We start from the raw sequence: 55,472 nt of genomic DNA, 5'->3' as shown, positions 1-55,472 counted from the left end.
AACTGCCCCAGAACCAGCCCGATCGGATCGAACAGCCGGTAGAAGTAAAGTGCGGCTGCCGTCGCGGCGCCGATTGTGACGGCGCCCTCGGCGTGGAGCCAGAATCCCACCATCAGGACCGCGGACAGGCCGATCAGTTCCGCAAGGTTGAGGCGGTTGTAGAAACGGGTCAGATAACCCACCCCGCGCAGCGAATGCCCGATGTTCACGTGCGAGGCTGCGGCCACAAGATCAGCATGGCGTGACCCGAGGCCCAAGGCCACAACAGACGGGGAACCATGGACGGTCTCGATGATCTGCTCGGTTCGGTTGGCCTCGGTGATCCTGACCGTTCGGTAGATGGGCGCGGTTCGCTTGAGGAACCAGCGCAGGGTGAAGATCTGCAACGGGGCAGCAACCAGAACGGCCACCGCGAAGAGCCAGTCGATGACGCCCAAGCCCAACAACGTCACTCCGATGGTGAACGCTGCGCTGGTGAACGCGGGCAGCACGCCTGAGATTGCCTCACTGACTGCTTCAACATCGCCGGACACCCGGGCCACTACGTCCCCGATGCCCGCCTTTTCCAGTTGTGCCAGGGGTTTCCGGACGGCTGCCGCGAACACTTCCTCGCGCAGCCCGGCGAGCGCTTCCTCGCAGATCCGCGCCAGCAGGTTCTGGCCCAGAACGCCCAGCAAGGCACCTAGTCCACCGGCCACCAACAGCCCAATTGCCAGCCACAGCAAGGACAGGACGTCCCCTCCGGATGCTGCAATGTTGACCATGATGCCCAGGATTGCCGGGGCTGCCAAGCCGCAGCAGGATGCCGCCAGCAACACGAAGATGGTCAGTGTGAGCCTGCCGGGGCGTTGCGCCAACAGGCGCCACATGGCTTTCCGGGTCTCGCGAGGGGTGGCAATAGGCAGGATTTCCGAGTTCACGAGCCCACCGCCTCACGGTAGCCAGAAGACGTGGCGAGTAGTTCCCTGTGAGTGCCGCTTTCCGGAGGCCCCTCGGCTCCGCCCACCACCACGCGGTCGCAGACGGCCAGCAGCGTGGGGCTTGTTGTGACCAGCACCAAAGCCTTGTCCGGGAAGTTCCGCAGACCGTCAGCGATGACGGCTTCGGTTGCGGTGTCGACGGCGGTGGTGGGGTCATGCAGGACCAGCACGGGTTGCTGCTGATGCAGCGAGCGGCCAAGAACCAGTCGCTGGCGCTGGCCACCTGAGAGGCTCTGGCCATGGCCGGTCAGGACGGTCTTGGTGCCTTCCGGAAGTTGTGACACGAAATCCTCGACGGCGGCAGCCGCCATGGCCCGTTCCGCCAGTTCGGCGTCGGCTACTGCCATGTTGTCGTGGATGCTGCCGCTGAAGAGGACCCCGTCGTGGTTGTCGGCGAAGACCCTTGAGCGGACGTGAAGGGGGTCCAGGTCTGCGGCGTCGTGGCCATCGATAAACACGAAGCCGCGGGGTGCAGGGGTGCGGAAGCCCAAAGTGTCCACCAACTGCCGTGCTTCCGTGCTGTCCGGTAGGACGACGCCCACAATCTCTCCGGCGGACGCCGTAAACGGCGGCAAGGAAACGCCCGAAGCGCCGGGCCGGAGCTCAAGCAGCGGAGCTGGTTCGCCCGGTGAGGTGGGTGTCGAAACTGAGCCCACTGCCGTCGTCGAACGTCCCTCAGCTCTCGGTGCCGGTACCGCCTGGGGCTCTTCCAGTAACGCTGCTATGCGTGCGGCGGAGGCGCGTTTGCGGGCAAGTTCGACGCTGACGAAACCAAGCCCGGTCATGGGACCCTGAACGAACTGCGCTACTCCAACAACGGCCACCAGCTGCCCCACCGTGATGCTGCCTTGCAGCGCGAACCCCGCTGCGAAGAAGGCGATACCGGCCAAGAACGCTGCGGACAATGCTGTGCTCGCGCCGGTGTAAGCGGACTTGGCGCGGATGGCCTTCAGTGCGGATCTCAGTGATGCTTGGCTTTCGGCGCGATAACGCGCGATGGCAGCGTCCTCTGCGCCCAGCCCTTTCAACGGGCGGGAGCCGGTCATTAAATCCGTGGCCAAGGCGCCGGCGCGAGCTGCTGAGGACTGCTCCAAGTCGCTCCGGTTTTCGAGCGGCTTGGTGAGCCGGTGCATTACCAGCAGCATGACCGGCGTTGCCAAGAGAACGGCGAGACCCAGAGGCACCGAGATGAGCAGGAGGGTGATGGCTGATGTGATCACACCAGCCGCTGCAGCAAGGCCCCCGCTGATCAGCCAGGACAGCCCGGCAACCCTGTCGGCGTCGGAAGAAGCTATGGCTACGATTTCGCCCGATGCCCGTCGGGCGGCCATACCGCGGGGATGAAGTGTCCTCTCCACCACCAGTTGGCGGAGATCGTGCGAGCCGTAGTTGAAGGAGCGCTCTGTGGCCAGGGTGCCCAGACGCCACGAGAGAGCCAGCACAACGAACACCACGGCCAAGGCGCCGAGCCACCCCAGGAGGGCGCCGGCGTCGTTCGGTTCAATGGCGTTGTCCACTGCGGCACCAATGGTTGCCGGCACCAAAGCCTCGCTGACCTGATGCAGGGAGAGTCCGGCGCAGCCCGCCAACAGCAGCTTCCAGCGGCCGTTGGCGAACAAGGTGAAGTTGAAGAGCCGGGAGGCCTTCCAGGGTGCTTGCTTTTTACGCCCGGGCGGGCTGGGCGGAAGGGCAGAACTGGAGGGCATGCTTTCCATAGTAAGGCTCGCCTTACTTCAAGAAGGCCATATGACCCTTGGTCCGCCCGCCGAGACGGCACTTAATGCCGATGTTTCCGGCAAACATCGGCATTAAGTGCCACCTCGGCGCGGCCTGTCACTCTGGGCGGGCTATTCCGAGCCGAGCAGCTCCTCCCGCCGCTGCTCCGTCTCCTCCCGCAAGGCCTGCACGACGGCGGCTACCGCGGGGCGGCGCATGGAGTCAGGGCGGAGGACCATCCAATAGGGGAGAAGCTCGGCGAAGTCCGCTGGCAGGAGCCGCACCAAGTCAGTATGCCGGTCGGCCATGAAGCACGGCAGGAAGCCCACGCCGGCACCGGCTCGAGTAGCCTCCACATGCACGAAAACGTTGGTGGAGCTCAGGCCGTCACGCATGGTCGGGACCAGCCTGCGGGGAGCATCCAGGTCATCCACTTGCAGCATGGAGTCAACAAAATACACCAGCTGGTGCTGCGTCAGTTCCTCAATACTGGAAGGCGTCCCGTTGTCTGCCAGGTAAGCGCGGGAGGCATACATTCCCAACCGGTACTCGCCCAGCTGGATCGCCTCGGCCCGGTGAACCTGCGGCGTCCCCACCACCACCTCGATGTCCAGCCCCGAGCGCTGTTGCAGCGCCCTTCGCGTCACGGTCACGATCTCCACGCTGAGTCCGGGATGTTCGCGTCGCAAGCGGGCTACTGCCGGCGCAGCAATATAGGCGCTGAAGCCGTCGGTTGCGGTCATGCGTACGACGCCGGTGATGGGGTCGGGGGTGCGGTCGCTCGGTCCCAGCGCGCTCACCGCAGATTCAATCCGCTCAGCGACAAGTACGGCTTCGGCACCCAGCTCTGTCACTTCCCAACCACCGGCCGCACGCGCGAGGACCCTGCCGCCCAGCGCCTTCTCCAGCGCCGCTATCCTGCGCGAAACCGTGGTGTGGTTGAGCCCCAAGGCTTGGGCCGCCGTCGTAAATTTTCCTGAACGCGAGACGGTGAGGAAGATGAGGAGGTCGTCTGGGTTCGGATTCATATCTGCAATTCTGCACACATAGGGTGCCACTTTGGTCATTGAGGCATGACGAATCTGCAGCAATACTCAGTGAAGCGTTTCGTGTTGTGGATCACATCACGTTCAAATGGGTCAAAGAGGACACTGAGGAGATGGATATGAGCGTAGAGCAGCGCTCCGCATCAAGAGCAGGGAAAGGCGCCGGCGAAGGTTCCGGACTCAAGAAGATCGTCGCGGCGTCGATGGTGGGCACCGTGGTGGAGTGGTACGAGTTCTTCCTGTACGCCACGGCCGCCACGTTGGTTTTCGGCAAGTACTTCTTCCCGAGCACCGGCAATGAACTGGACGGCATCATCCAGGCATTCATTACCTACGCGGTTGGCTTCGTGGCCCGTCCACTCGGCGGCATCGTGTTCGGCCAGATCGGCGACAAACTGGGCCGCAAGCCCACCCTGCAGCTGACCATCGTGATTGTGGGCGTTTCCACCTTCCTGATGGGCTGCCTTCCGGGCTTTGTGGAGATCGGCTACTGGGCACCGGCCATGCTGGTGGCGCTCCGCTTCATCCAGGGTTTCGCGCTCGGCGGCGAATGGGGTGGTGCTGTATTGCTGGTGGCTGAGCACAGCCCCAACAAATCCCGCGGTTTCTGGTCCTCGTGGCCCCAAGCGGCAGTGCCGGTAGGTAACCTCCTGGCCACCGCCGTCCTGTTCACCATGTCCACAGTCCTCAGCAGCGAAGCCTTCCTCAGCTGGGGCTGGCGCGTAGCGTTCTGGCTGTCCGCAGTGATCGTGTTCGTCGGCTACTACATCCGCACCCACGTCACCGAGGCCCCCATCTTCCTCGAAGCCAAGGCGCAGGTGGAAGAGTCCAAGGCCATCAGCTACGGCGTGGGCGAAGTCATCCGCAAGTACCCCAAGGGCATCCTCCAGGCCATGGGGCTCCGCTTCGCAGAGAACATCATGTACTACCTCGTGGTCAGCTTCGCGATCGTGTACCTCAAGAGCGTCCACAAGTACGACACGTCCTCGCTCCTCCTGGCTCTCCTGATCGCCCACGTCATCCACTTCCTGGTGATCCCGCAGATCGGTCGGCTGGTGGACTCGTGGGGCCGCAAGCCCGTGTACCTGGTGGGAGCCATCGCCGGCGCAACCTGGCCGTTCTTCGCCTTCCCCATGTTCGATACCAAGAACGCCGTGATCATCGTCCTCGCCGTGACAATCGGCCTCTGCCTGCACGCGTTCATGTACGCAGGCCAGCCGGCCATCATGTCCGAGCTCTTCCCCACCCGGATGCGCTACTCGGGTGTTTCGCTCGGCTCGCAGGTCACATCGATTTTCGCCGGGTCGCTCGCGCCGCTGCTGGCCACACAATGGCTCAAGGACACCGGCTCCTGGGTTCCAACAGCGATCTACCTCGTGGTTGCTTGCGCCATCACCGTCGTCGCAGTTGTTTCGCTGAAGGAGACCAAGGGTATCGCGCTGCAGGAAGTGGACCAGGCCGACGCCATCCGGCACGGACTGGCCACTTCATCTACTTCGAAAGGCTAGCTCCATGGACAACTCCTTGAATGGACGCAAGGCACTGGTGACCGGCGGGGCGAGCGGAATCGGGGCCGCCTGCACCCGCGCGCTCGCCGCCCGCGGCGCGAAGGTAGTCGTGGCCGACGTCGATGCCTCCGGAGCTGCGGCTCTCGCCGATGAGCTGGGCGGCACAGCCTGGACGGTTGATCTCCTGGATGTCGACGCCCTGGCCGCCCTCAGTCTCGACTGCGACATTCTGGTCAACAACGCCGGCATCCAAAAAGTTGCGCCGATCGAGGAGTTCGAACCTGCGGAATTCCGTCGGATCCTGGCCCTGATGCTGGAGGCCCCGTTTCTCCTCATCAGGGCCGCCCTCCCGCACATGTACGCCAACGGGTTCGGCCGGATCATCAACATCTCCTCCGTCCACGGGCTCCGCGCCTCCGCTTACAAGAGTGCGTACGTGTCCGCGAAGCATGGGCTTGAGGGGCTGAGCAAGGTCACCGCCTTGGAGGGCGGCGAACACGGGGTCACGTCCAACTGCATCAACCCTGGTTACGTGCGGACACCCTTGGTGGAGAAGCAGATTGCCGACCAAGCCCGGCTCCACGGCATCCCCGAGGCCGAAGTCTTGTCCAAGGTGATGCTCACGGAGTCCGCGGTGAAACGCCTTGTGGAGGTGGAGGAAGTCGCGTCACTAGCCGCTTGGATGGCCTCCGACGACGCCGGTATGGTCACCGGCGCGAGTTACACCATGGACGGTGGGTGGTCCGCCCGGTAACCGGCCCCGCCCCCCGCGAGTTGGCAGATAACCCCCATGTTTCTCAAAAACATGGGGGTTATCTGCCGTCTCGGCGCGGAACTACGGTGCCTTCACCACAGGGATCGACGACGTCTCGTCCACAAGCTCCGCCCGGCGCAGGCCACCTCCGCGGACCCACAGCTTGTAAGCCACGAAGAGGAGTACGAGCCAGGAACCGCCTACATACAAAGCAACCCGCGTGTCCTCGAAAACGCCCAGGATCACGATCACCATGGCCATGAACGCCATGGTCAGGATCGACGCAGCGGGCCACAGCGGAGAACCGAATTCCGACGCCGGCAGGTCTTTGCGCTTGATCTCCCGTTTCATGGCGACGTGCGAAGCAAGGATCATCACCCAAACCCACACAGTGGCGAAGGTGGCGATGGAAGCGATGAGCACGAACACGTCTTCAGGTATGACGGCGTTCAGGATGACGCCCACCAGCAGGATGCCGCCCATCATCACCACGGTCATCCACGGAACACCGTGCCGGGAAATCTTGCTGAAGCTCTTGGGCGCATGTCCTTGTTGGGCGAGGCCGAACAGGATGCGTCCGGCCCCGAAAATGTCGCTGTTGATCGCCGAAAGAGCGGCCGTGATAACCACGGCGTTGAGGATGTGAGGGGCGGCAGGAATGCCCAGGCCATCGAAGATCTGCACGAACGGGCTGCCGCTGCTTCCAATTTCGTTCCACGGGAAGATGCTCATGAGTACGCCCAAGGTCAGTACGTAGAACAACAAAACGCGGACGGGCACAGTGTTAACTGCCTGCGGGATGACCTTCTTGGGGTTTGTGGCTTCGCCCGCCGTGATACCGATCGTTTCGATCCCGCCGAAGGCAAACATCACGACGGCGAACGCGGCCAGGAGCCCCTCGAAACCGTTCGGGAACAAACCGCCGTGATTAACAAGGTTCCCAAGCCCCGGTGCCACGCCGCCGCCGTCGCCCGTTTGGAAGCCGAAGGCAACGATCGCTGCACCGCCCACGATCATGGCGATAATTGCCACCACCTTGATGAGCGAGAACCAGAACTCGAGTTCGCCGAACACCTTCACGCTGAGCAGGTTCATGGCGCCCAGGAACAGGATGATGGCGAGCACCCAGATCCATCGGTCCACCTGTGGGAACCAGAATCCCATATAGATACTGAAGGCGGTGACATCGGCTATGGCCACGATCGCCATCTCGAACACGTACGTCCACCCGGTCACGAACCCGGCGAACGGGCCCAGATACTTGCTTGCGTACTGGCCGAACGAGCCGGACACAGGGTGGCGGACAGCCATCTCACCGAGGGCGCGCATCACCATGAACACGGCCGCACCGCCGATGATGTAGGCCAGCAGGACGGCAGGACCGGCTTTCTGGATGGCGGAGGCCGAGCCGTAGAAGAGGCCGGTGCCGATTGCAGATCCGAGAGCCATGAAGCGTATGTGACGGACGTTGAGGCCTCGGCTGAGCGCCGTACCTGCGGCCTGGAGGACAGAGCTCTCCGCAGCCAGCTTGGTTTGTTGCATAGTAAAACCTTCTCGTCTTTGGGAGGGGATCGCTATCCAGCAGATCACTTTTGGGCGCCTTGTGATCGGACTCACGAGGGTTTGGTGTCTTTGATCGCAGACAGTGGGCTGACGGCGGACGCCCATCGGGAGCATCATCCGGGAGTGTCCGGTATTCCGGACGCTGCTGGCCGGTCCGTGCTGGTGATTGGCCTGCAAAGGGGGCACGCTAGAGTACGGGATACCGGACAGCAATGGTTCGACGATCCCGAAATCCGAGCAGCGAGGAACCATGACAAGCACGCCAACCGCCCCAGGTAAAGCCACGTCCAAAGTCCCGGCCGCCGAAAATACGCTGCGCATCCTGAAGCTGTTGGCCTCGCGCCGCGGTCCCATGGCGGCGTCGAACATTGCAACAGCCCTCGGCTTGCCGCGATCCAGCGTGTACCATCTGCTCGGCGTGATGGAGGCGAACGGCTTCGTCCTCCACCTGCACGAGGAACAGCGTTACGGGCTTGGCATCAGCGCGTTCGAGCTCAGCTCGGCGTACTCGCGGCAGGAGCCGTTGTCCCGGCTCGGACGCCCTATGCTCGCTTCGCTGGTGGACGTGATCGGTGAGAGCGCGCACTTGGCGGTGCTCCACGGGCGCGACGTTCTCTACATCGTGGAGGAACGCGCCAAGAACCGCCCGAGCCTGGTGACCGACGTCGGCGTCCGCCTGCCCAGCCACCTCACTGCCTCGGGCCGCGCTATCCTGGCCGCCCTGCCAAAGTCCCAGGTGCGCGCTCTTTACCCGAACGCCGCTGCCTTCACCTCGCGGCACGAAGTCGAGTTTCCCATCATGAAGTACTCCGCCTTGTCATCCCATCTGGATCAGGTTCGGCAACGCGGCTACGCCACGGAAAATGGCGAAATCACCCCGGGCTTCGGTTCCATCGCGGCCGCTGTGACGGACCATGTGGGATGGCCGACGGCGGCAGTCGCCGTCACGTTCCTGGAGGACAAAGTGCCGGCTGAGCAATGGCCGGTCCTGGCTGCCCGCATCCGGAAAGCGGCAGACGAACTGTCGGTGCGGATTCACGGGCGTCCGGCTGGCTAACCCGGCCCCGAGGCATCGCGCTCGACGAGTTTGCGGAAGGTTTCCAGCTCACCCTGGAAGCTACCGCGGTACGACCCCATGGCGAAGAGGCGCCCAAAGATCGCTGAGATGAATCCGCGGGTCACGAACTCCTGCCGGATGCGTGTGCCTCCGCCCTCGGCTGCGAACCTCACATCGGACTCGCCCTTCAGGATTGCATTGCCGAAGCGGGTGCGGATGTGCCAAGGCCGCGTGACGGCAAGGATTTCGGTGGGGCTGGCCATCCGCCCGAACCAGACCGTGTAGCGGCTGCCGACCTGGTCGGTGGAGCCCACGCGGTCCGTCACGCGGGTTACTCCGCCGATCCATTCCGGGAACCGGTCCAAGTCCGTCCAAGCAGCGAAGACGCGCTCGGGCGGTGCGGCGACGAGCGTGGTTACCCGGTGCGTTCCCATGGGTCCAGCATGCTCTTTTTGTCGCGCGAATGCGAAGGGTTGAGTGGGTCTGTAATCCCGGACAGCACCACTCCAAAAGCCGTTCCGGCCGCAGGATAAAGGGGCTTTAGTAGAAGCAGAAGATCTTTCCACCACATACTTCCCACAGACGAAGGAGTCACCATGGCACCCGCCGATTTCACTACTGGTGCCCGTCCGGTTAAGGCCGCGCGGGGTACTGAGCTTACTGCCAAGTCGTGGCAGACCGAGGCGCCGTTGCGCATGTTGATGAATAACCTGGATCCGGAGGTTGCTGAGCGTCCGGATGATTTGGTGGTGTACGGCGGCACGGGTCGTGCTGTCCGTTCTTGGGCTGCGTTTGATGCGATTACCCGGACGTTGGAGTCGATGGAGAAGGACGAGACGCTTCTGGTGCAGTCGGGTAAGCCGGTGGGTGTGTTCCGTACTCATGAGTGGGCTCCGCGGGTGTTGTTGGCGAACTCGAATCTGGTGGGGGATTGGGCGACGTGGCCTGAGTTCCGCCGGCTCGAGGCTGAGGGTTTGATGATGTATGGGCAGATGACGGCCGGGTCGTGGATTTACATTGGTACCCAGGGCATCTTGCAGGGCACGTATGAGACGTTCGCTGCGGTGGGGAATAAGCTCGCTGCGGAGGGCCGTCACCCGGCGCCGGCCGCAGAGGGTTCCATGGAAGGACCTCTTGCGGGGACGCTGACGTTGACCGGTGGTTGTGGTGGCATGGGCGGTGCCCAGCCGCTCGCGGTGACATTGAACGACGGTGCGTGCCTGATTGTCGACGTCGACGAGTCCCGCCTGCGTCGTCGTGTGGGGAAGCGGTACTTGGACGAGGTCGAAACGGATCTGGATGCTGCGATCAAGAAGGTCCAAGCCGCGAAGGACGAGCGCCGCGGCTGGTCTGTGGGGTATGTGGGCAACGCGGCCGAGGTTTTCCCGGAACTGCTGCGTCGGCATAAGGCCGGGGAAGTGACCTTTGATGTGGTCACGGACCAGACCAGTGCCCATGATCCTCTGTCCTATCTTCCGGAGGGTATTACCGTGGCGGAGTGGCATGTTGAGGCCGAGGCGGATCCGGAAGGGTTCACGAAGAAGGCCCAGGCGTCCATGGCACGGCAGGTCCAGGCGATGGTGGAGTTCCAGGACGCCGGTGCTGAGGTGTTTGATTACGGGAACTCGATCCGTGACGAGGCACGCACGGGCGGGTACGGGCGGGCGTTTGAGTTCCCCGGCTTCGTTCCGGCGTATATTCGTCCGTTGTTCTGCGAGGGTCTGGGCCCGTTCCGTTGGGTCGCGCTTTCCGGGGACCCGGAAGACATTGCCGTGACGGACAAGGCCATCAAGGAGTTGTTCCCGGAGAACAAGCACCTGCACAAGTGGTTGGACGCTGCTGCGGACCGGGTGGAGTTCGAGGGCTTGCCGGCACGTATTTGCTGGCTTGGGTACGGTGAACGGGCCAAGGCCGGGTTGTTGTTCAACCAGTTGGTCAAGGAGGGCAAGGTCAAGGCCCCGATCGTGATCGGCCGTGACCACCTGGACTCCGGTTCGGTCGCGTCTCCGTACCGGGAGACCGAGTCCATGGCTGACGGCTCGGACGCGGTTGCTGACTGGCCGTTGCTGAACGCCCTGCTCAACACCTCTTCGGGTGCTACCTGGGTGTCGATCCATCACGGCGGCGGTGTCGGGATCGGCCGGTCCCTGCACGCCGGGCAGGTCTCCGTCGCTGACGGCACCGATTTGGCCGCGGAAAAGCTCGAACGGCTCCTGACCAACGACCCCGGCATGGGCGTCATCCGCCACGTCGACGCCGGCTACCCCCGCGCCGTCGAGGTCGCCAACGAACGCGGCGTCCGCATCCCCATGAACGAGAAGTAGGCAACAAAGTGACTACCACAACCCACGAACAGCTCACCGTCACCCTCGGCTCCAGCGGCGTCACCCCGGAAGACGTCGTCGCCGTCGCCCGCCACGACGCCAAGGTGACCATTTCGCAAGACGCCTTGGATAACGTCGCCAAGGTACGCGCCCACATTGACGAGCTCGCTACCAGCGACGTCCCGGCCTACGGCATCTCCACGGGCTTCGGCGCGCTGGCCAACCGCCACATCCCCAACGATCTCCGCACGCAGCTGCAGAAGTCGCTGATTCGCAGCCACGCCGCCGGCATGGGTCCGGCCGTGGAACGCGAAGTGGTCCGCGGCATCATGTTCCTCCGCGCCAAAACCCTGGCATCAGGCCGCACAGGCGTTCGACCCGTGGTCCTGCAGACCATGGTGGATGTCCTCAACGCGGGCATCACACCGCTGGTGCGTGAGTTCGGTTCGCTGGGTTGCTCCGGCGACCTCGCGCCGCTGTCCCACTGCGCGCTGGTCCTCATGGGCGAAGGTGAAGCAACGGGGCCCGACGGCGAACTGTACGGAACCGCTGGCAAGCCGCCTGTCGCTGAGCTGCTCGCGCAGCACGGCATCGAGCCGGTCACCCTCGCTGAGAAAGAGGGCTTGGCCCTCGTCAACGGCACCGAAGGCATGCTGGGCATGCTCCTGATGGCCATCGCCGATATCCGTTTGCTGCTTGCGACGGCGGACGTCACCGCCGCGCTCAGCGTCGAGGCGCTGCTCGGCACGGACCAGGTGTTCCTGCCGGAGGTCCACGCAGCACTGCGTCCCCACCCGGGCCAGGCTGCCAGCGCTGACAATATGCTGCGCGTGCTGTCCAACTCGCCCATCGTCGCGTCCCACCGGATCAACGACACCAAGGTCCAGGACGCCTACTCCCTGCGTTGTGCCCCTCAGGTTGCCGGGGCTGTCCGTGACACCGTGGACCACGCCGCGCTGGTGGCTTCCCGCGAACTCGCTGCAGCGATCGACAACCCGGTGGTCCTGCCCGACGGCCGCGTCACGTCCAACGGCAACTTCCACGGAGCTCCCGTGGCCTACGTCCTGGACTTCCTGGCCATCGCTGTGGCGGACCTCAGCTCCATAGCCGAGCGCCGCACGGACCGCATGCTTGATCCGGCCCGCTCGCACGGACTTCCGGCTTTCCTCGCAGGAGACCCCGGCGTCGATTCCGGCCTGATGATCGCCCAGTACACGCAGGCAGGCCTGGTTTCGGACAACAAGCGCCTCGCCGTTCCGGCATCCGTGGACTCCATCCCGAGCTCCGCAATGCAGGAAGACCACGTGTCCATGGGCTGGCACGCTGCCCGGAAGCTGCGCAAGGCGGTGGAGAACCTCCGCCGCGTGCTCGCCGTCGAGCTTGTCACCAGCGCCCGCGCTATTGACATGCGGACGCAAATGTCCGACGGCGAACTCACCCCGGGTCCCGCCGGTACGGCCGTGCTTGAGGTGCTTCGTGAAGTGGTCCAAGGCCCGGGTACCGACCGGTTCCTGTCGCCGGAACTGGAAGCAGCTGACCGTTTGGTTGGCTCCGGCGCGGTCCGCGCGGCCGCCGAATCCGCCGTCGGGATTTTGGCCTGACGTCGAATAAAACGCTCATTTGATGGGCATATTTGTCACGCCCCGGTCTTTGTTCGCAACGCAAGCACCGGGGCGTGGCAAATGTAGTAAAACTTATGGTGTACGTCACGTCCACGCCAACGATGTCGTGGGCCTGACGGTCAACCGTTTCACACAACTCAATACACAACAGAGAACATCCACAAAGGGGTAGAAGTTCAATGAAGGCACGCGGAGCAGTCCTGTCCAGGCGAAGCGCTCACACGGCTACGGTTACCGACTGGAAGACGCTGAAAGTTGGCGAGCGGGTGGAAGTGGTCAAATACGCCCACGTGATCGCCGCCGGCCGGATCGAGGAAGTCTCCGGAAGCGGGAACGTTGTATGGCTTGAGCACTCGGGTTCGGGCGTTACCGAAGAGGGTAAGGAACTGTTCATGAAGTCCGACGGCGTGACTCTCCGCCGGGCGTAGGCACCCAACTGAGTCGCAGTTAAGGGCGTATTGAGCGCTCAAAACGCCCTTAAATGCGACCTACTTGGGTCGGGATAGTTGTTAAAACAGAAACCGGGGCTCGTTCCCCTTCCGCGGGTAGTAGATGCGGAAGGGGAACGGGCCCCGGTTTTTTGTTCGCTGCCGTGTGTGCCTTCAGGGGTGGCAATCAGGCAGCGAGTACTTCCCGGGTCTGACCGAAGGGAACGGATTCGTCCAGAGCCACGGTGTAGGTGCCGGGCTCGTGCCGGGTCACCAGAATGCCGCAGTTAGCGTCTGCTGCTGCGTTTTCGATCAGGGCATCCACGGCGCGGTCGAGTCCGTCGTGGATTTCGTCTGCCTTCGAGAAGGACAGGCGAATTTCGCGTTCTGCAATCATTGCAGGGGTCATTTGGGGGCCTCCTATTACTTGCCGCATGCGAGGGCGACCCATCAATCATAGGGGGTGGGCGTCAAGTATTTGTAAGATGACCGGCAGGCCCGTGATGCGGGTCTCATCGGTGGACCCTGTCGGAGTTACGGCCCCACTTCCGCGAGATGGCACTTAAGGCCAATGTTTGAGCGGAACATTGGTATTAAATGCCACCTCGCGGGGAGGTTTGCGCCCCAAGACGTGGTGGCGGGATTCGAACCCGCGTGCGCTGCTTTGCAGGCAGCTCCCTGGCCTCTCGGGTACACCACGTGCAAACGACACTAGGCGTCCGGGCGCGGCTGGATCAAAGTTCATTTCCCAGGCTTTCGCAGGGCTACGGGTGGTTTCGTCGGGCTACGCTGTGTGGCTTTCCGTTGCGGTCAATGACGGCTGATCTGTGCCCCTGCGCCCTGGATCAGCGGCTTGTTCGTTGAGCGACACGTTCAAGGGCGGGATCCGCGGACAAGCGCGGGATCCGTGCCAACGCGGTGTTTGGCATTCATCTCGGCCAGCTTAGTGACCCCGGACGCCAGGAGGAGTGTGAGAATTGCGGCGGCCATGTGGGTGTAGAGCATGAGGTGGACTGAACCGCCACTTGGGGCGGCTCCGGCTTCTGCGGGCACGTCCAGCTGGCCGCCGTGCAAGTGATCCAGGAACCCGCTACCGGGAAAGTACCCACCAAAGGCGTCAAAACCCAGGTGCAGCAACTGTTGGGCAAGGCCGGACAACAGCAGCAACAGCAGGGGCCAGTGCACCCAGCGGGCAACGAGTTGAGCCGCCAGGCAGCAAAGTGCTGCGAAGCCCAGAAGCACGGGGACGGCGGGAATGCTGCCGCCAGCCAGCATGTGCGCGGCCAATCCAAGGGCCACCGCTAAGAACCCCGTAACCCAAGCCCACTTTTCCTGCACAAGAGGTGTGCGCATCGCTGTCCTTTCCTCCACACAGGCTATGTGGAGGAACGTGCCCAGGAACAGGGCCTTCCAAACGTCTGTCTACGCCAAGAGGGTGTTGATCAGCCGCGCGGCGACCTTCGCGGTCCGGGAATCAATGTCGAACTCCGGATTCAGCTCTGCCACGTCCAAGTGAAGCAACTTTCCGCTGGCAGCAACTTGCCTGCAAATCGCACTTATCACCGGCAATGGCACACCGTACGCAGCGGGCGCGCTCACCCCGGGCGCCACCGACGCCGGCATCACGTCCAGATCGATGGTCAGGTACAACGCGTCTATCCCGGCCAGGAACTCGGCAACAAAGACTTCTCCTGCTTCCGGAGTGCACTGCTCATCGAGTAGGTATTTCACACCCAAACGTTGGGCGGTGTCGAAGAGCGTTCGCGTGTTGTTTGGCTCCGAGATGCCGACGACGGCGTACTGCAGTTCACGCCCCCCGGCGGCTTCCGCGCGGGCCATCTGCAGGAAGGGCGTCCCTGAGCTCGGCGTCGGTTCATCCCGCAGGTCGAAGTGCGCGTCCAGGTTCAGCACACCCAGTCGCTTGCCACGAACTGCTGTGGAGCCAGCCACGCCCAAGTAGCTGGCGAAGGCGGTCTCGTGGCCCCCGCCGAGGACCACGGTGAGGTTTCCGGCGTCGAGCAGTCCCGAGATGGCGCGTCCGGCGCGCTCTTGGCCCGCCTCCAGTGAGTCGTCCTCCACAACCACATCACCGGCGTCGAACACGTCACGATCAAGGTGGAAGGCCAGCGGCCCCAGCGCAGAGCGGATGGCGGCCGGAGCGGCAGCAGCGCCCACGCGTCCCTGGTTCCGGAGGACGCCGGCGTCGCTGCAAAAGCCAAGCACGACGGCGGGTCGCGAGGCTGCTTCGGCGGCAGACGTTTCGTGGGGAGCTACGGCTTGCCACCACCGTCGGTGCTCAACGGCATCGCCATCAAAACGACCTGTCCAAGGGGCAGGGGAGACATCGACTGTGAGGCTAGTGGCGGTTTTAAATCCCATGCTTCAAGCACACCCGAGCCAAGCTCTTAGCACCAGCCGTGGCGCAGAGAGCGTGTCTGGAATTCCGGATCATGGTCCCTGAACGCGCCGCGAGATGGCACATCATGCCAATGTTCGCGCTAAACATTGGCATCAAATGCCATCTCGGCGAGGACCTACTTGACGCCCAACAACTCCTCCACAGTTCCGATGCCGAAGAACAGCAGGAACGCGGCTGCCACAGCCCACATCAAGGGGTGGACTTCGCGGGCGCGGCCCTGGAACGTACGGATCAGGACGTAGGAGATGAAGCCGGCGCCGAGGCCGTTGGCAATTGAATAGGTGAACGGCATGAGGGCGATGGTCAGGAACGCGGGGATTCCAACGCCCCAGTCCTGCCAATCGATCTTCCCCACCTGGGAGACCATCATGAAGCCCACAACCACCAAGGCCGGGGCCACGGCCTCGAACGGCACCAGGTTGATGAGCGGCGTGAAGAACATGGCCACAAGGAAGAGGACACCGGTGACGATCGAGGCGAGGCCTGTTCGGGCGCCTTCACCAATGCCGGCGCCGGACTCGACGAAGATCTGGTTGGAGGAAACGGAGGCTCCGCCGCCCACGATTGCACCGAGGGCGTCCACCTGGAGAACACGGTCAACGTTGGGGATGTTGCCGTCCTTGTCCACGGTTCCGGCCTCGTTGGCCAGCCCAACCATCGTCCCCATGGCGTCGAAGAAGATGCTCAGGAGGATCACGAAGGCCAGCAAGGCCGCAGCGATGAAGCCAAGGTGTTCAAATGCACCGAAAGGGTTGGCCTTGCCAATGAGGGACAGGTCAGGGGCGCCCCATTCGGTGAGTGTGGGAGCCACCAGGGACCAGCCGCGGGGGTTGACGTTGGTTCCGTCAAAGCTTGGTCCGATGTGCAGCGTAAATTCGAGGATCGCGGCCAGCGCGGTGGAGACCACGATGCCGATCAGGATGGCGCCACGGACCTTTCGGACCACCAGTGCGATGGTCAGGATCAAGCCCACTGCGAAAACGAGTGTCGGCCAGCCCATGAGCTTGCCGTCCACGCCCAAGCCCAGCGGAACGGTGGTCCCGGCGGCATCAGGGATGCGGCGGACGAAACCGGCGTTGACCAGACCAATGAGAGCGATAAAGAGTCCGATGCCCACAACAATTGCCGTCTTCAGGGCCTCCGGAACTGCCTTGAACACGGCTGTCCGGAAACCGGTCAGCACCAGGATGAGCATAGTGACGCCCGACAACACCACGAGCCCCATCATGTCCGGCCAGGTCAACCCGGGATGGGAGGCCACCGTGACTGCCACGAAGGCGTTGACGCCCAAGCCTGTGGCCACGGCAAACGGGTGTTTGGCCCACGCGCCCATGAGGATGGTCAGGATGCCGGCAACGAACGCCGTGGTGGCTGCCACGGCCGTGAAGCCCAGCGAAGCGCCACTCGAGTCAGGTCCGGAGAGGATCAGCGGGTTCAGCACCACGATGTAGCTCATGGCGAAGAAGGTCGCGAAGCCGCCACGGATTTCCCGCGAGTACGTGGACCCACGTTCGGAGATTTTGAAGTAGCGGTCGATTGCAGAACCTTGTTTCAGCATGAAGGTCTCCGGGGATCGAGGGGAGTTTGCCCTCAAATCCTATGTTGTCCGGTGTGGGCCCTCTGAACGATTCGCCTAGTCTGTAAGGAAGCCAACACTAGGAGAAACCGCCCCATGCGTACCATCCGCCCGCTTCTGGCCGCCGTCGTCGCTGCCCTTGCCTTCGCGTCCGCCTTGCTGTTTTCCGCGGCTCCGGCGTCCGCGCACGACGTCGCCGAGTCAACCGCGCCAGCCAATGGTGCCAGCGTTGCGGAAGTTCCGGCGTCGGTCTCCATCACGTTCAACAACCGCCCGCTCGCGATCGGTTCCGGTGTAACCGTGACGGCCGCCGGTGAGAACTGGGCGGACGGTCCGGTCGAAATCATCGACAACCAGGCTGTTCAAAAGCTTCGCCAGGGTGCTCCCGCTGGTGAATACACGGTGGTATGGCGCGTAGTCAGCTCGGATTCCCACCCCATCGAGGGCACCTTCACGTTCACCGCCACCGCGGGAAGCACGACGACGGCGACTGGCCCGGTGGGTGCCTCGCCGTCGGCATCAGCGCCGTCAGCCACTGTCCCCACGGCCGGTACAGCGGCGCCGGGGACGGGCAACAGTGAGCCTGCCGCTGACGCCTCGCAGCCCTTCCCTTGGAGCATTGTTGGATTGGCCGTTGTTGCTGTGGGTCTCGTTATTTACCTTGCTGTTACCGCGCGGAAGAAACTTGCCGCTTTCAACGGCCCGGACAGCGATACTTCCGCGGAATAACGCGGTTTTCTACGTACCTGCGAATATCTCGAAACGGATACTGCGACACGCCAGAAGCCCACTTCCCGTTACTTAAATGTGACTTCGGTGGAATCATCGCGTACGGTAGTACCTGTGCCTGTTCCACGTAGCGGGCACTTCCGGCCTGATTGCCTAGCTCTGCCGCAGTCCGGAATCCGTTCGCAGACAAACCTACGGCAGAGACGGGGAACCCAATTTAGGTCGCTTTCGAGCGTGCCTTGGGGTGAAGTCACGAAGCTTCCGCTGAACAGCGGGGGATAGTGGCCGGGTGACTCCCATCCGAATCCGACAGCTAACCTCGCAGGCATCGGGAGAGGCTCTTTCATGTCTTCACGCATTCTTCGCGGCCGTCGTAAGGCGGACAGCGTACGTCCTAATCCGTTCATCTCCATCTCGAAGGCAGTAGCCAGCAACGCTTCCGGCGCTGGCCGCCAGGCAGCTGTTATCGCAGCAGCCTCGGGCCTCGTTTTGACCGGCTCCATTGCTGCTCACGCAGCTGAGGCTCCGGTTCAGCGCGACTCCAGCCCCGCAACGGTCGCTGAGACCGTTTCCGAGGCACCCACCAAGGTTGTTACCGCTCTGGCAACGGCTACCGTCAACTTCGAGCGTCCGGCCGTTGCTTCCGTAGCAGCTCCGGTCATCGAAAAGCCGGCTCCCGTTGTTGAGGCCCCCGTGGCCAAGAAGGCAGCCGTCACCACTGCTGCTGCAAAAGCACCCGTCGCCGCTAAGGCTGCGGTCGCCGCTGCTCCTGTTGCCGCTGCACCGGTTGCCGCTGCTCCTGCAGCTGCTGCCCCCGCCGCTGGCGGCGTCAACGCAGCCATGGTCGCCTCGGCTTACGCACAGATCGGTGTCTTCCAGGACTGCACCGCCATGGTCGAGAAGGCCCTTGGCTCCGCAGGCATCCCGGTAGGCGACCTCGGTCCCATGCAGTTCATGAACTACGGCAAGGTTGTTAGCACCCCCCAGCCCGGTGACATGATCGTCCAGTCCGGCCACGTTGCTATCTACATCGGCAACGGCCAGGCAATCAGCGGTGGCATCAACGGCAACCAGACGGGCATCCACCCGATCAGCTGGTTGACCGCAACGGGTCCCCTGACCTACGTACGCGCTGGCGCATAAAGCCTCACGCTTCAGTTCAAAGGCCGGTGCCTTCAAAGAGTAATTTCTTTGAAGGCACCGGCTTTTGGCGTTAAGTTCTGTTTGTTTATGTTCAGCAGGAAAAGTTAGGCGGCGTGCCCCTAGGCGAGGGCGATGCCCGGACCTGCGGGTAGGGCCACCTTGGAGGAGATGGCTTGGCCCACTGCCTTGGCTTGCCGCAGCACTTCCTTGGGAGACGGGGTGATAAGGTCCCCAACGCCCACCAGGTGCATCCCTACCGCCCGCATGGCGGCCGCGAAGTTTTGGCCAACGGCTATTCCAAGTTCGGCGAGCATGCGGCGTAACTGGCTTTGGGCGCAGCGCGTCACTACTACGTGGTCCGCCAGGAGGACGCCGTTCGCTGTGTGGACCGCCCATTGGCGTGGAGTGGATTCGAGGGGGCCGGATACGTGGAGTCCGGTCCTCAGGCCGGCTGTGGTCATGCTTGCGGCCAGTCCGTATCCGATTTGCCGGGAGGGGTCCGAACCCAGGAAATCAAGGCGGACGGCGCGGGTGGTGTTGCGAACGTCCAGTTGATGGTTGGCGGCGTAGTTCCGCAGGTGTCGGAGGATCTCGTTGCGTTCCTGCATGGCCGCAGGATCGGCCACCTCAGTGCGTTGAAGCATGCCTGTATGGACGGAAGGACCTGTGGTGGACAGTGCGCCGAACCCGTCCACGACGATTGAGCCCACGCCATAGCGGCTGAGCTCACTGGCAACTGCCAAGCCGGACAGGCCGGCTCCGATGACCACGGTGGTGGTGCGCTCCGTGCCGGAATCAGGCGTGAGTGACACTGCTTGGTTCCTCCTTGACGTGTGTGCCTTTCGGCATCGCGTGGGATCGCGTCCGAGTTCCCCAAGCGGCCGCAAATAAATGGCCGGAGTGTGTGGTGTGAAACACGTTTGCCGGCCATTCGGTGACTCGAACACTACCGAACTTTTTCGGCCATGGATAGCCTCCGCGACTGCGCGTTTTGTGTGTTCGTCCGCAGCGCAATGTGAGAGCCCGGGAACCGAGCCCGGACCGTTATGCACATAGCCCGATGTCGCCTTGATTCGCTACTGCTGACCGAGAATAGTTGGCATTGGGAGGAGAAATTTCCCGGTTTCTCCTGCTCCGGCCATTGACAATGAAACAGTGAGGGAATCCGACGCGGAGAACCTCTGGCAGAATAGCCGGAACATCAAGCAGTAGGTGGAGAGGCAGGCCCCCATGGACCAGCACGGCAGACACAGTGAAGAGCCACAGGACGGCCAGGATCAGGCTGTGGAACCAGGTGGCATCGTGGTGGGAGTGGACGGCTCAGAGCATGGTCAATGTGCTTTGGTTTGGGCCGCGCGGGAGGCTGAACGTCGGCGACTTCCCCTGCATATCGTCACGGCATATTCCGTGCCCATCTTCGCCGCCTCCGGGCTGGATGGCGGCTACGCAACAGTTGACGATTCCGTGATTCGTGAGGGCGCGGATGCGATCGTTCGGCAGGCCCTGGAGAAGGTCTCCGGATATGCCATCGACGTCGACGCTTCTGTCGAGAACGGCGACGCCGCTGGTGTCCTGTTGGACCTCTCCAGCGAGGCCGCCCTCCTTGTCTTCGGCAGCCGGGGTCGCGGCGGGTTCGTCGGGCGTTTGCTTGGCTCGGTCAGCAGCGCCTTGCCCGCCCACGCCAAATGCCCCACGGTGACAGTGCCGCTCTACTGTGCCGACCGCCTTGGTGAAAGCACTGAGGACAAACACATCAAGGCTGAACACGCCAAGGCGGGCCCACGTACCGTGGAAAACGTGGTCGCCGTAGGCGTGGACGGTTCTGAGCAGGCCCGTGTGGCCGTGCTCGAAGCTGCCGAGCAGGCACAGCGCATGGGGGCGAAACTCCGGGTGATTTGTGCTGTGCCGCAGTACAGCGGTTCCCTGGCATGGGTACCGGCCCCCTTGGACAGGGACGCCTTGTTTGCGGATATCAAAGTCCAACTGGACGCCGGGGCCGATTGGCTCAGAAGCCACTTCCCTTCATTGCCCATGGAAACGGAACTCCGGGATGGTTCCCCCGTTGATGTTCTGGTGGAAACCAGCCGCAGCGTCGAGCTGGTGGTTCTGGGTACGCGGGGCCGTGGCGGCTTCGCGGGGATGTTGCTGGGTTCTACATCGGACGGAGTCCTGCACCACTCCAAGGGACCGGTAATGGTTGTCCCGGACCGTGAGGATCCGCGACTCGCTGACCGTCAGAAGTTTGGGCCGATGCTCGGCGCTGCCTAAGCCGGAGCCGGTTACGTCCATGGACAAGAAGCAGCCCGGGGAGCCGTCGCAGGAACACGACGAGGGGCGTGGCGCGTCCGATACGCAGTTGGTTCTGGACATCGCCGAAATCCAGGGAACCATGCTTCCCCGCGTTGGTGGCAAGGCAGCCAACTTGGGCGAACTGGCCAGCGCTGGCCTGCCCGTGCCTGGCGGATTCTGCCTCACAACTGATGCATACCGGCAGGCGCTCTCAGGTGCTGGGCTGGAGGTTGTCTTTGCAGCTTTGGCTGAGGCCAGCGCCTCCGGGATGGACGCCCCCGACTTGGACCAGCTCAATGAGCTTGCCGCCCGTGCCCGGTCCTGGGTGCTCGGCGCCGGGGTACCCGATGGGATCGCCGAAGCCGTACGGTCTGCCTACGAAGATTTGGGGGACAACGTCCCTGTCGCAGTGAGGTCGTCGGCCACTGCAGAGGACTTGCCTTTCGCCAGCTTCGCGGGGCAGCAGGACACCTACCTGAACGTCGTTGGTATTGACTCAGTCCTTGATGCCGTGAGCCGCTGCTGGGCATCGTTGTGGACAGATCGTGCAGTGGCGTACCGGAGCACCAACGGGATCGACCACGGAACTGTGTCCCTCGCTGTGGTTGTGCAGGAAATGGTGAATGCCGTTACCGCGGGCGTCATGTTTACCGCCAACCCGGTGACGGGGAATCGCTATGAAACCGTCATTGATGCCAGTCCTGGCTTAGGGGAGGCGGTAGTTTCGGGTGCTGTGAATCCGGATCATTACGTTGTGGACGGCCATCGTAGTGTCATTGTGGAAAGGGCCGTGGGAGATAGGCAGGTGGAGATCCGTGCCACGCCTGGCGGTGGCACGGAACGCTTGGAACGCCCCGGCCAAACCGGGTTTGAGAGCCCGCCACCGCAGCCATGCCTCAGTGACCGTCAGGTCCTCCAGCTAGCCAAGCTGGGCCTTGAGGTCCAAGAGCATTACCGCGCTCCGCAAGACACCGAGTGGGCAATCGACGACGACGGAAAGTTGTGGCTGACGCAGGCGAGGCCCATCACCACGTTGTACCCGCAAACAACGCGTACGCCCCCGACTCCCGGCGAGCACGCGTTCCTGAACTTCAGCCTCGCGCAAGGCCTCACCAGGCCTCTGACGCCCATGGGGTTGGCCGGCATCCGGCTGATAGCCTCAAGCGTCGCCCAGACGGCGGCTTTCGACGTGTCCGATCCCCGGTCAGGTCCGCCTCCCTACTACGAGGCCGGACAACGTATTTTCTTCGACTTCAGCGCGGTGCTGCGAAGCCGGGTGGGCCGGACAATCGTGCCACGGGTTTTTGACGTCATGGAAGCCCGTTCCGCAGCCATTATGCGTGAACTTTTTGGCGACCACCGCTTCGCTGTGACTATCAAGACACCCATGAAACTGATTCGCCATGTGGCTCCGGTGGCGGCTAAGTACCGTGTCCCCGAGTCACTGTTCCGCGGTCTGTTCCGCCCAAGCACAGCAACTCGGCGTGTGGATCGGCTCAACACGGAGTTACGAAGCACCTTCTCCGTCCCCAGTGAAGCCACACCCCACCAGCGGCTCGGCCACGTCCAGAGAATACTGGGAGAGGAAGTGTTCGCGACGGTTCCTCAAGTCCTGCCTCTGCCTGCTCTCGGCTTCGCGATGTTGGCACTGGTGCGGCGGATTCTTGGCGACCAAGCGCCCTACAGCGAGTTGCAAACAGTAGTCCGTGGCCTACCTAACAACGTCACTACGGAGATGGATCTGGCTTTGTGGCAAGTGGCCTCTGAGATCCGTGAGGATCCGGCTGCCGTTGCTTCCATGGTTGGCCAAACGCCGGCAGAGTTGGCGGAACAGTATCGGGCAGTCGAGCTCCCGGCCGCTGCACAGACCGGTCTTGAGAGGTTCCTGCAGAAATATGGACACAGGGCGGTTGCAGAGATCGACCTTGGCATGCCCCGCTGGTCCGATGACCCTACGCACATCCTCGGTGTCATAACCAACTATTTGAGGCTCTCCGACGACGCCGAATCGCCTGACCAACAGTTCAAACAAGCAGCCGTCGACGCCGATGAACAGGTAGCGCGTTTCGTGGCCCGCGCCCGGTTGAAGAGTCCGTTGCACGCCGTGATCGTGAGACTTGCTTTGGACCGAACACGGCGCTTCGCCGGGCTGCGGGAGTTGCCCAAGTACAACCTGGTTCTGGGCCTGTCAGCTGCCAGGAAGCAGTTGCTCCTGATCGGGAATGAGCTGGCGGCAGCACAGCGGATCGAACGTGCTGACGACATTTTCTTCCTGGACCTCGACGACGTCGAGATCGCCCTGGCAGGAGGGGACCTCCACGAGGTCATTGCTGAGCGTCGTGCTGCCTACCAGCAGGAACTACGCCGGAGGCACATTCCACGGGTGTTGTTGTCTGACGGGACTGAACCTGAGGCCACGCCCGGCCGGAACGAAGGTGAGCAGCGCCCTGGCGCGTTGTCCGGCAGTCCGGCGTCGGCGGGTCTGGTGTCCGCTCCTGCGCGCGTCATCATGGATCCTGTGGGTGCCCACCTGGAACCGGGGGAAATCTTGGTGGCACCATCAACGGACCCTGGTTGGACGCCACTGTTCCTCACTGCGGGAGGGCTGGTCATGGAGATGGGAGGAGCCAACTCGCATGGAGCTGTGGTGGCCCGTGAGTACGGTATCCCTGCAGTTGTGGGCGTGCCGGACGCCACCTCCCGCATCAGCACAGGCCAGCACATCACCGTTGACGGCGCTGCCGGGACGGTCAGCACCGAAAACTCCGGGCTGTGAAACAGTCTCAGGCGTGCTGGTGCGACTCGTGCTCGGAGTGGCTCGCCGGTTCCAACTGGAAAGTGCAATGTTCGGTGTCGAAGTGCCGGCCAAGGCAGGAGCCCAGCTGATCCAGGATGCTGTCCGCCCCGCTGGCGTTGAGGACCGCATCCTCCACCACCACGTGCGCTGAGAACACGGGAACGCCGGATGTAATGGTCCAGATGTGGATGTCATGGGCATCAACCACTCCGTCCACGGCAACGATGTGCTCCCGGATCATGTTCACATCAACACCCTTGGGAGTGGCTTCCAAAAGCACATCCACAACGTCGCGCAGCAGATGCCAGGCCCTCGGAATGATCATGAGGGCAATCAGCACGGACGCCAGTGGGTCGGCAGCGCTGAATCCCGTGGTCATGATCACCACAGCCGCAACGATGACGGCGATGGAGCCAAGGAGGTCACCAAGGACTTCAAGGTAGGCACCGCGGACATTGAGGCTTTCCTTCTGCGCGCCTTGGAGGATCAACAAGGAAACGAGGTTGGCCACAGCACCCAAAATGGCGGCCCACAGCATGACATCCGTCTGGATTTCGGTTGGCTCGCCAAAGCGGCGGATGGCTTCAATCATGATCACCACGGCGATGACGATCAGGATCAGTGCGTTGGCCAAGGCAGCCAGAACCTCGGCCCGTTGGTAGCCGTAGGTTCGCTGGTCACTCGCGGGCCGGGTGGCAATCCACGCCGCCATCAGGGCAATGAACACACCTGCCGCGTCGGAGAGCATGTGCCCGGCATCGGCCAGCAGGGCCAATGATCCGGACACGACGGCGCCTACAACTTGGATGCCCACCACACCTAGGGTGATGGCGAGAACGGCAATAAGCCGTTTCCGGTGCTTGCCGGTTGCTGTGACTCCGTGGGAGTGGTTGTGGTCGTGCCCCATGCCTATAAGGCTAGCCCCAGCCGAGCTCATGCAAGCGGTCGTCGGCTATTCCGAAGTGGTGCGCAATCTCGTGGACCACCGTGATGGCCACCTCATCAATGACTTCTTCGCGGGTGCTGCAGATGTTCAGGATGGGTTGGCGGAAGATCGTGATCCGGTCAGGGAGGGAACCTGCCTCCCACCAGGAATCGCGTTCAGTCAGCGGAACTCCCTCATAGAGTCCCAACAGCACGGTGTCCGGATCTTCGCCTGGTTGCGGCGTGTAGTCGTCCTCGATGAAGATCGCCACATTATCCATGGCGCTCGCCGCTTTGGGCGGGATCAACTGCAAGGCGTCGCTGACGGCTTCTTCAAAGTCTTCGGGCGACATCTCATAAGGCGCCGAAACAGGGGCCTCTTCCACAGAGGCATGCTCAATAGGACTGTGCACCGCATTCCGTTCCCGTAACGGCGATGAAGGGCGCTCGCCGTCGGGAACTATTGGCAGGCCGGGAGGGAGATTCGCGGGCATGATTCGACTTTAGTCCGCTTGGGCATCATTGGCGCCGTGCGTGATGGGAGATACTGAACTCAATCCTCCTTTCGACAGACACAGGAACCGCATGACCGGCACCGCTTCCCTCGCACCTGAGCCCCTCGACGTCGTCGTTGTGGGTGAGGCATTGATCGATATCGTCCAGTCGGCTGACGGGCAGAAGGAGTACCCGGGCGGATCGCCGGCCAACGTCGCTTACGGCTTGGGCCTGTTGGACGTGAAAACGGGCCTGCTGACGGCCATTGGCCGGGACGATCGAGGCGATGCCATCGCCGCGCATCTGCAGCGCGCAGGTGTCGTCCTGCTGCCTGGGTCCATGTCGGCTGGCAAGACCGCGACGGCGACCGCTCGGATAACTGCCGACGGTTCGGCCGATTACACCTTCGACATTGACTGGGCACTGGCTCCACTTGCCCTGCCCTATGCGCCGAGGATCCTGCACACCGGCTCCATCGCGACGTTCCTGGAGCCTGGCGCAAGTGTTGTGAGAAGTTTGCTGGAGCAGGCGCAGGGCGGATGCATGGTCACGTACGACCCCAATATCCGTCCGGACCTCCTTGGAAGCCACCACGAGGCTTTGTCCCTGTTCGAAGAGATGGTGCCGCTGACCGACGTCGTAAAAATGAGTGGCTCGGACGCCCGCTGGCTCTACCCGGGCAAGTCGTTGGAGGATACGGCGAACCATCTCTTGGCCCTTGGTACGGGGCTTGCAGTGGTGACTCAAGGGGTTAAAGGGGCGCTCATGGCTACCAAGCACATCCACCTCAATATCCCGGCCGTCCCGGCTACCGTGGCAGACACCATTGGCGCCGGTGATTCCTTCACGGCTGCGCTCATCATGGGGCTGCTCTTGCGGGGCAGCGATGGAATGGCGCCTACTGTGTTGGAACGGATCGGCACCATCGCATCCATGGCCGCCTCAATTGCTGTTGGCCGCTCGGGCGCCAACCCTCCCACGCACCGTGAACTTCTGGTGGGCATGGCCCGCTAGTCGCGGAGTCAGCGGGTCCGGCGTCGAGTCAACCCAACGCCGACCAAGCAGATGACGCCGCCAATCAGCCCCCAGATGGTTGGTACTTCCTGAAGCACAGCCCAGGAGATCAAGATCGTGGTGCCTGGAACCAGATACGTTGTGGCAGCCAGTTTTCCGGCCGAGATCAGGGATAGTGCGTAGGCCCAGGTGGTGAACGCGATGGCCGTCGGGAAGATCCCCAAGTAGACCAGGCCGAGCGTGGCCGGAAGCGGCGCCGCTTGTACCTCGGAGATCAGCTGCCCGGTCCACGGCAAGCAGCAGACCGCGCCTACCATGATGCCGAACCATGTCGCTTGGCCTGCAGTGAACTTCCGGAGTACGGGTTTCTGCAGGATTGCGCTCACCGAGGCGAGTACAGCGGCAAGCAAGCACAACAGCACACCGGCCACGTCCGCCGTCGAACGCTGTCCGGAACCCAAAGCGATCATCGCGACGCCGCAGAAGGCCACTCCGCTGCCGATCAGCAGCCAGCGTGGGAAGCCCTCTTTGAGGAAGACGCCGGCAAGGATGGCGATGAGGATGGGCGAGACGTTGATCAGCATGGCGCTGGTGCCGGCGTCGAGCATGTGCTCCGCGGCGTTCAGCGCAACGTTGTAGCCGCCAAACCACATCACCCCGTATGCCACGATCGGCAACCACTCGCGGCCGCTGGGCCAGACCTTCAGCGTCGGCAGCACCACGATGCCAAGCACGACGGCGGCAACCGCCAACCGTCCGAGCGTCAGGGAACCGGGGGAGAAGCTGGGGCCGACCGCCCGGATGCCTACGAAAGCCGAAGCCCATAGGACCACCGTGATGATGACGGCGGCGATGCCGAGTTTGCTGATGGCTGCTCCCGGCGCGGGGGTGGTGCGCGGGGGCAGGCCCGGGGAAGGCTGGCCGGGTTCGGCCGGGGTGGTGGTTGTCATGAGCCAAATCTATCTGTCGGGGGCCGGGCGCGGCTGGCGGTTTTCGGACGCGTCAGGACAAGATCCTGCCAATGTTCGGCTGGCACCCTCGATGGGCCCGTCGAGGGCCCTGATCTGTGGTCCGGGACACCATGCAGACCTCGATTTGGGAATATCGCCATCTATGCTCTAAAGTTTTAGAGTCCAGTTCGGACGAGCGAGACACGGAAAGAACGCGTAAAGCGTCCCTTTTCTTTGCGAAATCCGAATTGAGTTCAGGCCCCCATCGTCTAGCGGCCTAGGACACCGCCCTTTCACGGCGGCGGCACGGGTTCGAATCCCGTTGGGGGTACGCAAGGAAGTGGTAAACCGGATGAAAAAAGTCTGGTAAGCTAGAAGCCTTGAAAAAAACGCGGTAGAGATACTGCAAACGCAAGGCCCTGTAGCGCAGTTGGTTAGCGCGCCGCCCTGTCACGGCGGAGGTCGCGGGTTCAAGTCCCGTCAGGGTCGCTCTGAGCGCCGAAGAAATTCGGTTCTCAAGGTGACATGTCACCTAGGCTCTGTAGCTCAGTTGGTAGAGCGTTCGACTGAAAATCGAAAGGTCACCGGATCGACGCCGGTCGGAGCCACCACTGGGAAGCATCAGTTCTTCGGAACTGGTGCTTTTCTTCTTTAACGCACGATCGCACCGAGGGTCCCGGGCTCAGCTGTAGTTGACGACCACGTTTACTATGGTCAGGCCAATGGCGATCATGATCGGCGCGATGGAACTGCCAGGTACTGCTTTTCGGGCGACCACGGTCCGCCCGATGACGTAGATGTTTGGGAGAAACCCCCAGGCCCAGTGGAAGGGGCGCACGACGCCAAGGCGTTTGAGTCTGCGCCGGTCCAGGTAGGCCATCACGACATTGGCCGCGCACGTGGGCAATGCGACACCGCCAACGATGAGATCACCAAGGCTAAGTTCGAGATCGGGATCAGCGAGCTGGGCTCCGTCTGGTCCGATGGCGTAGCCATGAAGAGACTTCACCACAATGTCCAAAATGAGAAACAAGGCAGATAGCCACAGCAGCGCCCACAAAAAAGGCGTAGATGTGGGCGTCCCTGGGGGCAGGAGGGGCCTACCTTTCGATCCTTCTGCGGGCAAGTCGGTTAACTGGTCTGTCCAGGCGGCACCGTCCCACCAACGAAGCCTCATCGTTCCGGCTGGGTCCGCGTACCAGCCAGATGGCGCGGTCACGTGGTTGGGTGGCTGACTAATGGTTCTGGGAGCCCCAAATCGATCCTGAAGTGATCACTCTTTTGAAGGCATCGGTGCTTGGACTCGACTCCTAGATTCCCCGACCCAGCGCAGCCCGGGATCTCTCGTTACTGGATCGAAGCGAGCGACGCGGTCAGCATTTCGCCTGCTCGGCCAAGTGCCCGGTTGAGGATCCCACAGCGTGCATTGGAGGATTCATTGGTTCCACCTAGGCCCAATGTAGCCAGCGGTGCCTCATCTTCCTGAGCGCGCGCACGCCAAGGACACCGGTGAGTAATACAGGCATAAAGACAGTGGCTGGAGCTAAGACGACTATTACTCCGATGAAGTGAACGACCAGTACAGCCAGCATCACTACAGCGTGGGCGTCGACAGACTCCATGGGTTACTTTTCTTTCTGTGAGTAGGGATGTTCACGGGGTTCTGGTTCCGGTTGGAGCTGCAGGCCCGGGGCCGACGAGTTGCGTCCTGAGCCGGACAGGAATGCCATAGTTGGCAAACTCGGCGTCCATTGCCTCTTGCGGGGTGGTGAACTTGTTGGTGGGGTTGTTCTGGACTGAGTTGCTGTGGGAGTCCCAGTTCGAGACACTGGCCCATGGCTGAGCGAAGTCGGTAAGGTACCGGCCGTTGTCTTGCAGCCTGGCGATGTTGTACCAGGCGTTGCCGCCGTCCAGGCCGATCACTTTGATCCCTTCATCTGAGATGGAGTACGCGAGCCAGCCTTCGGCGCAACCGAGGACGGTGTAGTACTGCTGCTGCTCGGCCGGGATGGGTTTGATTGCCCGAACCGTATCGTGGCGTTGAATGTCGATGTTGGCCGGGGTGCAGGCGCCGGCAGCTGGGCCAGCGGGCGCCACAGATTGCGGAGCCGTGGTCGGCGTCGGGGGCGGAGTAATGACCGTGGTCGGGGTTGGTTCAGCGCTCCACACCGGGGTTTCCGTTGGGGTGCTTGTCGGCTTGGGGCTGGCTGTCGCGGAAGGGGTAACCGTTGGCGAGGCGGTGGGCGTTGGCGTGGGGGTGGCCGAGACAGTAGGGGTGTCGGTAGTGGCGGGCGCCGGCGCCGATTGCGGGACCAGGTTGCCAGCTACAACGACTGCACCGACGACGGTGGCAGCGGCCAGGACCACTCCCGCCGTCGCCGCCCAACCCGTCCGGCGGGACTTCCGGTCGGCGAGGGAAACGACGTTGGGATCATCGGAGAAGACATGCGACCGCCCTGGCAGGACACCCGGAGCAGTGCCGGGTTCGGGGACGCTAGGTTTTGCGTTTTTCATGAGTTGTTCGATGCGGTCCACGGTTAGACTTCCCGTTCTGTCATGAGGTGTTGTGGTGCGGCTTTCGCAAAGGCCTTACGGGCTCGGTGGAGCCTGACTGCGGCAGCCGAGGGTGTGCATCCAAGGCTTTCAGCCAGTTCTGCCGCGGTCAGGTCATCCCAATAGGAGAGCATCAAGATTTCCCGGTCACGGTCCTTGAGCCTGGAGAGGATCTCGGCAACGCTGGCCTGCTGCTGCTCATCATCGTTGGTGGTGACGGCCTGGGCTCGGGCTTCTTCAGCCAGACGCTGCATGAGCTGATCGCGACGGCTCCGGCCTTTGTACTCGTTGCCGAGCACATTCCTGGCTGTTGCTATCAGCCATCCGACGCCGGGCGGCTCCGGCGGTTGCTTCTCCCACACGATCCGGAACACGTCATTGGCCAATTCCTCGGCCCGTTCGCGGTCGTTGATCCGGTACGCGATGTACTGGTAGATGCGGCTGAAGTGTTCAGCGTGAAGAGCAATCAGTTCCTGCTCTCTGGTAGCCAACATCCTTGTTCTGTTCCCCCGGGCTAGTGCGATGTGATGTGTCAACCACTTAGTGTCCCGGGAATCGGCATTTCTTACACAACCGGAGAAAATGTTTAGGCAATTGTTCCGGCGGCCAAGGGAACACAGCGATACCCGGCAAACTCCCGCAATGAGAGTGCCGGGTATCTGGAGTGCTTGGTGGTCAGGCAGCGTAGCGAAGACTGGTCAGCAGCGCCCGGAGTTTGACGTATTGGTCAGTTTTCATCCACGCTGCAGCGGTTTCAGGCGTCATGGACGCGTCGATTTCAGCAACCGCGGTTGCTGCCCCGTTCGGCATGATCATGAAGCTGTTCACGGAGGTGCTGTCGGGACCTTCTGTCATGAAGTAATCAGCCACAACCCCCATGTAGTAGCGGACCGGAAATTCAGGGAAAGGATATTCATCCCGCACGAAAGCGAAGTGCGAGGCACCGTCACGGCTGTCGAACGCGCTGAGTTCCTGGGAGTCGAGGATGGTGCGGTTGACCGGCCCGCCGACCAGACCTCCGGTGCCTCCACTGGTGATGTGGGCAACTTTGTCACCGGTTCCGTCAAAGATACTGGCACCCAGTGAGTTCTCTTTTCCATCGGGATGATTGGCATTTTCGTTGTACGGTTCCTGCTCCACCTGTACAGACCATCCGGCGGGCACATCGAAGGAGATATGGCCGTCCGGGAACGTGAAAGTGCCATTCCCGTAGTCGGGCGAGACGTGCGGGGTTGAAGAGACAACGGGAGTAACGGGCGTCACCACGGGTGCCGATGGCGGAGTGGTCTGGGGCGCGGTGACTGTGGGTTCGGCAGGAGCGGTTGGTGCTGCCGGCGCGGATACGGGTGCTTGCCGCACAGGATTGGCAAGGACCGGGGCCACGACAGCGGGTGCAGGAACAGTGACCTCGGCCGCTTCCCTGTCCTGGGCGGGAGCACTGACGTCAGGGGAGGGGAGCTTAGCCTCCACAGGCGCGGCAGATGGCTGTGCGGGGTTCGAGACTTCAGCTGATGCTGCGGGTGTGAACGAAGTACTCGCCTCGGGTGCTGCCGGTGTGCAGGCGACGAGAGTGAGTGCCAGCGCAATCGATGTCAGAGTCGCGTACTTGGCATAGTCAGATCGGCGGTACTTCATGGTTGGGTTCCTTCCCCCTTGGATGACAGAGCGGATTGCCTGCTCATGCATGTTGTTTCCAGCAAGGGACGGATGATTACATCCGAAACCAAGAATCTTTCAGCGGTTTTTCTTCCCGCACGGGTTGCGGCCCGGACAGCAGCCCCAGCGAAGCCGAACGCATCGTCCATCGCGGGCTAGCTGATGAAGATCATGCGAATGGAGTTCGGCGCGAGATTAGCCACGGTGCAGCAGGAATCGGGTCAGTGGGTGTACCACCAAAAGAAGTGCCGTTTCCAAGGAAGTGGGACTGGTGCGCGTGTAGCGTTTACGTGAACCTTTACCGGGCAGTTTGCGGGCGGGCGTCGCCGCAGAGGTTTGGCGGACATTCCGTGCAGTTGAGCCGACTTCTGAAATTCCCATGAACGGGGATGTCAAACGGCCCACCACGGTCGCTGCCGGGCAGCCGACGTTTCGAATCGGAAGGGTGCGCGTCGGCCGGCTCGCAGCGGTTCAGGTGAATACTTGACTCTGACACTGTGGAAGGCGAGAGAACAGAGACATGTTATCCATCGGAGCTTTCGCGCAGATCGGGCAGGTGACCCACCGGATGCTGCGGCACTGGGACACCGCAGGTCTGCTCGTGCCCGCCCACGTTGACAGGTTCAGCGGCTACCGATCCTATGACCCCTCTCAGCTTGAGCGTTTGCATCGAATCGTTGCGCTGCGCCAACTCGGCTTCGGCCTTAACGACATTTCGTCGATTCTTGACCAGGGCGTCGAGGCTGAGCGCATCGCGGCTCTGTTGCGGATTCGCCGCGCAGAGGTTGAGCAGGAACACCGGCTCGCTGCTGGCCGACTCGTAGACGTGCAACGGCGGCTCCATCTCATCGAGAAAGAGAATCACATGTCCCAGATCGAGATCATTGAGAAGCCCCTGCCCGCTGTCCGCCTCGCAGCCCGCCGCACGGTGGTAGCAGACCCACCTGAGATCGCAAGTGTCGTTGGTCCCTCCTTTGATGCCGTTTCCGAGATTATCGGCGATGAACGTGGAACTCTGGAGACGCCAGTCGCGCTGTATGAGACGGTTGAAGACGGCCTGCAAATCATCGCCGGTTACGCATACACGGGACCCGCCCGGGACGGCTTCGAGATCATCGAGTTGCCCGCGGTGGAAAATGCCGTCTGCGGCGTCCATCTCGGCTCCATGGAGCACATCGCAGAAAGCTGGCAGGCGCTCCACGCTGAGATCTTCGCTCGAGGGCTTGTTCACTCAGGGCCATGCCGGGAACTATACGTCCGAGCCATTTCAGAGGATCAGTCCGACTGGGTGACCGAGCTGCAGCAGCCTGTTCGCCGCGGGTGACTAAGCCAAGAAAAGTGCCTATTGGATTGGTTTTTCTCCTTGTCCGGCAATTATAAGGATGCTTATGATTAAGTACCGGCCCGGTTCCTCGGCAGTCTCCCTGGGAACCGGGGCTGGTCCAACGGCACCAGGAACTGAGACGATCATGGAAATGAGCACACCGGAGCCTCTGGGAGCAGGAGGGGAACAGCGGCAAAGTAGTCCTCGTCCGATGGCTCCCTTGGCGCACCATAACCCGGTTACGGAACAGTTGCGCGTGGTGGGTAAACGCCGTGAGGCGGCGGAAGGCCAGCTTGAACGACGACTCCGTCTACACAGTGAGAGCAATACCAGGACCAACCCTTAGGGATGACCGAACCGGCGGAAGGGAAACATTGGTGAAGCCAGGGGGTGAGACCTACAACCGAGACGGGCAGTGGAGAAGCCGACGTCAGGGTTCGGACCAGCCCTTCGCCGTCGGCGGGACCAAAGCTGAGCAGCAACAGCGCGGACAGGACGCGGCCCGGCGGGTCGGTGTTGAACACATCATCAGAAACCTGGACGGCACAATTGATCAGACACACTCTTACGGCAACGACCTTAACCTGCCCAAAGACTCCTAGCGCCGAGCGGAACTCATCAACTACGCGACGGGTGACCCCACGGCGGTGACCGTGAGATCCTATACTGCGGATATGCCTGATGCAGAGGTTTGGCTGACCTGCCGTCTGCTGTCCCCGGCAGGCCCATGACTTGGAACGTGCTGTCTTTGATGGTCTTGACGTGGACACAAACCGGTTGCGCGAAGAGCTGCAGATCATCGTGCGTCAGGTGCACCTGGAACCGCCGACACGCGCATTTTAGGGCCTGCGTACAAAACTTGACCCAGCAGACGCGATTCAGCCGCCCTTGATTGAGCTGATCACGGCTATCTCTAGTTTCCGGCTGTCGCGGCTGCTTAGCTTGGGAGTGGCAACGCTTCGGGCATGGGAATGCGTGTTCAGCGGGCTTCGGAACGGAGAGCGCCATGCTTAGGAAGCTGATGTGCAAACTGAATCTTGGCCATCATTGGCACGTGGAGAGCACGGACGACGGTAGCCGCTACAGGCGCTGCACCCGCTGCGGAAAATACGACAGCGACAGTGACGCCGGTGGCCATGGGGCCATTATGGATCTGGGTGGTGGTGGCTGACTCCCGCGGTCCCGGGGGGCTTCTAAAGCTACTTCTGCTGAACTTGGTTGCTGGTGGGTTCTACGAGCGTGGTTGGCAGGATTGTGCAGGGCCGCAACGGAACCAGTCGGGGAGGGCAGCTGTGAAAGCGTCGCGAACGGCCGGGCTGTTGGTCACCGTCCAATCCACGCGCCCTTTGACCTCGACTTGTGTTTTGTCCCATTCGAACCAGTTGATCATTTTCAGCTGCGGAAATTGTTGATGCGTTGAGGGGGAGAAGAGCTGGTTCCACCAGGCCTCCTTGATGGCCAGTTCCGCCTCGCCGCCGACAGTCGGGGCAAACAAAGACGCTGTTTCCGGAATGGCGACGGGCTTGGAATGCTGTGCGCCATAGATGCCGTAGAAGTCCGGTAGCAGGCCGTCATCACCATTGGTACCCACGTAATTCCCGGTGAGCTGATCGGCGAACTTGTTGGCCTCAGGCAGTTCGTTTTCGCCCCAAGGGTAGGTGCTGCCCCAGTGGCCCGACCCTGAGCTGCCCGAGGACGAACCCGAACGGTGGCTGCTGACCTGCACCGCCCTGACTGCAGTCACCCCAGGATGCCCTGCGGCACGTCCATGACCGGTCATCATCCCGAAACACCTCTCTGTGGAATGGCTCCGCCCGGACCCAACCGATAAATCCGACGTCCAACACCTGATGGAGTCCCTGCCGGAACCCACGCTAACTCCGCGCATCGTCACCACCCGGGTGAACAGCGTAGGCAACAGCGCCCCCAGCCGACCAGCTCAAGGGGGTCCTGCAGGCAAGATGACTGCGTTAGGGCAGCCTTTACGGCGCCCTAACTTTTCAATGCGCCGCAGCAACTCTCACTCTCCCCAAAAAACCACCTCCGCCTCACCTATTGACGCCCCCGATTCCCCATGACACTATGATGACCACATCTTGATACCGGTATCAACATGTTTCAACAATCTCAGGCGTCATATCGAAAGGACCACCCGTGCTTGGCTTCAAAGAAGAGGAATTCCTCACGCAGACCCGCAGCGCACTGGCGTTGCAGGGGCAGATCGAATCGGTTGTTGACTCCATCCAGGAGCGGGAGCTGACCAACCTGTTCCTTATTGGTGCCGGCGGAACCTACGCCGCGATGCTGCCCTACGAGCACTTCATCCGGTCCCGCTCCACCCTGCCTGTCCGTGCGTCCATCGGTAAAGAACTGATGCTGACCGAGGATCCCACGTTCGGCTCCGGTTCCGTGGCCGTCTTTGCCTCCGTTTCGGGCACCACGGAAGACGTTATCGAGGCCATCGAGTTCGCGAAGGCCAAGGGCGCCTACACCGTAGGGTTCACGGGATTCGGAGATAGCCCGTTCGCCAAGGCCCTGGACGTTGCACTGGTTACTGAACCCAAGACCTGGCCGTTCGACATTCCCATGATTCTCCTGAGCACCCGCCTTCTCGCGGTGCGGGGCGAATTTGAAGGGTACGAAGAACTGGCGGCGGAACTAAAGACCGTTCCCGAGAGCTTGGTTGGCGTCGCCCGTCAAGCAGAATCCGTGGCGGAAGCCTTTGCCGAGAAGAACAAGGACGCTGACTACCATTTCCTTGTCGGCACCGGAAACCTCTGGGGCCTCACGTACCTCTATTCCATGTGCATTCTGGAAGAGATGCAGTGGCTCCGGACTACTCGCGTCCACGGTGCTGAGTTCTTCCACGGGTCCTTGGAGCTCATCGAAGAAGACACCAGCCTCATGCTGCTCCTGGGCGAGGACGAGACCCGCCCGCTGATGGACCGTGTGGCCAAGTTCGCCGAAAACTACAACAAGAACACCACCCTGCTGGACAGCAAAGACTACGAACTCCCCGGGGTCAGCCCACGATTCCGTGCACTTCTTGCGCCGCTGATTCTGGACACGGTTCTTGACCGTTTCAGCAAGCACCTGGAACGCGTCCGCAACCACTCCCTGGACCTGCGCCGTTACTACCGGGTGGTCGAATACTGACCAGCACAACGCCCGCAAAGGCATAAGGCCGCGCTGCGGGCCCGGCTCTGCCCGGGCCCGCAGGTTCGAGACAGGAAGAGCATGAAAGTAATCGGGTTCGGGGACAACATCGTGGACCGTTTTCTCGACCGCAAAGTGATGTACCCAGGGGGAAACTGCGTCAACGTCGCGGTCTTTGCCCGCCGGCTGGGCGTTGAGTCTGCCTACCTCGGCGTCTTTGGCTCGGATCCGCTGGGCGCTTTTGTCCGCGATGCCATTGATGCGGAGGGTGTCGACACCAGTCAGTGCATCATCCGCGATGGCCTCAACGGGGTCACTGAAATCAAGGTGGTGGACGGCGACCGGATCTTCCTGGGCTGGAACGAAGGAGGCGTCACCACGAGCGATCCCTTCGTGCTGCAGGATGAACACCTGAAGTACCTGGCCTCAGCCAATCTGGTGCATTCCAGTGTCTATTCTGCGTCCGAGCCCCAGTTGCCTGCCGTTCGAAGCACAGGGACGCTGGTCAGTTTCGACTACTCGTCGGAGCCGGAGCGTCGAACTGACTCCTATTTGACGCAGACGGCGCCCTACGTGGACCTGGCGCTTTTGTCGTGCGGAAACATGACCGTCGCCGCCGTCGAAAATGATCTCAGACGAGTACACGCGGCGGGCGTTTCGCTTGTGGTGGGGACGCGCGGTCAGTCAGGCGCAATGATGTACGACGGCGAACGCTTCCTCACGCAGGCGGCGGCACCTACCGACCCGCTTCGGTTCGCCGACACCATGGGTTGCGGCGATGCCTTCCTGGCAGGACTCGTAGTCAGCCTGCTTGGCTCCGGCTGGAGACGGGCGTACCGGCCGCTGACCGACGCTTTGCAGAAAGCCCTGGTCCGTGGGGCGGAGTCGGCCGCGGCTCAGTGTTATGTGGAGGGCGCCTTTGGATACGGCAGGGCAGTCGAGGTAGCGGCCGGGCAGCCGCGGTAGCTACTAGGATCTGATGCAGAGACAAATCAACGGACGGAACCGCAAACGCGGATTCCACAACTGAAGGGGGCCGGATGGCGACGGATCATCAGAACCACCCGGCTGCCCCCACCATTACCGAAGTAGCAGCAGCTGCGGGAGTGGGGAGGGCCACGGTTGCCCGAACACTGGGGAACTATGGTTCGGTCAGTGAAGCCACGCGTGCCAAGGTGATGCGGGCCGCCGAGAAATTGGGCTACCAACCCAACACGCTGGCTCGAAGCATGACCACAGGGGTTACCAAAACCCTTGGAATTGTGCTGGCGGACGTGGCCAACCCGTTCTTCTCAGGCGTGCTCAAAGGCATCTCGGAAACGGCGAAAACGGCCGGCTATGACGCCATCATCTTGAGCACTGACGAGAAGCTTGAGCTGGAGCGCGATGCCATCGCCGTCTTGTTGGCAAAGCAAGTGGATGGCCTCGTTGTGGCCTCCGCGGCCGGCCGGAGTGACGACGTCTCGCATCTGTCCAATGCCATTGACCGCGGAACTCCTGTAGTTCTTATCGACCGTTTGGTGGACAAGCTGGAGACGGATTCGGTGGTGATCGACAACAGGGAAGCTGCGCGATCAGCCGTCGCCTCGCTGATTCACAACGGTCATCGGCGCATTGCATTCGCGTGGGGGCCCGTGACCCTGAGCCCGGCGACGGATTTGAAACAGATGCACAGCATTCTGGATGAAGCGCTCTGGAGTGATGGTGAACGGCTGAGGGGTTACCTCGACGCGCTCGAAGAGGCCGGGATTCCTTTTGACACTGCTCTCATCACCCACGTTCTCAAGAACGAGGGCCAGGCGACACGGGCTGTCAGTGGAATGCTGGCTCTTGCCGACCCCCCAACTGCCATCTTCACTACCGAGACTGAGGCGACGGTTGGGGCGCTGCATTCGCTCCGTGCCAAAAACCTGCGCCTGCCAAAGGACGTCTCCCTGATCGGGTTCGACGACAGCCCTTGGGCTGCCGTCATGGAACCGCCGCTGACCATGATCCAGCAACCCATGCGCCAGATGGGGGCTGTCGCTTCCCAGCAGCTCATTGCCAGGATCGACGGCGATACGTCTGCCCCGAAGAAACACGTCCTGCCTTCCCTGCTCGTCGCCCGCTCCTCGGACGGCCCTGTGCGGGCTGCCCGCGGCGACTAGAAATTCCTCCCTGTAAATTTCTCTAGCTCTCTTCCCCGCTGCCGCAAATCATGATTCACTGTGGTACCGGTATCACAAGTTCCATCCCCAAGTCCCATCCCAGGAGTTACCCCTTCAGCCCGTCTCCGTGAAGCACATCCCAACGGCGGGCATGACTTCTTACTCCCATAGAGGAGCCCCCGGCTGATCGGCCCTTCGACCGAAAGAAGACACGATGCGTAAAAGCACCCAATCACTGATGGCATTGATGGCCGGCGCCGCTTTGGCGCTTACCGGCTGTTCCGACGGCGGTAGCCAACCGGCTGCTGTCCTGGACCCCAACGCTGAGCCACAGTACACAGGAACCCTCAGCATCCTCACGAAGTTTGGCGGAGACCCGCTGGAACCGTACTTTGAGGACTTGGCAGCGGAGTACAAGAAGCAGCACCCGGAAGTGTCCTTCGATCTCATCCAGGAAACGGACCAGAGCATCAAGGACAAGACCAAGACGCTGACTGCGTCCCAGGCAATGCCTGACATCTACTTCACCTGGGCTGGCAGCTGGGCCAACAACTTCATTGATGGAGGACTCGCGGCAGATCTGACCCCGGTCATTGCCCCCGGCACAGAATGGGGGAACAACTTCGGCGAATCCGCATTGAAGGCATTTGCCAAGGACGGCAAGTACTTCGCGGTGCCGCTCTACAACAACGGCAAGTTCATGGGTTACAACCAGCGGATCTTCAAAGAACTGGGCCTCACGCCGCCGTCCACCTTTGATGAACTTATCTCATCGTGCTCCGTGCTCAAGGGGGCCGGCTACGAGCCGATCTCGTTCGGAAACAAGGACGGATGGCCCGGGCTGCACTATCTGCAGCAACTTTTCGCCTACGAGGTGCCGGCCGAGACGCTGCAAGCCGACTTCAGCCCGGAAACGGCCAAGCTCGAGGACAAGGGTTACCTCAAGGCCATGGACCAGTTCACCACCCTGGTCAATGAGTGCACCGGCAGCGGCAAGGATTCCAACGGTGTTCTCTACACTACGGCGCAGCAGGCATTGGCTGAGGGGAAGTCAGGTATGTACTACCAGGAGATCCTGGAGTTCGACTCCACCGCATCTGCCGAATCAAAGCTCAAGCAGGATGGATTGGGTATCTTCAAGCTTCCGGCGGCAACAGACGCCAAGGGCGATCCGAAAGCAATTGAAGGTTCCCCCGAGGGCTACATCATCAATGCGCGTTCCAAGAACGCCGCACTGGCAGCTGATTTCATGAAGTTCGCCACCAACAGCCAGAATGCTGCCAAACTCTCCGCCCCGCCGTATGGGCAGCCCAGCGCAGTCAAGGGCGCAGTTTCCACTGAAAATTCTTCCGGACCTGTCATCGAGGGCATCAAGCAAGTTAATGAAGCGTCCGCGGCGATAACCTGGCTGGACTCCGTAACTGTTCCCGCGGTGGCTGATGCCTGGCTCGCCGGCGGAGAGGCCTTGGTGGCCGGAACTCAGACCCCCGATCAGGTTCTTGCCTCCGTCCGAGCAGCTTCCAGTGCAGCAAAGTAGCAGGCGAAGCCATGACCGTTTCCGATACTGCCTGGAAGCCGGCGGCCCCGCCACCGGCGCCCGTTTCCACTAAGTCCCCGAAAGACCGGGCTGCGAAGTCTGCCCGAACACGTCGCTGGCGCAACGTTGTGTGGGTGCTGCCGGCTGTCCTGCTGCTGGGTGTGTTCGCCTACCTGCCCTTGGTGCAGAACCTTGGCTTCAGTTTCCTCAAGTGGGATATCTACAGTGGCCGCCAAACCTTTGTGGGAGCGGACAATTACGTCCGCATGTTCAACGACCCCATCTTCTGGAAGTCACTCCTTAACAACACGCTCTACGCGATCATCTCCATCGCCTTCCAGGTATTCGGGGCGATGATCCTCGCTGCGATGATCGAGGGACTACGAAGCCAACGTTGGAGGGGAATCCTTCGAGCCGTCTACTTTGTACCCTCCGCGATCTCTCTGACAGTCGCTGGTCTCTTGTTCTACTTCATCTACGAACCCGAGATGGGCATCCTGAACGCTTCCCTGGACTTCCTGGGCCTCGGAAACTTCACTCAGGCCTGGCTGGGCCAGGAAAACACGGCGATCTTTGCCATCATCGCCATGAGCCAGTGGCAAGGCTTCGGGTATTGCACGCTTCTCTTCTCGGTGGCACTCCAGCGGATCCCCTCGGAGCTGTATGAAGCCGCATCCATCGACGGCGTTGGTCCCTTCCAGCGATTCTTTTCGATTTCCTTGCCGCTCGTCAGGGAAATGACCGGCCTGATGATGATTGTCACGGTGTCCGGAGCCTTCCAAGTGTTCAACGAGGTCATGGTGATGACCAGCGGAGGACCGAACAATTCCAGCCAGGTCCTCGGCACCTGGCTCTACAGAAGCGGATTCGTCCGCAACGACTTTGGCTACGCGGCCGCCGTCGCCACTGCTGTCTTCATCATCACGCTGGTCCTGGCCGTCATTCAGCTTCGTATCTCCAAGAAAAGGAGGGTCCAATGGTGACGCGCTCAGCTGTACTGCTGGTACTCGGACGGGTTCTGATCAAAGCGTTCCTGGTTGCCCTCGCCGTCGTCGTTATTTATCCGTTGGTCTGGATGATGCTGAACGGAGTGAAGTCCAACTCCGAGCTATTCTCCAATCCCTTCGCCCTGCCCATAGCCTGGAAATGGGATAACTACGTCACTGCATGGAATCGGGGAGTGGGTGACTACCTGACTACCAGCGTTTTGGTCACGGTAGCTTCCACTGTTGCGACTGTATTCATCAGTGCTTGGGCAGCCTACGGACTGACAAGGGTGAACATTCCCTTTAACAGGGTGGTGCTCGTTCTCATCCTTGGTGGCCTGATGCTTGCCCCCACGGTTGCCCTGATCCCGCTGGTCAAGATGTTCCAGAGCTTGGGGCTCTACAACAATCTCTGGGCGTTGCTGATTCTGTACACGGCGTTCCGTGTTCCGTTCACAACGTTCCTTATCCGGGCTTACATGATGGACCTGCCCGCAGAGGTGGATGAGGCAGCATCAGTGGACGGCGCTTCCAAAGCCCGGGCGTTCTGGCAGGTCATTCTGCCAATGTGCAAGCCAATCCTGGTATCGACGGTCCTCTTGAACATCCTGTTCACATGGAACGAGTACCTGTTTGCCATGGTCTTCACCAGCGGGGGAGCGTTGCAAACCCTGCCCGTTGGGTTGACGAATCTGATGTCCAAGCACGGCACCGACTACCCCGTGGTGTTCGCGGGCATGGCCATCGCGGCGATTCCAGTGATCGTGCTGTTCTTCGCCGGGCAGCGGTACTTTATCCGTGGCCTCGCCGATGGAGTTGGTAAGTAGAAATGAGCGTACTGGGCTTGGATCAGGTCAGTGGCTCCAACTTCGCGTACCAGCACCACACGCTTGAGCGTTGCCTCGATGACATGGCCGACCTCGGAAGGACCAAGGTTGAGCTCTGGGGTATCGCCCCGCACCTTCACATCCCCCAAGCTGATTCAGCACATCTGCGAAAAATGAGGGGACTGCTGGTGGAGCGGGGGCTCGCGGTGTCCTGCCTTACCCCGGAACAGGTCGCTTATCCCGTCAATATTGCTTCGGCGGAAGAGTGGCTTCGAGATCAAAGCCTCCAGTTCTTCTTGCGGGCGGCGGAGGTGTGCAGTGAGCTGGAATCTCCGCTTTTGTTCCTGACGGCTGGACGAGGCTACGAGGACGAACCAGCGGAGGGTGCTTGGGTCCGGTCTGTTGAAGCCCTCCAAACCATTACTCAGCGGGCTGCCGAACTCGGCGTCGCGTGCGTCCTCGAGCCCCTTCAACGTGTCGAGTCGAATCTGGTCACGGACGTCGGCTCACTCCATTCAATGCTCGACGACGTCGGATCCTCAACTTTGGGGGTGGTGATTGACACTGTTGCAATGTCAGCAGCGGGCGAAAGCATCAGCGACTATGCCAAGGCTTTCGGCGAGGGCATCCGACATGTTCACCTGGTTGATGGGGTTCCCACCGGACACCTCGCTTGGGGCGACGGTTTCCTGGATCTAAATGAGATTCTCCGCGAATTAAGTCAGTTGAACTACAGCGGAGCGCTGACCTTTGAACTCTTTGGCGATGGCTCCTACGCCTTGAAGCCCCGCGCTGCAGTAACGCGATGCCTCGATGCCGTTGAGGTTAGCTTGGCGCAGATGGTGGCTTAGCCGGGTCCCGTGCAGGGCCACCTCAGGAGCGGGTTTTCCATCCGCCAGGCGAGCGTCGCACACCCTAAGGTTGGCGACGCCCGCGCGGTACGGCACGCGATGCTAGGCCTTTAGTTTGGGCTTCACATCCTTGTTGTAGATACCTTCCAAGGTTCCTCTGAGCTCAGTGAGAGTCGATTTCACCTCGGCTTTTTCGTTCATGATTTTGGTAGCAGCCTTGGCCAACTCCTGGTCTCCGCCGGGGAGGAACGTTCGTGCGAAGTCCTGGGTCCTGGTGACCTTGAGCTGGTCCACCACGGTTTGGAACTCCGGTGTCTGCGCAACAATCGACGAGATATCTGCTGCTGCAGCCACCGGAAGATATCCGGTAGCTGCAGACAAAGCCGTCGTGCTTTGCGCGTTGGTCATAAAGGTCACAAATTTGGCGGCTGCCAGCTGACGTTCCGGTGAAGTCTTGCTGGCCACCACCAAGCCTGAGCCGCCGGTTGGGCAAACTTGCGTACTCGCGGCGGAGCCTCCCGGCAAGAATCCGACGCCGATCCTCATGTTTGCTTCCTTCGCTGCCTTCAAGGTGGCGGCCAGATCTGCAGACGAGCTGATGGTGGCACTTACGGCCCCTGCCTGCAGATCCGTGATGGCGTTCTTGGACGAGACTCCCGCCCAGCCCTGTTTCACAATGGAATCCTGCACCCACTGCATTGCAGCGACTGACGCCTCGGAATCAGCCGTAATGTCCCATTCCTTTGACCAGCTGCCGCCTTGTCCCCAGAGAACGTTCTGCAACGTCCACCCGGCATAACCCGCGATCGCCGGGTATTGATAGGCGTTCTGGTAGCCGGAGCCCGACGAGTTTGCCGCCTTGATTCCAGGCGCCCACTCGGCGAACTCCTCCCAAGTGGCAGGTGCGCGTTCAGGCACCCCGGCAGCTTTGAAGTGGTCCTTGTTGAAGTAGAACAACGGAGTGGAGCGGGCATACGGGACGGCCCACTGCTGGTTAGCGTGTTTGTAATCGCCGATCAGGCCGGAGCTGTAGTCGGAAGTGCTCACACCGACGGCTTTAAGGAGATCGTCGATGGGCAGGATGGCGCCCGAGACGGCGTATCGGAACCACCACACGTCAGAAGCGACAACGACGTCCGGTACTTCGCTACCTGCCTGGGCGGTTTGGAACTTCTGCGCCACCTCCTCGTAATTTGAACCGCCCGTGATGAGGTTGACTGTGATGCCCGGGTTTGCTGCTTGGAAGGCTTCAATCAGCTTCATCTCCGTGTCCCGGGATTTCCCTGGGTGGCTGGACATGAAGCTGATACTTGAGGCTGGCTTGACCTTGGACCATTCGTCCGCGGAGAGCGTCTTGAGGGCCGTGCCGGCACCGTTGGTGGAAGGGCCGGCGCACGCTGCCATAGCGGCGGCGCCAAGAGTGGCTCCGGCCAAACCGAGGAAGTGCTTTCGGGTAAGTGATATGGACATGTAAAAAATGCCTTTCTAGTGGTCAAAGCGAATTGAGCTGAACTTCGATGTGTTGGACTTCAGCCTGTAACTGAGCCTTGAGTGAGGCCGGAGACGATGTATCGCTGCAATGCAGCAAAGATGACCAGAATCGGCAGGAGGACGATCACGGCGCCCGCCATGAGCATGCCCCAGTTCTGGGTGCTGCCATCGCTATTGACCAGCTGCGTCAGCCCGACAGGAAGGGTCATCATGTCCGGGTGGTCCGTGACGATCAGCGGCCAGATGTACTCGTTCCATTCGGAAACGATGGTTACCAAAGCAACGGTCGCGATGCTGGGCACCGACACCGGCACAACAATCTTCCAGAGCTTTCGCCAATGTCCTGCGCCGTCGATTTCTGCCGACTCCATGATTGCCTGAGGCAGGGTAAGGAAGTGCTGGCGCAGGAGGAAGGTGCCGAACGCGGTTCCCAGGCCGGGAAGGATGATCCCCCAATAGGTGTTCAGGCCTCCCATCCCGGCTATCAATACATAGTTGGGAAGAACGGAAACCTGCGGTGGGACCATCAGCGCCACCAGGATCAGCAGGAAGATGACCTTCTTGAACGGGAACCGGACGAAGACCAGTGCATATGCCGTAAAGACGGCCAGGATGCATTTGATTGTGGACCCAACAACGGTCACGATGACGCTGTTGAGGAAGAACCGCGCGAATGGCACGGTGGATGCTGCGTCCGCATAGTTCTGCAGATTCGGGTCTTTCGGAAGCAACGTCAGGTTTGTTGTGACGATTTCCCCCGGTGCCTTCAATGACGACAGCATCATCCACAGGAGGGGGAGGAACACAATGAGCGTTGCCAGAAGGAGTGGAATGTAGCCTCCCGCGATGGTCCTGCCCAAGTTGTGCCAGGAGAATGGACGGTCGCGGTTGGGAGGAGCTTCAGTGGTATCGGTGCTCATGAGTAGTGAACCTTTCGCTCCACAAACCGCAACTGCACGGCTGTCATGATGAGCAGACCCACGAACAACACAACGGAGATAGCCGCCGAGTATCCCGCCCGGTTGTAGGAACCAAACGCTTGAAGGTAGGAATCAAAGATCAAAGTGCTGGTTCCGTTGCCTGACGGAGTCATGATCCGAATGATGTCGAAGGCCTGCAGGGAGCTTAGTAATGAGGTGATCAGGAGGAAGAACGTAGTGGGGGACAGCAGGGGAACCACAATCGACAAGAAACGCCGGACATTGCCGGCACCGTCCAGGGCCGCGGCTTCCATGAGCTGCGTGGGAATGGACTGCAGGCCAGCCAGATACACCACAGCGCAGTAGCCGAGGTTTTTCCAGACATAGACGATGGTGACCATGACAAGCGCAAGCTTCGGATCATTTACCCATTGCGGACTTGCCTGCCCCACACCCCGAAGGATCCAGGAAAGGACGCCGTACGTCGGATCGAAGATGAACAGCCATACCAAGCCGACGCCCACGCCTGAAAGGACGTAGGGGGCGAAGACCACAGCCCTGGCAAAGGTCCTGCCCTTGAGTCTCTGATTCAGCGCAAGCGCCACCAAAAGACCCAAAATCATCGCCCCACCAACTGTTGTGATGGTAAAGACGGCCGTTACACCCAAGACGCTCGAAGCATCCGGGGAGGTGAAGAATTCCACGTAGTTGCCTACGCCCACGGCGGTGGCACTTGCGGACCCAAGGGTCCAGTCCAGAGTGGAGTAGTAGATGTTCGTGATGAGCGGACGGTAAGTGAATAGAAGGATGAGCAGGACATTGGGGGCCGCAAAAGCGGCAAATACCCAGGCATCCTTTTGCGTTCTTCGATTCCAGCGTCGCCTCTTGATGCCGGCTATTGGTGGTCTGTTAACCGACATCCGGCTTGATTGCGCTCCGCGGCTTTCCGTGTGAACCCGTTCATGCATTCCACCCGGCGCCGTAGAGGCGGCGGCCGGTGCGCCATTTGTGTTTGATCTGCCCATAGAGAACCCTCACGTTGACCCCCTCGTCATCGCTGTCCGGGCGATTTAGCACTTGCTGAAAAGCATCTGTTCACATTTGACCTGACAACTTAACATCAGGTCGTTTATCAACCTACACACATACGGGTGTCATCACAAGACTCATTTTTGGAATTGTGGATACCGTCGCTTCCTTGCCAGTTCGGGGTTTCTGCCGCCGTGGCAGCACTGAAAATATCATGTACTTACATTCTTACAAAGATCTGTTGAACATCTGCACAAACGTGCAGACCCATTGACTGGAACGTCCACATGTTGGAAGCATTACAGCCAGACCGGCTCGCGCCGCGTTTTGAACAGCTTCTGCCTGGAACATCCGCTATCGGACTGGGTCTTCCACTTGGACTACAGAAGAAGGGGGTCCAACCGAATAACAGGAACAGGAGCATGAAGTGATCTTCAGTGCTGATACGCAGTGGTGGCATATGTGCTTGGCCTTGGCCGTGGCGCTCGTATTGTCCACCGCCATTGGATTTGAACGTCAAAGCAAAAACAAATCGGCGGGTATGCGAACACACGCCATGGTGGGTTTGGGTGCTGCGCTGTTCATGGTGGTCAGCAAATATGGGTTCAGCGACGTGCTGACGGTGGATTTGGTGAGGTTGGATCCTTCCCGCCTGGCGGCACAGGTAGTGTCCGGCATTGGGTTCATCGGTGCTGGGCTTGTATTCGTAAGGCGAAATCAGGTGCGGGGCCTCACCACGGCCGCTTCCGTTTGGGTGACTGCAGCTGTAGGAACTGCCGCCGGAGCTGGTTTGGTGTTGCCCGCAGTGTTCGTTACTGCAGCCCATTTCGTCATCGTCTACGTCTACCCTGTGGTGACCGGGAAACTTCGCTTCGGCTTTCCGAGTCAGTGGCTGCTCAGAGTTAGCTACGTTGATGGGGTAGGCGCCCTGAGGGATGTTCTCCATACATGTACCGAGCAAGGATTTCGCGTTCAGGGCTTTGCCACAATGCGGGGTTCGGGAGAGTCCAAGGGCGTGATGGACCGATTGATGCAAGGCTCGGTAACTGCTGTGGCTGATCTCGTTGAAATAGAGCTGGAAATTGAAGGAACCATGGCTGCATCGGACATCGTCGCCAGGCTCTCCCAGCTCTCCACCGTCACTGAAGTTTCCGTCGTTGACGAAGCCGAGTAGGGAGCACAAGTGATTGAGATTCAAGGACATCGGGGCGTATTGGCCGATCGTCACGGCAACACCTTGGCGAGCTTCGTCGAGGCGCTCCGTCTCGGCGTCGACGCCATTGAAGTAGATGTCTGGCTCACTTCTGATGGCCAGCTTGCGCTGCGCCACGATGCAGTCATTGATGATAGGGACATCAGGCTTGAGACGCTTCGTGAAGCCAACGTAGAGAAGCACCCTGCAACGACAACCGACGTCGATATCGAAACCCGTGTGCCATCACTTTCTGAAACCTTGGCCCTTCTGCGTTTTGCCAACGCCAGTGACGTCATTTTGGACATTGAGGTCAAAACCGATGGGGCAGCCTGGGACGGGTACGGTTATGGGATTGTGACGGTACTGTCCAAGGTCTTGGCGGCTCATCAAGATGAACAAGCTTTGCGGGTCCGCAGCTTTGATCCCCAAATCGTCAGGGCAATGTCCGGCATATTGCCGGGAGTCCCTTTGGTGGCACTCAGCAGGGCGACCCCGTCCCGGGCTCCCGGACTCTACCCGTCGACTGCCCAAGACCTGATGGACGCGGCCTTGGCCACCGGGGCGTCCGCCGTTGCCCCGGCCGTTGGAATTCTGGACGCCGGTTTGGTCGCCGTAGCCCACGGCGCTGGACTGAAGGTGTTTCCGTGGACGTTGGAAACAGAGGAAGAGATCAGTGCCGCAGCCGGTCTTGGCGTGGATGGTGTCTGCGTGAACGACGTCGCCATGGCCCGGCGGGCCTTGACTGAGCTGGGCAAACCGCTTCCAGCGGCCCGCCCCATATCGCTGCCCCTTCTGCACCCTGTTCCGTCGGCCTGATTGGGAGGGAGCCGCTGGGCTCAATGTCAATGGATTCCTGTGCCGGGGCAGCCCCAGGAGTTGGGGTTTTCCTGGCAGGTGTCGGCGACGAGTGCTTTTTCTGTTTTCCAGACTTGGATGGTTTTGGCGGGTGTGGTGATGTCGAGTGTTCCGTTGATGGGTAGTGGTGGTCCGTTGTTGACGGAGTAGGTGCCGGTGAAGCTGGTGGTGAGGTTTGCTTGGTAGTTGCCGGTGTCTGTGTAGGTGTGGCTGGTTCGGGTCTCGTTGTTGAGCCATTCGGCTTCGGGGATGGTGTAGCCGGCGGCCGGGGTTGGTCCTAGGGCGGTTCCGTCGCCGTAGGTGTAGGTGTAGTTGGCGGGTGTGGCGGTCAGGTGGACGGCTTGGCCGAGGATGGTGACGTCGAAGCCTTGTTCTCCGGCGGTGGCGTAGAAGTTGGTGGGTCCGCCTTTGAGGGTGTGGGGGAACGGCTGGGCTTCGAGGCTTCCAGGGTTCACGGGAAGTTGCCGGAAGTCGGTGAGGATCCTGGCGGCGATATTGGCCAGGACGTTCTCCGGCTCGGCGTCGTACAGGCAGGTGGGCCCGCTGACAGGAATCCAGTCTGTCCAACCGGGGTTGGTAATCGCCTTTGGCGCCTCCTTCCAGATGACCGGTGTGCCTTCTTCGCCTGCGGACGTGGTGGCCGAGCAGTCGAGAGCGTCGCAGCCAGGATCCTTAGTGTCTGGTCCGTCGGCACGGCAATGGGTATCGGCCAAGTACTGATTCGGATCGTCGACTGCAAGGGAGCTTGATGTTCCACCGAGACTAGGCGCCAGCTGCCCGGTCGCGGGGTCAATCTGAAACTTGCTCGCAAGGTCAAGGGCGTCCTGTTGATTGTTGTAGCCCGCCCAGGAGGTTGTGTCAGCCCGCGCTGGACTATATGACGTGAGCACGAATGCCGCGGCAGCCACCGCCAGAACCGAAAAAACGCGCCTGAGCCAGGAGGAAGGACTAGTTGATGACGCCAAGATCGGTCACCGTCCAGCCCAATGAGCCAAACCTGGCAAACAGGCCAAAGGCAGTGTTTGTAGCTGCCTCGGCGGGTCGACCCGGAGTTCCGTCACTATTGAAGTAGTCGATCTGCTTTTGGATGACTTGGACCTTCGCCTGCTGGACGATGGCTCCTTGCACCCAGATGGGCTCAACGACAGGGATAGAAATGTTTCCGCCAACCGACCATCGACCGTTGACGTGGCTATCACTAATGCCCTTCTCAATCCGTTTGCAAGTCTGGCACTCAGGTGCGCTGCGACTGGACCAGACCGACAGGTCGCCGGTTTCGGCCGAATAGTTCTGCTGCGCGTACCAGTACCTTATAAACGCCTCCAGCCCCGCCTTCGAGTTCTCCTTCGCCAGCTCGGGCATCACAGGCACGGGCACATTCTGTGCTTTGCCTTGCGCGTCAGCTGGCTTGTAAGCGGCGGGCGCTGACGGAGTAGCCGAAGCCTCGGGAACTGAAACGCTCAAGGTGGGCGTCGCCGTCGTCGTGCGTGTTTCTGTCGGTGAGCTGCTGGGTGTGGCGGCGCCCTGGCAGCCGCTCAAGAGCATCGCAAGAGCGAGAACCAAAACCACTGGCCGGGCGCGAACAAAAGACGAAGACATGAACGAGTGGCGTGGCATGACAGGCTCCCCAGCAGCTGTTTTGGTGGTGTGTCGGCCAGTCTAGGTGGGCCGAACAACCGCGTCCCAGTCAGGAATTGGGGCTTGTGGATAACCCGCCGATGTGGGTGCAAGCGCGAGCCTCAATGCAAGCACGAGCCCTGACGCACCCACGGGAACGGGCGGTGTCTATGGCGAGTTCGGGTCCATGTCGGAGGCCTGTCTTTCGGTAAGCGCCACCATGCTCAGCGTCACCATCCTGCCGTTGGCGGCAATGGCAGGAGGCAAGCCCGAGGACATCGAGAAAGCCAAGCAGGAGTTGTCCCGAATGGAGGGCAAAGTGCCGGAAGAACTGAAGCCGGCCTTCGAGAAACTCCGGGCCTTTACGGAGGATGCGGGCTCGGACTTCAGCAAATACGGAGACGGGCAGTTTGAAGAACTGATGAAGCCCATCCAGGACTGGACCGAGAAGAACTGTAAGTAGCCGCCACCGGGCGCGTTCCCTTCTCTCTGACGCTTCTCCCAAAGCGTCGGAGCTAGACGCTAGGGTGGTACTCAAGAGAAGGGGAGTGCTCCGTGGAAGACCAGAACGTGCAGCTTGATCCCGTGCCCGGGGGCGAAATCCCTGGAACCGGACGCACCATCATTTCCGAGGCGGCCGTCGCCAAAGTCGCGGGTATTGCTGCCCGCACAGTGCCCGGCGTCTACTCCTTGGGCTCGGCTCCGTCCCGTGCGCTGGGCGCTATTCGAGACGCCGTCGGCAGCTCGGACCATGCAGCAGGCGTCCGTGCTGAGGTGGGGGAGACCCAAGTGGCGGTGGACATTACGTTGGTTGCTCTTTACGGTCATCCCCTGCATGGCGTCGCCAACCAGGTCCGGGCTGCGGTCTACCGGGCTGTGGAGGAACTGGTTGGCCTTCAGGTGATTGAGGTCAATATCGAGATCACTGATGTCTTCATTGCACCGCCGGCCAAACCTGCTGGAAGCAAGACAGTGGTAGTGGAAAGGGAGGCTCTCCAATGAGCATGACCGTGGTGGGAATCGCTATCGGCGCTTTCGTGGCTTTCATGTCCTTCTCGTTCGGACTATGGGGCTTCCTGATCTCGCTGCTGTTCATGGGCATCGGCGCGCTGTTTGGCCGCGCGGCTGAGGGCAAGCTGGATCTCCGCAGTGTGCTGGACGCCATTACGGGCCGGCGCTCTTCGTCATGAGCGTGGCTGAGGCTGTGGAGTACACCACCAGCCTGGCCGGCCATAACCGGATCAGTACCCAGGCATTGACATCGCTGGCTCAGGCCGCTGCAGCGGAGGCGCTCGGCGTTGAGGCCCACGACATTCGGGCTGATTGGGCGGACGACGACGGCCTGCTGGCTTTGTCCATCGTGGCACCTATCAGCATCCCGGCTTTGACCGAGGTGTTGCGTGATCCGCAGCGTGTCCAAGGATTTGGAGGGTCCATCTGGGATCGTGCCGTAGCGGCCAAGGCTTTCGTTCTTGAAACCGTAACGCGGCTTAGCGGTTCCCAACTCAGCCGGGTGGATATCAGGATCAGTGGAGCACACGTCACTGAGGGAGGCCGCGTCCAGTGACCCAGGATCAGGAAACACAACAATTGAAGTCAACGGACCCGAACCCGGGAGCCAGCCCGGTGGCCGGGGAAGACCCCGAGATGAGCCGTATCCTGCGCCGTGAGACGCATTCGTCCCGCGCTGGAGCATCCGTTATCGCAGCCGTCCTGGTCATCGTTCTGTGTGTCTACGCACTCCTCGAAGCGGGTGTCCGTGCCATCGGGCAGCCACCCTGGCTCATCGATCCCACCACTGCGGCGGAGCGCATCATCGCACTCCCGGACGGCATCTCACCCCTCCTGCTCGGGGCCAGTGGCGCAGTCATAGCCATGGTCGGGCTTTTCTTCCTCCTCCACGCTGTTCTGCCGGGCCGACGCGCCCGCCACTTGCTCCGGGACCCGCGGACCGCCGTCGTGGTTGATGACGAAGTCCTGGCCTCAGCGTTGGCACGTCGTGCACGAACTGCCGCGAACGTGACCCAGGAACAAGTCATGGTGGTTGTCTCACGACAATTGGTTGTGGTGAACGTGCGACCCACCTCGGGTAGCCGGGTCAGCGAAGAAGCAGTGCTGACTGCCGTGCAGGCTGAACTTGAAGAAATGTCGCCGGTGCCGATGCCCGCTGTCAAGGTAAACCTGGCGTCGTCGGGGGTGATCGGAGCGTGAACGGAACACCCAGGGCCCTTAACCGTGTACTGCTCTTCATCATCGGTGTGAAACTGCTTGCCGTCGGGCTGCTTCTCCTGATGTTGGCCACCGTCCCGGCTGTGGCCACGTGGTGGCATGGTTGGTCGGCTTCCGTGTGGGCAGGCGCCGAAAATGCTTTCCGGCAGACGCACCTCCCCGGACGCGAAGAAAGCTGGTTGTGGATTGTTGCAGGCCTGATCCTGGTGGCAATCATCATTGCGATGATCGCCTGGCTGTCACAGCAGGGCAAAGGTAGAGCCAATTTGCTGGTGGTCAGCGACGACGACAGCGATGTGGACGGTGAAGTCCGGATCGGTGGTGGCGTAGCTGAACAGGCACTACGGGCCGCCTTGTCTGAACGGACCGACCTCGCTGGTGCATCCGTGGCGACCCTTGAGGTAAAGGGCAAACCGGGCCTGCGTATTCGCATCCAACCCAGGCAAGGTGTGGCGCCTCATATCCTCGCGGCGGAGGTATCGCAGCTTGTTGAAGCATTGGACCTCGTGATCGGACAGAAGACCCCGGTGCTGGTCCACATGGTTTCCGGTGCCCGATCCAGGTTTACCAGGGCCGAAAGGGTCCGCTGACAAGACGGACACAGAGAAACATACAAAAAATACAGCGCATCCGCATCCATGGCCTGCCTTGTTTCGGTAGTAGGGGTATCAGCAAAATCCCCGCACGTCGGGCCGATTGAGGAGAAGGATATGCGCAGCAGAATACTTACGGCAGGAGCAGGAGCCAGCGCCGCAGCACTGGCAGCAGCAATCGTCTTGGCTGTCCCCGCGCAGGCGGCGGAGGGTGACGCCCACCTGTCTGTACTTCACGGAGTGCCTGGGCTGACCGTTGACGTCTGGGTCAACGGAGCACGAACCCTGGACGACTTCACTCCCGGCACTCTGGCCGGGCCATTGGCACTTCCGCCCGGTGCCTACGATCTGGCCATTACCGCCTCGGACGCCGCGGATGCCTCTGCCCCTGTTATCGGGCCAGTGACGGTGACCTTGGCAGCGAACGGCAACTATACCGCCGTCGCCAACCTCGATGCGGCCGGGAAGCCCACCGCGAACTTCTTCACGAACGACGTCTCGCGCATCGATGCCGGCAAGGGCAAACTGACGGTCCGGCACACGGCCGCAGCGCCAGCTGTGGATGTGCTTGCCGGCGGCACAGCTGTTGTGACCAATCTGGCCAACCCCAATGAGCAAACGCTAACCCTTGACCCGGGCACGGTTTCGGCCGCAGTGGCCGCAGCAGGTACCACGGCACCTGTCATCGGTCCGGCCGATGTGACGGTGGCCGAAGGCACACACACCATCGTCTACGCGTGGGGAAGCCTCACTGACAAGAACCTTCAACTAGCGGTGCAGACCATTGACGGACTGCATTCGGCTCCCGGATCGGTACCCGGCGCCCTGGACGGCTCATCGGGCAGTGTCCCGACAGAACAGATGGTTCTGGGCGGCGGACTCGCGGCGGCAACGTTGCTGCTGATCGTCGTCGGGCTTGGAAAGGTCCGCACTTCCGCCGCAAGGAAGTCCTAAGGCCCAGGCAACAGCATGACATAAGGGCGGAACAGGTCCTGGTCGTCCGCTAACGCCGGCCAGGACCCCGCATCAACCACGGCAACCGGAGCATCCTGCCGTAGACCGCCAGGAAACAACCGCTATGAAACCAAGTGAGCCAAGCCAAAGCCGCCGGATGCTGGCGCTCGCCGCGATGGCAGTGCTCGTTCTGACGGCATGCGGAACCGCGACGCCGTCGACGGCCGGAAGTGCTTCCAATGAGACCAGCGGCCCAACCCCCAGCGAGCAGCAGACCCAACAGTCGCTGCCCCCTGCCGAGCCTTTTCGACCGCCTGCTGAAGTCTCACTAAAGGGCACAACTCCCACGCAGCTCGCCGCGGCTCCCCCTCCCGTGTCGCTCCAGGTGGCCGGAACGTCAATTGACATGGCCGTTATCCCCGTGGGGGTCGCACCCGGTGGGGCTATGGAGATACCTGAGACCTTCTACCAAGCCGGATGGTATCGATTCGGCTCCGCCCCTGGAGCCGCGGAAGGCACAGCTGTGCTGGCCGGTCACATTGACACCACCTCCGACCAAGCACCGTTCTCGCAGCTGAAGTCCTTGCCAGCCGGAACCTTGATAACCGTAGGACGAGAGGGTGCTCCAGCACTGAACTATCGCGTTGTTTCCGTCACGCTGATGGCCAAGGACGCTTTTGACGGCGACTCGCTGTTCCGCCGGTCCGGACCGCACGAACTCAAGGTGGTCACCTGCGGCGGCAAATGGCTGGACGAACGATTGGACTACAGCGACAATGTGATTGTCACCGCGGTCCTTGAATAAGCACCCCAACCCTGCCGTGGTCCTCGTCGCTGACGCCGGGAAGGAGTCTCCTTTGGTATCCCCGAACGAGGTTTCTTCCGAGTGGGACGATACATTGACCGCCTCATTCATGGCGGGGGACGAGTCTGCACTTGTGGCTGCTTACAGGCAGTTTGCCCCGCTTGTTCACACGCTCGCTTTGCGGTCCTTGAGGGACCGTGCCGCGGCCGACGACGTCACGCAGGAGGTTTTTATCCGGGTGTGGCGTTCACGGGACACCTTCAACCCCGAGGTCGCGCGGTTGCCGGCTTGGATAGTGGGCATTGCACGCCACGTCATCGCCGACGCCCACTCTGCGTCAAACCGGGAAGTTCGTAGAGTCCTTGCCGTCGCCCAGGTCCAGGACGCTGGCGGGGGAGGTCCAACGGAGGAAGCTGTCGAGGTGCTGGCCGACAGGTTGCTCCTTGACGGAGAACTGGACCGGCTTGGTGAACCGCAGGGCGCCATCATGAAATTGGCGTTCTACGAAGACCTGACGCACGAGCAGATTTCCCGCAGGCTTGAACTACCGCTTGGTACCGTCAAGAGCCACATTCGGCGCAGCTTGATCCACCTAAGAAGCAGACTGGAGGTTGACCATGCCGCACATTGATCCGGAAGAGTTGAGCCTCCTGGCGCTTTACGGTGACTGGCTCGATGAGGAGGGCCGGCAGCACCTTAGTAGCTGCGACGCCTGCTCGGCGGAGTACGCCGCAATGCGTCGCGCCGTTGACGCCATGAAAACCACGCCGGACAACAGCACCTTCGAGGTGCCTGGGCCCGGCGTGTGGAGTGGTATTCACCGGGAACTGGGTTTGCCGGACGCAATCCGGGAAGACCCCTTGGGCTCCGCAGCGGGCTCTGCGACAGGGACTGAAACCAGCAAGCCCGACCTCGCCGGTCCGCCCGAACCAGGGCAGCCACCAGCACCACCAGCGGATATACGCTCGGTCAGGAAACGTCCCCAAGGGTGGCAACGCCGCGGGACGTGGCTGGCGGTCGCCGCAGCAGGTGCCTTGGTCATCGCCGGTGCAACCCTATGGAACATCAACCAGGCGGCAACGCCGTTGGCGCGGGCAGAGTTGTCGCCACTTGCCCAGCACACCGCTACAGGATCAGCGACAGTCCTTGAGTCCTCGGATGGAACGCGAACGCTGGAAGTGAAGCTGAGCAAAGAAGAAGCACAGGGCTACCAGGAAGTCTGGCTTATCGACACGGACCTCACAGGGCTGATCAGCCTGGGAATAATGAAGTCGGACTCAGGTACCTTCCAGCTTCCGGCGGACCTGAATCTGGCCGATTTCCCCATCGTCGACGTTTCGGATGAACCATTGGACGGAAATCCCGGCCACTCGAGCGTGAGCATCGTCAGGGGCTCGCTCATTTCCTGAGAGC

General features: G+C 61.4%; 56 protein-coding genes, 4 tRNA genes, 1 pseudogene and 1 riboswitch (1 of these 62 running past the window's edge). Of the genes and pseudogenes, 36 read left to right on the top strand and 25 right to left on the bottom strand.

The genetic code is table 11. The annotated features are described in order from the left end of the window. The 3 genes from ACIQTW_RS11470 to ACIQTW_RS11460 all read right to left on the bottom strand — a co-directional run. Nucleotides 1-920, bottom strand: the 5' portion of a protein-coding gene (locus tag ACIQTW_RS11470; protein WP_402936910.1) for an ABC transporter ATP-binding protein. The gene continues 835 nt to the left of window position 1, outside the view; 920 of the gene's 1,755 nt are visible here — the first part of the coding sequence; its start codon is at nt 918-920; its stop codon lies beyond the left edge, outside the window. Beyond that, on the bottom strand, nt 917-2,686 hold the full coding sequence (locus tag ACIQTW_RS11465; protein WP_402936909.1) for an ABC transporter ATP-binding protein: 1,770 nt from the start codon (nt 2,684-2,686) through the stop codon (nt 917-919). The genes ACIQTW_RS11470 and ACIQTW_RS11465 overlap by 4 nt, the downstream gene beginning before the upstream one ends. A gap of 141 nt (nt 2,687-2,827) precedes the next feature. Continuing rightward, nucleotides 2,828-3,724, bottom strand: coding sequence for a LysR family transcriptional regulator (locus tag ACIQTW_RS11460; RefSeq protein WP_402936908.1), 897 nt, complete (start codon nt 3,722-3,724; stop codon nt 2,828-2,830). 137 nt (nt 3,725-3,861) lie between these two features. Between ACIQTW_RS11460 and ACIQTW_RS11455 the strand changes: the two genes are divergently transcribed. Then, nucleotides 3,862-5,250, top strand: coding sequence for an MFS transporter (locus tag ACIQTW_RS11455; RefSeq protein WP_402936907.1), 1,389 nt, complete (start codon nt 3,862-3,864; stop codon nt 5,248-5,250). 4 nt (nt 5,251-5,254) lie between these two features. Next, nucleotides 5,255-6,004 (top strand): 3-hydroxybutyrate dehydrogenase, encoded by a 750-nt coding sequence (locus ACIQTW_RS11450; protein WP_402936906.1) that lies wholly within the window; start codon nt 5,255-5,257, stop codon nt 6,002-6,004. An 81-nt stretch (nt 6,005-6,085) separates the two neighbouring features. Here ACIQTW_RS11450 and ACIQTW_RS11445 read toward each other — a convergent pair whose 3' ends face one another. After that, nucleotides 6,086-7,546, bottom strand: coding sequence for an amino acid permease (locus tag ACIQTW_RS11445; RefSeq protein WP_402936905.1), 1,461 nt, complete (start codon nt 7,544-7,546; stop codon nt 6,086-6,088). 271 nt (nt 7,547-7,817) lie between these two features. On the opposite strand from ACIQTW_RS11445, the gene ACIQTW_RS11440 reads away from it, so the two are divergent. Then, complete coding sequence (locus ACIQTW_RS11440; protein WP_402936904.1) at nt 7,818-8,624, top strand: IclR family transcriptional regulator; 807 nt, start codon at nt 7,818-7,820, stop codon at nt 8,622-8,624. Here ACIQTW_RS11440 and ACIQTW_RS11435 read toward each other — a convergent pair. Then, nucleotides 8,621-9,058, bottom strand: coding sequence for an SRPBCC domain-containing protein (locus tag ACIQTW_RS11435; RefSeq protein ID WP_402936903.1), 438 nt, complete (start codon nt 9,056-9,058; stop codon nt 8,621-8,623). The genes ACIQTW_RS11440 and ACIQTW_RS11435 overlap by 4 nt on opposite strands. A 162-nt stretch (nt 9,059-9,220) precedes the next feature. On the opposite strand from ACIQTW_RS11435, the gene ACIQTW_RS11430 reads away from it, so the two are divergent. The 3 genes from ACIQTW_RS11430 (at nt 9,221) to ACIQTW_RS11420 (ending at nt 12,998) form a co-directional block, all read left to right on the top strand. After that, nucleotides 9,221-10,948 (top strand): urocanate hydratase, encoded by a 1,728-nt coding sequence (locus ACIQTW_RS11430; protein WP_402936902.1) that lies wholly within the window; start codon nt 9,221-9,223, stop codon nt 10,946-10,948. Between the two features lie 8 nt (nt 10,949-10,956). Then, the gene (gene hutH, locus ACIQTW_RS11425) at nt 10,957-12,549 is read left to right on the top strand and encodes a histidine ammonia-lyase (RefSeq protein WP_402936901.1); all 1,593 of its coding nucleotides are present in this window, start codon (nt 10,957-10,959) and stop codon (nt 12,547-12,549) included. A gap of 200 nt (nt 12,550-12,749) precedes the next feature. Then, complete coding sequence (locus ACIQTW_RS11420) at nt 12,750-12,998, top strand: hypothetical protein (protein ID WP_402936900.1); 249 nt, start codon at nt 12,750-12,752, stop codon at nt 12,996-12,998. Nucleotides 12,999-13,185: 187 nt separating this feature from the next. Here the strand turns inward: ACIQTW_RS11420 and ACIQTW_RS11415 are convergent, their stop codons facing one another. The 5 genes from ACIQTW_RS11415 to ACIQTW_RS11395 all read right to left on the bottom strand — a co-directional run bounded on the left by ACIQTW_RS11415 (nt 13,186) and on the right by ACIQTW_RS11395 (nt 16,975). Further along, nucleotides 13,186-13,407: a hypothetical protein gene (locus ACIQTW_RS11415; RefSeq protein ID WP_017198995.1), complete on the bottom strand. Its 222-nt coding sequence runs from the start codon at nt 13,405-13,407 to the stop codon at nt 13,186-13,188. Between the two features lie 220 nt (nt 13,408-13,627). Then, nucleotides 13,628-13,698: transfer RNA gene (locus ACIQTW_RS11410), tRNA-Cys, on the bottom strand. Between the two features lie 173 nt (nt 13,699-13,871). After that, nucleotides 13,872-14,351, bottom strand: a complete 480-nt coding sequence (locus tag ACIQTW_RS11405; protein ID WP_402936899.1) for a hypothetical protein — start codon at nt 14,349-14,351, stop codon at nt 13,872-13,874. A gap of 69 nt (nt 14,352-14,420) precedes the next feature. Continuing rightward, entirely contained in the window at nt 14,421-15,377 is a 957-nt protein-coding gene (hutG, locus tag ACIQTW_RS11400; protein WP_402936898.1) for a formimidoylglutamase, read from the bottom strand. A 155-nt stretch (nt 15,378-15,532) separates the two neighbouring features. Then, nucleotides 15,533-16,975 (bottom strand): NCS2 family permease, encoded by a 1,443-nt coding sequence (locus tag ACIQTW_RS11395; protein ID WP_017198999.1) that lies wholly within the window; start codon nt 16,973-16,975, stop codon nt 15,533-15,535. Between the two features lie 114 nt (nt 16,976-17,089). Between ACIQTW_RS11395 and ACIQTW_RS11390 the strand changes: the two genes are divergently transcribed. Next, nucleotides 17,090-17,722 (top strand): copper resistance protein CopC, encoded by a 633-nt coding sequence (locus ACIQTW_RS11390; protein ID WP_402936897.1) that lies wholly within the window; start codon nt 17,090-17,092, stop codon nt 17,720-17,722. 150 nt (nt 17,723-17,872) lie between these two features. After that, nucleotides 17,873-18,064, top strand: a riboswitch (cyclic di-AMP (ydaO/yuaA leader). A gap of 3 nt (nt 18,065-18,067) precedes the next feature. Further along, on the top strand, nt 18,068-18,865 hold the full coding sequence (locus ACIQTW_RS11385) for an NlpC/P60 family protein (RefSeq protein ID WP_402936896.1): 798 nt from the start codon (nt 18,068-18,070) through the stop codon (nt 18,863-18,865). A gap of 119 nt (nt 18,866-18,984) precedes the next feature. Here the strand turns inward: ACIQTW_RS11385 and ACIQTW_RS11380 are convergent, their stop codons facing one another. After that, on the bottom strand, nt 18,985-19,677 hold the full coding sequence (locus tag ACIQTW_RS11380) for an FAD-binding protein (protein WP_402936895.1): 693 nt from the start codon (nt 19,675-19,677) through the stop codon (nt 18,985-18,987). 418 nt (nt 19,678-20,095) lie between these two features. On the opposite strand from ACIQTW_RS11380, the gene ACIQTW_RS11375 reads away from it, so the two are divergent. Then, nucleotides 20,096-21,133, top strand: coding sequence for a universal stress protein (locus ACIQTW_RS11375; protein WP_402936894.1), 1,038 nt, complete (start codon nt 20,096-20,098; stop codon nt 21,131-21,133). A gap of 19 nt (nt 21,134-21,152) precedes the next feature. Then, nucleotides 21,153-23,930, top strand: a complete 2,778-nt coding sequence (locus ACIQTW_RS11370) for a PEP/pyruvate-binding domain-containing protein (RefSeq protein WP_402936893.1) — start codon at nt 21,153-21,155, stop codon at nt 23,928-23,930. Between the two features lie 7 nt (nt 23,931-23,937). Here ACIQTW_RS11370 and ACIQTW_RS11365 read toward each other — a convergent pair whose 3' ends face one another. Both ACIQTW_RS11365 and ACIQTW_RS11360 read right to left on the bottom strand, forming a co-directional pair. Next, a complete protein-coding gene (locus ACIQTW_RS11365) occupies nt 23,938-24,858 on the bottom strand; it encodes a cation diffusion facilitator family transporter (protein ID WP_402936892.1) in 921 nt (306 codons plus the stop codon). 10 nt (nt 24,859-24,868) lie between these two features. Beyond that, a complete protein-coding gene (locus ACIQTW_RS11360) occupies nt 24,869-25,369 on the bottom strand; it encodes a metallopeptidase family protein (protein WP_402936891.1) in 501 nt (166 codons plus the stop codon). 91 nt (nt 25,370-25,460) lie between these two features. Here ACIQTW_RS11360 and ACIQTW_RS11355 point away from each other — a divergent pair, with 91 nt between their 5' ends. Continuing rightward, nucleotides 25,461-26,384 (top strand): carbohydrate kinase, encoded by a 924-nt coding sequence (locus tag ACIQTW_RS11355; RefSeq protein WP_402936890.1) that lies wholly within the window; start codon nt 25,461-25,463, stop codon nt 26,382-26,384. Nucleotides 26,385-26,392: 8 nt separating this feature from the next. Here the strand turns inward: ACIQTW_RS11355 and ACIQTW_RS11350 are convergent, their stop codons facing one another. Further along, nucleotides 26,393-27,334 carry a DMT family transporter gene (locus ACIQTW_RS11350; protein WP_402936889.1) on the bottom strand — a complete coding sequence of 314 codons (942 nt, stop codon included), beginning with the start codon at nt 27,332-27,334 and terminating at the stop codon, nt 26,393-26,395. Nucleotides 27,335-27,592: 258 nt separating this feature from the next. On the opposite strand from ACIQTW_RS11350, the gene ACIQTW_RS11345 reads away from it, so the two are divergent. The 3 genes from ACIQTW_RS11345 to ACIQTW_RS11335 all read left to right on the top strand — a co-directional run bounded on the left by ACIQTW_RS11345 (nt 27,593) and on the right by ACIQTW_RS11335 (nt 27,945). Next, nucleotides 27,593-27,665 (top strand) — tRNA-Glu (locus ACIQTW_RS11345). A gap of 84 nt (nt 27,666-27,749) precedes the next feature. Then, nucleotides 27,750-27,823, top strand: a tRNA-Asp gene (locus tag ACIQTW_RS11340). A 46-nt stretch (nt 27,824-27,869) separates the two neighbouring features. Then, nucleotides 27,870-27,945: transfer RNA gene (locus ACIQTW_RS11335), tRNA-Phe, on the top strand. A 71-nt stretch (nt 27,946-28,016) separates the two neighbouring features. Here ACIQTW_RS11335 and ACIQTW_RS11330 read toward each other — a convergent pair. The 5 genes and pseudogenes from ACIQTW_RS11330 to ACIQTW_RS11310 form a co-directional block, all read right to left on the bottom strand. Beyond that, on the bottom strand, nt 28,017-28,343 hold the full coding sequence (locus ACIQTW_RS11330; protein ID WP_402936978.1) for a hypothetical protein: 327 nt from the start codon (nt 28,341-28,343) through the stop codon (nt 28,017-28,019). A 120-nt stretch (nt 28,344-28,463) separates the two neighbouring features. After that, nucleotides 28,464-28,553, bottom strand: a pseudogene (locus ACIQTW_RS11325) (DUF2510 domain-containing protein); the annotation flags it as partial. 434 nt (nt 28,554-28,987) lie between these two features. Next, nucleotides 28,988-29,848, bottom strand: a complete 861-nt coding sequence (locus ACIQTW_RS11320; protein WP_402936888.1) for a hypothetical protein — start codon at nt 29,846-29,848, stop codon at nt 28,988-28,990. A 23-nt stretch (nt 29,849-29,871) separates the two neighbouring features. Next, entirely contained in the window at nt 29,872-30,381 is a 510-nt protein-coding gene (locus tag ACIQTW_RS11315) for an RNA polymerase sigma factor (RefSeq protein WP_402936887.1), read from the bottom strand. A 181-nt stretch (nt 30,382-30,562) separates the two neighbouring features. Further along, on the bottom strand, nt 30,563-31,522 hold the full coding sequence (locus ACIQTW_RS11310) for a hypothetical protein (protein ID WP_402936886.1): 960 nt from the start codon (nt 31,520-31,522) through the stop codon (nt 30,563-30,565). 541 nt (nt 31,523-32,063) lie between these two features. Between ACIQTW_RS11310 and ACIQTW_RS11305 the strand changes: the two genes are divergently transcribed. The 3 genes from ACIQTW_RS11305 to ACIQTW_RS11295 all read left to right on the top strand — a co-directional run bounded on the left by ACIQTW_RS11305 (nt 32,064) and on the right by ACIQTW_RS11295 (nt 34,038). Beyond that, nucleotides 32,064-32,867, top strand: a complete 804-nt coding sequence (locus ACIQTW_RS11305) for a MerR family transcriptional regulator (RefSeq protein ID WP_402936885.1) — start codon at nt 32,064-32,066, stop codon at nt 32,865-32,867. Between the two features lie 272 nt (nt 32,868-33,139). Beyond that, on the top strand, nt 33,140-33,469 hold the full coding sequence (locus ACIQTW_RS11300; RefSeq protein WP_402936884.1) for a DUF2188 domain-containing protein: 330 nt from the start codon (nt 33,140-33,142) through the stop codon (nt 33,467-33,469). Between the two features lie 404 nt (nt 33,470-33,873). Next, the gene (locus tag ACIQTW_RS11295) at nt 33,874-34,038 is read left to right on the top strand and encodes a DUF1660 family phage protein (RefSeq protein ID WP_402936883.1); all 165 of its coding nucleotides are present in this window, start codon (nt 33,874-33,876) and stop codon (nt 34,036-34,038) included. A 60-nt stretch (nt 34,039-34,098) separates the two neighbouring features. On the opposite strand, the gene ACIQTW_RS11290 is transcribed toward ACIQTW_RS11295, so the two are convergent. Then, entirely contained in the window at nt 34,099-34,611 is a 513-nt protein-coding gene (locus tag ACIQTW_RS11290; protein ID WP_402936882.1) for a hypothetical protein, read from the bottom strand. A gap of 410 nt (nt 34,612-35,021) precedes the next feature. Between ACIQTW_RS11290 and ACIQTW_RS11285 the strand changes: the two genes are divergently transcribed. The 7 genes from ACIQTW_RS11285 (at nt 35,022) to ACIQTW_RS11255 (ending at nt 42,371) form a co-directional block, all read left to right on the top strand. After that, a complete protein-coding gene (locus ACIQTW_RS11285; RefSeq protein WP_402936881.1) occupies nt 35,022-36,023 on the top strand; it encodes an SIS domain-containing protein in 1,002 nt (333 codons plus the stop codon). 81 nt (nt 36,024-36,104) lie between these two features. Continuing rightward, complete coding sequence (locus tag ACIQTW_RS11280; RefSeq protein ID WP_402936880.1) at nt 36,105-36,989, top strand: PfkB family carbohydrate kinase; 885 nt, start codon at nt 36,105-36,107, stop codon at nt 36,987-36,989. Between the two features lie 74 nt (nt 36,990-37,063). After that, nucleotides 37,064-38,170 (top strand): LacI family DNA-binding transcriptional regulator, encoded by a 1,107-nt coding sequence (locus ACIQTW_RS11275; RefSeq protein ID WP_091464858.1) that lies wholly within the window; start codon nt 37,064-37,066, stop codon nt 38,168-38,170. 214 nt (nt 38,171-38,384) lie between these two features. Continuing rightward, a complete protein-coding gene (locus tag ACIQTW_RS11270) occupies nt 38,385-39,707 on the top strand; it encodes an ABC transporter substrate-binding protein (protein ID WP_402936879.1) in 1,323 nt (440 codons plus the stop codon). A gap of 11 nt (nt 39,708-39,718) precedes the next feature. Continuing rightward, the gene (locus tag ACIQTW_RS11265; protein ID WP_178993482.1) at nt 39,719-40,690 is read left to right on the top strand and encodes a carbohydrate ABC transporter permease; all 972 of its coding nucleotides are present in this window, start codon (nt 39,719-39,721) and stop codon (nt 40,688-40,690) included. Next, a complete protein-coding gene (locus ACIQTW_RS11260) occupies nt 40,684-41,520 on the top strand; it encodes a carbohydrate ABC transporter permease (RefSeq protein ID WP_017199573.1) in 837 nt (278 codons plus the stop codon). Before ACIQTW_RS11265 ends, ACIQTW_RS11260 begins: the two co-directional genes overlap by 7 nt. Nucleotides 41,521-41,522: 2 nt before the next feature. Further along, a complete protein-coding gene (locus tag ACIQTW_RS11255) occupies nt 41,523-42,371 on the top strand; it encodes a sugar phosphate isomerase/epimerase family protein (protein ID WP_402936878.1) in 849 nt (282 codons plus the stop codon). 102 nt (nt 42,372-42,473) lie between these two features. On the opposite strand, the gene ACIQTW_RS11250 is transcribed toward ACIQTW_RS11255, so the two are convergent. The 3 genes from ACIQTW_RS11250 to ACIQTW_RS11240 are packed head-to-tail and all read right to left on the bottom strand — an operon-like array spanning nt 42,474 to nt 45,702. Then, nucleotides 42,474-43,841, bottom strand: coding sequence for an ABC transporter substrate-binding protein (locus tag ACIQTW_RS11250; protein ID WP_402936877.1), 1,368 nt, complete (start codon nt 43,839-43,841; stop codon nt 42,474-42,476). 59 nt (nt 43,842-43,900) lie between these two features. Then, nucleotides 43,901-44,782 carry a carbohydrate ABC transporter permease gene (locus ACIQTW_RS11245; RefSeq protein ID WP_402936876.1) on the bottom strand — a complete coding sequence of 294 codons (882 nt, stop codon included), beginning with the start codon at nt 44,780-44,782 and terminating at the stop codon, nt 43,901-43,903. Next, a complete protein-coding gene (locus tag ACIQTW_RS11240; protein WP_402936875.1) occupies nt 44,779-45,702 on the bottom strand; it encodes a carbohydrate ABC transporter permease in 924 nt (307 codons plus the stop codon). The genes ACIQTW_RS11245 and ACIQTW_RS11240 overlap by 4 nt, the downstream gene beginning before the upstream one ends. Nucleotides 45,703-46,238: 536 nt before the next feature. Here ACIQTW_RS11240 and ACIQTW_RS11235 point away from each other — a divergent pair. Both ACIQTW_RS11235 and ACIQTW_RS11230 read left to right on the top strand, forming a co-directional pair. Next, nucleotides 46,239-46,985 carry an MgtC/SapB family protein gene (locus tag ACIQTW_RS11235; protein ID WP_402936874.1) on the top strand — a complete coding sequence of 249 codons (747 nt, stop codon included), beginning with the start codon at nt 46,239-46,241 and terminating at the stop codon, nt 46,983-46,985. Nucleotides 46,986-46,994: 9 nt separating this feature from the next. Further along, nucleotides 46,995-47,822, top strand: a complete 828-nt coding sequence (locus tag ACIQTW_RS11230; protein WP_402936873.1) for a glycerophosphodiester phosphodiesterase — start codon at nt 46,995-46,997, stop codon at nt 47,820-47,822. 26 nt (nt 47,823-47,848) lie between these two features. Here the strand turns inward: ACIQTW_RS11230 and ACIQTW_RS11225 are convergent, their stop codons facing one another. After that, nucleotides 47,849-48,574, bottom strand: a complete 726-nt coding sequence (locus tag ACIQTW_RS11225; protein WP_402936872.1) for a hypothetical protein — start codon at nt 48,572-48,574, stop codon at nt 47,849-47,851. A gap of 235 nt (nt 48,575-48,809) precedes the next feature. Continuing rightward, nucleotides 48,810-49,478: a DUF6318 family protein gene (locus ACIQTW_RS11220; RefSeq protein WP_402936871.1), complete on the bottom strand. Its 669-nt coding sequence runs from the start codon at nt 49,476-49,478 to the stop codon at nt 48,810-48,812. A gap of 103 nt (nt 49,479-49,581) precedes the next feature. On the opposite strand from ACIQTW_RS11220, the gene ACIQTW_RS11215 reads away from it, so the two are divergent. The 10 genes from ACIQTW_RS11215 (at nt 49,582) to ACIQTW_RS11170 (ending at nt 55,468) form a co-directional block, all read left to right on the top strand. Next, on the top strand, nt 49,582-49,941 hold the full coding sequence (locus ACIQTW_RS11215) for a hypothetical protein (RefSeq protein ID WP_402936870.1): 360 nt from the start codon (nt 49,582-49,584) through the stop codon (nt 49,939-49,941). 92 nt (nt 49,942-50,033) lie between these two features. Beyond that, nucleotides 50,034-50,480 carry an Asp23/Gls24 family envelope stress response protein gene (locus tag ACIQTW_RS11210; RefSeq protein WP_402936869.1) on the top strand — a complete coding sequence of 149 codons (447 nt, stop codon included), beginning with the start codon at nt 50,034-50,036 and terminating at the stop codon, nt 50,478-50,480. Then, nucleotides 50,477-50,668 carry a hypothetical protein gene (locus ACIQTW_RS11205; protein ID WP_014920563.1) on the top strand — a complete coding sequence of 64 codons (192 nt, stop codon included), beginning with the start codon at nt 50,477-50,479 and terminating at the stop codon, nt 50,666-50,668. Before ACIQTW_RS11210 ends, ACIQTW_RS11205 begins: the two co-directional genes overlap by 4 nt. Next, nucleotides 50,665-51,045 carry a hypothetical protein gene (locus tag ACIQTW_RS11200; RefSeq protein WP_402936868.1) on the top strand — a complete coding sequence of 127 codons (381 nt, stop codon included), beginning with the start codon at nt 50,665-50,667 and terminating at the stop codon, nt 51,043-51,045. Before ACIQTW_RS11205 ends, ACIQTW_RS11200 begins: the two co-directional genes overlap by 4 nt. Then, nucleotides 51,042-51,689 (top strand): DUF6286 domain-containing protein, encoded by a 648-nt coding sequence (locus ACIQTW_RS11195; RefSeq protein ID WP_402936867.1) that lies wholly within the window; start codon nt 51,042-51,044, stop codon nt 51,687-51,689. The genes ACIQTW_RS11200 and ACIQTW_RS11195 overlap by 4 nt, the downstream gene beginning before the upstream one ends. Continuing rightward, the gene (locus tag ACIQTW_RS11190; protein WP_402936866.1) at nt 51,686-52,297 is read left to right on the top strand and encodes a hypothetical protein; all 612 of its coding nucleotides are present in this window, start codon (nt 51,686-51,688) and stop codon (nt 52,295-52,297) included. The genes ACIQTW_RS11195 and ACIQTW_RS11190 overlap by 4 nt, the downstream gene beginning before the upstream one ends. 120 nt (nt 52,298-52,417) lie before the next feature. Next, nucleotides 52,418-53,254 carry a DUF4397 domain-containing protein gene (locus tag ACIQTW_RS11185; RefSeq protein WP_402936865.1) on the top strand — a complete coding sequence of 279 codons (837 nt, stop codon included), beginning with the start codon at nt 52,418-52,420 and terminating at the stop codon, nt 53,252-53,254. A gap of 124 nt (nt 53,255-53,378) precedes the next feature. Then, the gene (locus ACIQTW_RS11180; RefSeq protein ID WP_402936864.1) at nt 53,379-54,059 is read left to right on the top strand and encodes a class F sortase; all 681 of its coding nucleotides are present in this window, start codon (nt 53,379-53,381) and stop codon (nt 54,057-54,059) included. 16 nt (nt 54,060-54,075) lie between these two features. After that, nucleotides 54,076-54,690 (top strand): RNA polymerase sigma factor, encoded by a 615-nt coding sequence (locus ACIQTW_RS11175; protein WP_402936974.1) that lies wholly within the window; start codon nt 54,076-54,078, stop codon nt 54,688-54,690. Next, nucleotides 54,677-55,468 carry an anti-sigma factor domain-containing protein gene (locus tag ACIQTW_RS11170; RefSeq protein WP_402936863.1) on the top strand — a complete coding sequence of 264 codons (792 nt, stop codon included), beginning with the start codon at nt 54,677-54,679 and terminating at the stop codon, nt 55,466-55,468. Before ACIQTW_RS11175 ends, ACIQTW_RS11170 begins: the two co-directional genes overlap by 14 nt. Nucleotides 55,469-55,472 lie beyond the last annotated feature (4 nt).

The sequence above is a fragment of the Paenarthrobacter sp. NPDC090517 genome (assembly GCF_044769165.1).
Classification (GTDB): Bacteria; Actinomycetota; Actinomycetes; order Actinomycetales; family Micrococcaceae; genus Arthrobacter.
Note: the sequence above shows the minus strand (reverse complement) of the source record. Positions and strands in the feature narration are given on the sequence as shown.

Coding starts and splice junctions, on each gene's coding strand:
- ACIQTW_RS11250 (WP_402936877.1), bottom strand. CDS start 43,841: ATGTCCATATCACTTACCCGAAAGCACTTCCTCGGTTTGGCCGGAGCC.
- ACIQTW_RS11390 (WP_402936897.1), top strand. CDS start 17,090: ATGCGTACCATCCGCCCGCTTCTGGCCGCCGTCGTCGCTGCCCTTGCC.
- ACIQTW_RS11435 (WP_402936903.1), bottom strand. CDS start 9,058: ATGGGAACGCACCGGGTAACCACGCTCGTCGCCGCACCGCCCGAGCGC.
- ACIQTW_RS11270 (WP_402936879.1), top strand. CDS start 38,385: ATGCGTAAAAGCACCCAATCACTGATGGCATTGATGGCCGGCGCCGCT.
- ACIQTW_RS11440 (WP_402936904.1), top strand. CDS start 7,818: ATGACAAGCACGCCAACCGCCCCAGGTAAAGCCACGTCCAAAGTCCCG.
- ACIQTW_RS11455 (WP_402936907.1), top strand. CDS start 3,862: ATGAGCGTAGAGCAGCGCTCCGCATCAAGAGCAGGGAAAGGCGCCGGC.
- ACIQTW_RS11255 (WP_402936878.1), top strand. CDS start 41,523: ATGAGCGTACTGGGCTTGGATCAGGTCAGTGGCTCCAACTTCGCGTAC.
- ACIQTW_RS11430 (WP_402936902.1), top strand. CDS start 9,221: ATGGCACCCGCCGATTTCACTACTGGTGCCCGTCCGGTTAAGGCCGCG.
- ACIQTW_RS11460 (WP_402936908.1), bottom strand. CDS start 3,724: ATGAATCCGAACCCAGACGACCTCCTCATCTTCCTCACCGTCTCGCGT.
- ACIQTW_RS11295 (WP_402936883.1), top strand. CDS start 33,874: ATGCTTAGGAAGCTGATGTGCAAACTGAATCTTGGCCATCATTGGCAC.
- ACIQTW_RS11305 (WP_402936885.1), top strand. CDS start 32,064: ATGTTATCCATCGGAGCTTTCGCGCAGATCGGGCAGGTGACCCACCGG.
- ACIQTW_RS11200 (WP_402936868.1), top strand. CDS start 50,665: ATGAGCGTGGCTGAGGCTGTGGAGTACACCACCAGCCTGGCCGGCCAT.
- ACIQTW_RS11420 (WP_402936900.1), top strand. CDS start 12,750: ATGAAGGCACGCGGAGCAGTCCTGTCCAGGCGAAGCGCTCACACGGCT.
- ACIQTW_RS11415 (WP_017198995.1), bottom strand. CDS start 13,407: ATGACCCCTGCAATGATTGCAGAACGCGAAATTCGCCTGTCCTTCTCG.
- ACIQTW_RS11395 (WP_017198999.1), bottom strand. CDS start 16,975: ATGCTGAAACAAGGTTCTGCAATCGACCGCTACTTCAAAATCTCCGAA.
- ACIQTW_RS11320 (WP_402936888.1), bottom strand. CDS start 29,848: ATGAAAAACGCAAAACCTAGCGTCCCCGAACCCGGCACTGCTCCGGGT.
- ACIQTW_RS11310 (WP_402936886.1), bottom strand. CDS start 31,522: ATGAAGTACCGCCGATCTGACTATGCCAAGTACGCGACTCTGACATCG.
- ACIQTW_RS11450 (WP_402936906.1), top strand. CDS start 5,255: ATGGACAACTCCTTGAATGGACGCAAGGCACTGGTGACCGGCGGGGCG.
- ACIQTW_RS11220 (WP_402936871.1), bottom strand. CDS start 49,478: ATGCCACGCCACTCGTTCATGTCTTCGTCTTTTGTTCGCGCCCGGCCA.
- ACIQTW_RS11260 (WP_017199573.1), top strand. CDS start 40,684: ATGGTGACGCGCTCAGCTGTACTGCTGGTACTCGGACGGGTTCTGATC.
- ACIQTW_RS11205 (WP_014920563.1), top strand. CDS start 50,477: ATGAGCATGACCGTGGTGGGAATCGCTATCGGCGCTTTCGTGGCTTTC.
- ACIQTW_RS11405 (WP_402936899.1), bottom strand. CDS start 14,351: ATGCGCACACCTCTTGTGCAGGAAAAGTGGGCTTGGGTTACGGGGTTC.
- ACIQTW_RS11360 (WP_402936891.1), bottom strand. CDS start 25,369: ATGCCCGCGAATCTCCCTCCCGGCCTGCCAATAGTTCCCGACGGCGAG.
- ACIQTW_RS11445 (WP_402936905.1), bottom strand. CDS start 7,546: ATGCAACAAACCAAGCTGGCTGCGGAGAGCTCTGTCCTCCAGGCCGCA.
- ACIQTW_RS11315 (WP_402936887.1), bottom strand. CDS start 30,381: ATGTTGGCTACCAGAGAGCAGGAACTGATTGCTCTTCACGCTGAACAC.
- ACIQTW_RS11280 (WP_402936880.1), top strand. CDS start 36,105: ATGAAAGTAATCGGGTTCGGGGACAACATCGTGGACCGTTTTCTCGAC.
- ACIQTW_RS11275 (WP_091464858.1), top strand. CDS start 37,064: ATGGCGACGGATCATCAGAACCACCCGGCTGCCCCCACCATTACCGAA.
- ACIQTW_RS11355 (WP_402936890.1), top strand. CDS start 25,461: ATGACCGGCACCGCTTCCCTCGCACCTGAGCCCCTCGACGTCGTCGTT.
- ACIQTW_RS11180 (WP_402936864.1), top strand. CDS start 53,379: ATGAAACCAAGTGAGCCAAGCCAAAGCCGCCGGATGCTGGCGCTCGCC.
- ACIQTW_RS11385 (WP_402936896.1), top strand. CDS start 18,068: ATGTCTTCACGCATTCTTCGCGGCCGTCGTAAGGCGGACAGCGTACGT.
- ACIQTW_RS11245 (WP_402936876.1), bottom strand. CDS start 44,782: ATGAGCACCGATACCACTGAAGCTCCTCCCAACCGCGACCGTCCATTC.
- ACIQTW_RS11240 (WP_402936875.1), bottom strand. CDS start 45,702: ATGTCGGTTAACAGACCACCAATAGCCGGCATCAAGAGGCGACGCTGG.
- ACIQTW_RS11185 (WP_402936865.1), top strand. CDS start 52,418: ATGCGCAGCAGAATACTTACGGCAGGAGCAGGAGCCAGCGCCGCAGCA.
- ACIQTW_RS11365 (WP_402936892.1), bottom strand. CDS start 24,858: ATGGGGCACGACCACAACCACTCCCACGGAGTCACAGCAACCGGCAAG.
- ACIQTW_RS11370 (WP_402936893.1), top strand. CDS start 21,153: ATGGACAAGAAGCAGCCCGGGGAGCCGTCGCAGGAACACGACGAGGGG.
- ACIQTW_RS11350 (WP_402936889.1), bottom strand. CDS start 27,334: ATGACAACCACCACCCCGGCCGAACCCGGCCAGCCTTCCCCGGGCCTG.
- ACIQTW_RS11265 (WP_178993482.1), top strand. CDS start 39,719: ATGACCGTTTCCGATACTGCCTGGAAGCCGGCGGCCCCGCCACCGGCG.
- ACIQTW_RS11375 (WP_402936894.1), top strand. CDS start 20,096: ATGGACCAGCACGGCAGACACAGTGAAGAGCCACAGGACGGCCAGGAT.
- hutG (WP_402936898.1), bottom strand. CDS start 15,377: ATGGGATTTAAAACCGCCACTAGCCTCACAGTCGATGTCTCCCCTGCC.
- ACIQTW_RS11465 (WP_402936909.1), bottom strand. CDS start 2,686: ATGCCCTCCAGTTCTGCCCTTCCGCCCAGCCCGCCCGGGCGTAAAAAG.
- ACIQTW_RS11170 (WP_402936863.1), top strand. CDS start 54,677: ATGCCGCACATTGATCCGGAAGAGTTGAGCCTCCTGGCGCTTTACGGT.